The organism is Streptomyces sp. NPDC093071, from assembly GCF_044754545.1.
In the GTDB taxonomy this organism is placed as follows: Bacteria; Actinomycetota; Actinomycetes; order Streptomycetales; family Streptomycetaceae; genus Streptomyces.
Map to the genome: position 1 here is coordinate 48,525 of NZ_JBIVPH010000014.1, position 56,086 is coordinate 104,610.

The following is a 56,086-nucleotide window of genomic DNA, read 5'->3' on the forward strand; positions in this document are numbered from 1 at the left end:
CCCTTCCCCCGCCGCGCCCCCCCCCCTGGGTGACATTTCCGGGCCCTCCCGCGCCGCGGCCCGGGGGGGGTACGGGGGGGGGGGGGGGGCCGCGCCCGCCCCCCCCCCCCACTCAGGACTCGAAAAGCCCGTTCCGCCGGCCCCTCAGCCGAAGACCGCGAGGCTCTTCGCCTTGCCCCGCTGGTCCTCGACCAGCGCGAGCAGCTTCCCCTCCGGTCCGAAGACCGCGACGGGGCCCTTCGGGTACTCCGGCATCTCCAGGCGGACGCCGTTGAGCAGCAGCCGGGCCCGCTTCTCGTCGACGTCCCAGCGGGGGAACGCCGCCGCGGCCGCGTCCGCGACCGGCATGACCGTCAGCTCCTCCTGGAGCTGGTCCAGGGTCCTGGCCGAGTCCAGCTTGTACGGGCCGACCCGGGTGCGGCGCAGCGCGGTCAGGTGGCCGCCCACGCCGAGTCCGGCGCCCAGGTCGCGGGCGAGCGCCCGGATGTACGTACCGGAGGAGCAGACCACCGAGACGACCAGGTCGACCACGGGGGTGCCGTCCTCGGCGACGGCCTCGCGGACGTCGTACACGTGGAAGGAGGAGACGGTGACCGGGCGGGCCGGGATCTCGAACTCCTCGCCGCCGCGCACGCGCGCGTACGACCGCTTGCCGTCGATCTTGATCGCGGAGACCTTCGACGGCACCTGCATGATGGCGCCGGTCAGCTCCGCCACTCCGGCGTCGATCCGCTCGCGGGTGACCTTCGACGCGTCGACCGACGCCGTGATCTCGCCCTCGGCGTCGTCGGTGATCGTGGTCTGGCCCAGGCGGACGGTGCCCAGGTACTCCTTCTCGGTCAGCGCGAGGTGGCCGAGGAGTTTGGTCGCCCGCTCCACGCCGAGGACGAGGACGCCCGTGGCCATGGGGTCGAGCGTTCCGGCGTGGCCGACGCGGCGGGTCCTGGCGATCCCGCGCATCTTGGCCACGACGTCGTGCGAAGTGAAGCCCGACGGCTTGTCGACGATGACAAGGCCGTCGGGCGTGGGGGCTGCGTTGCTCATTCGGCGGCTTCGTCCTCGCCCGGCTTCTTGTAGGGGTCGGCGTCGCCCGCGAAACCGGCGCCCGAGGACGCCTCCCGCACCTGGGCGTCGGAGGCCCGCGCCTTGTCGAGGAGGTCCTCGATGGTGCGCGCGTTCTCCGGGAGGGCGTCGGCCACGAAGGTCAGCGTCGGGGTGAACTTGGTCCCCGCGGCCCGGCCCACGGCCGAACGGAGGACGCCCTTGGCGCTCTCCAGGCCGGCGGCGGCGCTCGCCCGCTCCTCGTCGTCGCCGTAGACCGTGTAGAAGACCGTGGCCTCCCGCAGGTCACCGGTGACGCGGGTGTCCGTGATGGTCACGTGCGTACCCAGGCGGGGGTCCTTGATGCCGCGCTGCAGCTTCTCGGCGACCACCTCCCGGATGAGGTCCGCCAGCTTCTTCGCCCGCGCGTTGTCGGCCACTGGTCCTTCTCCTTCTTCGCCTTGCTCGATCAGTCTTCATCAGTGTGGAGCCTGCGGCGCACCGACAGCAGCTCCACCTCCGGCCGGGCGGCGACGAGCCGCTCGCACCGGTCCAGCACGTCGCTGAGGTGCCCCGGGTCCCCCGTCACCATCGCGACGCCGATCTCGGCCCGCCGGTGGAGGTCCTGGCCGCCGACCTCCGCCGCGCTCACCGCGAACTTGCGCTGGAGCTCGGCGACGATCGGCCTGACGACGGAGCGCTTCTCCTTCAGCGACCGTACGTCGCCCAGGAGCAGATCGAAGGACAGTGTCCCCACGTACATGTGTGTCCGGATGTCCCGCCGGTTCGGGGTCAGTGGTCCCGCCCACGACAGGGCGGGAACACCAGAACCGTACACGCAACGGCCGGGGCCGATCGACGGAATAAGTTCCGCCGACCGGCCCCTGCTCACTGCTGCGATCGGACGCGATCAGGCGCGCGGCTTCTCGCGCATCTCGTACGTCGCGATGACGTCGTCGATCTTGATGTCGTTGAAGTTTCCGAGGTTGATACCACCCTCGAAGCCCTCGCGGATCTCGGTGACGTCGTCCTTGAAGCGGCGCAGACCCTCGATGTTGAGGTTCTCCGCGATGACCTTGCCGTCGCGGAGGAGGCGCGCCTTGGTGTTGCGCTTGACCTCGCCCGAACGGATGAGGACACCGGCGATGTTGCCCAGCTTGGACGAGCGGAAGACCTCGCGGATCTCCGCCGTACCGAGCTCGACCTCTTCGTACTCCGGCTTGAGGAGGCCCTTGAGCGCCGCCTCGATCTCCTCGATCGCCTGGTAGATGACCGAGTAGTACCGGACGTCGACGCCCTCGCGCTCCGCCATCTGCGCGGCACGGCCGGCCGCGCGGACGTTGTAGCCGATGACGATGGCGTCGGAGCCCATGGCCAGGTCGATGTCCGACTCCGTGACCGCACCCACACCGCGGTGCAGGACGCGGATGTCGACCTCTTCGCCGACGTCGAGCTGGAGCAGCGAGGACTCCAGGGCCTCGACCGCACCGGACGCGTCGCCCTTGATGATGAGGTTGAGTTCCTGGACGAGACCGGCCTTGAGCACCTTGTCGAGGTCCTCGAGGGACACCCGGCGGACGCGCTTGGCGAAGGCCGCGTTGCGCTCGCGCGCCGCACGCTTCTCGGCGATCTGACGCGCCGTGCGGTCCTCGTCGACCACCAGGAGGTTGTCGCCGGCACCCGGCACGTTGGTGAGACCGAGCACCAGGACGGGAGTCGACGGGGCCGCCTCCTCGACGTTGTTGCCCTTGTCGTCGAGCATCGCCCGGACGCGGCCGTACGCGTCGCCGACCACCACGGTGTCGCCGATGCGCAGCGTTCCGCGCTGGACCAGGACGGTCGAGACCGCACCGCGGCCGCGGTCGAGGTGGGACTCGATCGCGATGCCCTGCGCGTCCTGGTTCGGGTTGGCCCGCAGGTCGAGCGAGGCGTCGGCGGTGAGGACGACGGCCTCGAGCAGGGAGTCGATGTGCAGACCCTGCTTGGCGGAGATGTCGACGAACATCGTGTCGCCGCCGTACTCCTCGGCCACCAGACCGAACTCGGTCAGCTGACCGCGGACCTTGGTCGGGTCCGCGCCCTCGACGTCGATCTTGTTGACCGCGACGACGATCGGGACGCCGGCGGCCTTGGCGTGGTTGAGCGCCTCGATCGTCTGCGGCATGACGCCGTCGTTGGCCGCGACCACGAGGATCGCGATGTCGGTCGACTTCGCACCACGGGCACGCATGGCGGTGAACGCCTCGTGACCCGGGGTGTCGATGAAGGTGATCTTGCGGTCCTCGCCGTTGACCTCGGTGCCCACCTGGTAGGCGCCGATGCCCTGCGTGATGCCACCGGCCTCGCCCGCGACGACGTTCGTCTTGCGGATCGCGTCGAGCAGTCGGGTCTTTCCGTGGTCGACGTGACCCATGACGGTGACGACCGGCGGACGGGAGACCAGGGCCTCTTCGCCGCCCTCGTCCTCGCCGAACTCGATGTCGAAGGACTCGAGGAGCTCGCGGTCCTCCTCCTCGGGGCTGACGATCTGAACGGTGTAGTTCATCTCGTCGCCGAGCATCTGCAGCGTGTCGTCGGAGACGGACTGCGTGGCCGTGACCATCTCGCCGAGGTTCATCATCACCGCGACGAGCGACGCCGGGTTGGCGCCGATCTTCTCGGCGAAGTCGGTGAGGGACGCACCGCGCGACAGGCGGATGACCTCGCCGCCACCGCGGGGAAGCATCACGCCGCCCACGGACGGGGCCTGCATGGCCTCGTACTCCTGGCGCCTCTGACGCTTCGACTTGCGACCGCGACGCGCGGGACCGCCGGGACGGCCGAAGGCGCCCTGCGTGCCACCACGGCCACCGGGACCACCGGGACGACCGCCGAAGCCGCCGGGACGACCGCCGAAGCCGCCGCCACCGCCGGGACCACCCGGACGACCGCCGCCGCCACCGGGACCACCGGGACGGCCGGCGAAGCCGCCGCCGCCACCGCCGGGACCGGCCGGACGACCGGCGAAGCCGGGACGACCGCCGCCGCCACCGCCGGGACCGCCCGGACGGCCGCCGGGGCCACCGGGACCACGACCGCCGGGGCCGGGACGCGGGCCGGCAGCGGGACGCTGCGGCATCATGCCCGGGTTCGGACGGTTGCCGCCGGGCGCGCCGCCCGGACGGGGGGCCTGCGGACGGGGCATACCGCCCGGGGTCGGACGGGCACCGCCCTGACCCTGCGGACGCGGGGCGCCGCCGGGGCCGCCCTGCGGACGCGGGGCGCCCGGAACGGCACCGGGGCCGCCGGGACGCGGGGCGCCGCCACCGGGACGCGGCGACTGCGGCCGCGCCATGCCGGTGGAGCCGCCCGAGGTGAACGGGTTGTTGCCCGGACGGGGACCGGCCGGACGGGCACCGCCCGGACGGGGGGCCTGCTGGCCGCCGGGGCGCGGAGCGCCCTGGCCCTGCGGGCGGGGCGCCTGCTGGCCCGGACGGGCGGCCGGGCGGGGGCCCGGGGTCGCGCCGGCGGGACGCTGCTGCTGGGCGGCCGGGGCCGCCGGAGGCGCGGTGAACTCCGGGGTGGTCGGAGCCGGGGAGGCCGGCGCCGGCTTCGGCGCGGCCGGGGGCTTCGGACCCGGGGTGGGACGACCGCCGGCGGGGGCCGGGGTCGAGGGCTTCTCCGCGGCCGCGGGCTTGGGCGCCGGGGTGGGCGCGCCAGGCTTCGGGGCGGCGGGTCGAGCCGTCTGCGCCGGGGACGGCGCGGGGGAGGCCTGCGCCGGCTTCGGCGCGGCGGGGGTGGGCGTCGCCTTGCGGGGCGCGCCGGGCTTGGCAGCGGTCTTGCCGGCGTTGCCGCCGGGACCCTGCAAAGCGTCAGTCAACTTGCGCACGACCGGCGCCTCGATCGTCGAGGACGCCGAACGGACGAATTCACCGAGTTCTTGGAGCTTGGCCATGACGACCTTGCTCTCCACGCCGAACTCCTTGGCGAGTTCGTATACCCGGACCTTAGCCACTTCGCTCCTTTGAGGTCCGGTTACCGCCGGACCGTCGCTACTTCATGGGCGTACTCATCGCGTACTCATCGAGTGCTCATCGCAATCTCGACCTACTTCCAACTCGCGAGGTACCTGACCGCACGGTGTTCCGTGCCGTACTTCTTCACTGCTGTGCCGATCGCTCGACGTGGTGGCGGAGTGCCGCGGTGTCGAGCGGGCCCTGGGCCCTGAAGGCCCTCGGGAACGCTCGGCGGCGGACCGCCAGATCGAGGCAGACCACGGCGGGGTGCAGGTACGCACCCCGGCCGGGCAGCGTACCGCGATGATCCGGAACGCACTCGTCCTTATTCACCACGATCCGCAGCAGATCGCTCTTGGCCGCTCGCTCCCGGCATCCCACACAGGTTCGCTCAGGGCACACGCGGGCGTGCGTCCGGCCAGACACGATTAAGTCTACCTCCCCGTACCGACCCCGCCCGTTCGGGGCAAGAATCGAACAGTCGTTGGCCAAAAACGGTCTCAGGCCCGGTCGGCCTGGTCCGTCTGCTCGGTGTCCGGACGGATGTCGATCCGCCAGCCGGTGAGCCGGGCGGCGAGGCGGGCGTTCTGGCCCTCCTTGCCGATCGCCAGGGAGAGCTGGTAGTCCGGCACCGTCACGCGGGCCGAGCGGGCGGCCAGGTCGACGATCTCGACCTTGGAGACCCGGGCCGGGGAGAGCGCGTTCGCCACCATCTCGGCCGGGTCGTCCGACCAGTCGACGATGTCGATCTTCTCGCCGAGCAGCTCCGCCATCACGTTGCGGACGCGGCTGCCCATCGGGCCGATGCAGGCGCCCTTGGGGTTCAGGCCCGAACGGGTGGCGCGGACGGCGATCTTGGTGCGGTGGCCGGCCTCGCGGGCGATGGCCGAGATCTCGACCGAGCCGTCCGCGATCTCCGGCACCTCCAGGGCGAAGAGCTTCTTCACCAGGTTGGGGTGGGTGCGCGACAGGGTGACGGAGGGGCCGCGGACGCCCTTGGCGACCCGGACGACGTACGTCCGCAGGCGCAGGCCGTGGGTGTACTCCTCGCCCGGCACCTGCTCCTGGACCGGGAGGATGGCCTCCAGCTTGTCGTCCAGCTTGACCAGGACGTTCTTCGGGTCCTTGCCCTGCTGCACGACACCGGCGACGACGTCGCCCTCGCGGCGCGCGTACTCGCCGAAGGTCACGTCGTTCTCGGCGTCCCGCAGGCGCTGCTGGATGACCTGGCGGGCGGTGCTCGCCGCGATCCGGCCGAAGTCCGAGGGGGTGTCGTCGAAGTCCTTGGGCTCCTGGCCCTCCTCCAGCTCGGAGGGGTCCTCCTTGGCCCAGACGGTCACGTGGCCGGTGTGCCGGTCCAGCTCCACGCGCGCGTGGCGGCGGGCGTCGGGGGTGCGGTGGTAGGCGATGAGGAGGGCCGACTCGATCGCCTCGACCAGCAGGTCGAAGGAGATCTCCTTCTCATGCGCCAAGCCCTTGAGAAGCTTCACGTCGATGTCCACGGCTACGCCTCCTCTTCCTTCTTGTCCTTGCGGTTGAACTCGATCTCGACACGCGCCTTGGAGACGTCGGCGAACTCGACCCGGCGGGCGGTGGGCCTGCGCCCCTTCACGCCCGGCACTTCGAGGTCGAGGCCGTCCTCGTCCACGGCGAGGATCCGGGCGACCAGCTCGCCGTCGTCGGCCAGCTGGAGCCGGACGAGCCGGCCGGTGGCGCGCACGTAGTGGCGGTGCTCGGTGAGGGGGCGGTCGGCGCCGGGGGAACTGACTTCGAGGACGTACTCGCCCTCGCCCATCGCGTCGGTCTCGTCCAGCTTCTCGGAGATCGCGCGGCTCAGCTCGGCGCAGGCGTCCAGTTCCACGCCCTCGTCCGAGTCGACGACGATCCGCAGCAGTCCGCGGCGGCCCGCCCGGGACACCTCGACCTCTTCCAGATCCAGGTCCTTCGCGCGGACGAGCGGCTCGACGAGTCCGCGCAGCCTGTCGCTCTGGGTGGTGCTCATCCGGGTGACTCCTCGGCCGCGTGTGCTGTTGTGTGTCGTCGCGTGTCAGACCAAAGGGTATCCGGTCCGGGAGGGTGTTGCCGTCCACCGCCCGGGGGCCCGCGGGTACGCTCGCCTGCGGTGATCCGAACGATCTTCCGATGCGTACGGATCTTCGACGGTGGACGGCGGCCGAGGGAGAAGGCGTGACGACGACGGGCAGACGCGCGCTCCTCGCGGCGGGGGCGGCCGCGGGGGCGACGGCCCTGGTGGGCTGCACCTCCGGCGCGGAGGGGCCCCGGCGGCCGAGCGCCGCCGAGCGGGAGGCCGAACGGGTGGCGCGCGCCGAGGCGGCGCTGCGGGCACGCTCGGTGACGGTCGCGCGCGGACTGCTCGAACGGTACGACGCGGTGCTCGCCGCGCACCCCTCCCTGGCGCCCCGGCTGACCCCGCTGCGGCGCTCGGTGGCGGCGCACGTGAAGGCGCTCGGCGAGGACGGCACGGTCCCGGTGGAGCCCGCCGCGGCCTCCCCGAAGCCCTCCGCCTCCGCGCGCCCCACGCCCTCCCCCGCGCCCGTCCCGGTGGCGACCGACCCCGCGACGGCGCTCGGGGAGCTGGCGGCGGCCGAGCGGACCTCCTCCGACGGACACATGGACGCGCTGCTCGCCGCCCCGCCCGAGTACGCCCGGCTGCTCGCCTCGGTGGCGGCCTCGGGCGCCGTCCACGCCTACCTGCTGACCGAAGGAGCCCGCGCGTGAGCGCCCTCGACGCCACCCAGGCCGCGCTGGCCGCCGAGCACGCGGCCGTGTACGGGTACGGGGTCGTCGGCGGCCGGATCGGTGCGGAGCGCCGGGCGGAGGCCACGGCCGCGTACGAGGCCCACCGGGCCCGCCGGGAGGTGCTGCGCCGCGCGGTGCGGGACCTCGGCGGCGCGCCGGTGGTGGCGGCCGCCGCGTACGCGCTGCCGTTCCGGGTGGCGGACCCGGCGGGCGCGGTGCGGCTCGCCGCCGTCCTGGAGGACCGGGTGGCGGGCGTCTACTCCGATCTGGTGCGGGCCACCGAGGGCCCGGCCCGGCGGGAGGCGGCCGCCGCGCTCAGGGAGGCGGCGGTACGCGCCGTGCGCTGGCGCGGCGGCGACGTAACCTTTCCTGGGCTCGCCGAGCGGGCCTGAGCCCCGCCCCGACCGAATGGAACAGCGTACGCATGGCTTTCGAACCCCCGCAGCGACTCGTCCGGACGCTCGGTGAGACGTACGGGGAGGCCCTCGCGGCCGAGTGGCTCGGGCAGCTGCCGGAGCGGGCGCGGACCGCGCTCGACCGGGGCTCCCTGGAGGCCGGGCGGGTGATGGCCCCCGGCGGGCGGAGCAGCCTGGTGGTGCTCGTCCGGCGGTCCGACGGCTCCCCCGCCGCGCTCAAGGTGGCGCCGCCGTTCGCCCGGCCGGACCGGGAGCGGGAGGCGCTCGCCCACTGGAACGGCTGGGGCGCGGTGCGGCTGCTCGAAGGGGCCGGCGGGGACCCGGAGGACGGCCTCCTGCTCGAACGGCTCCATCCCGAGGTGTCCCTGCGCTCCCTGCCGGAGGCGAAGGCGCTCCTGGAGGCGGCCGGGACCGTGCGGAAGCTGTGGGTCGAGCCCCCGGCGGAGCACGGCTTCGAGTCGGTGGCCGAGCGGACGGCCCGGCAGGCGGAGGCCATGGAGCCGTACCGGTCCGACCCGGTGGCCGGCGAACTGGCGGCGGCGGCGCTCGCGGCGCGCGATGAGCTGGTGGCCGGGGAGGCCGAGACGGTGCTCCTGCACGGCAACTTCCGGCAGGGCAAGGTCCTGGGCGGCGACCGGGCGCCCTGGCTGGCCGTGGGACCCGAGCCGCTGGTCGGCGAGCGGGCCTACGACCTGGCCCGGCTGGTGCGGGACCGGGTGGAGGACCTGGTGGCGGCCTCGGCGGGCGCCTCGGCGGCCCGGCGGCGGGTGAACAAGCTGGCGGACTCCCTGGACCTGGACCGGGAGCGGCTGCGGGGCTGGACCCTGTTCCGCGCGGTGGAGTCGGGGACGCGGGCGCTGACGGCGGGGCGGCGGCAGGACGCGGAGCTGCTCCTGGAGTTCGCGGGCTGGCTGTAGGGCCTGGACCGGCCGCGCGTTCCCGGGCCGGCCGTGGGGCCGCGGTCGGTCTGGGGCCGCGGTCGGTCTGGGGCCGCGGTCGGTCTGGGGCCGCGGTCGGTCGTACGTTCGCGGGCGGACTGGAGGGGAATACCCTTTTTGTACCGTTCGCCGGGCAGCCGGGCATCGGCGTTCGGCCCGACTCCAGGGGGCCGTGATGATCGAAGAGCTGCTCATGGCGGTGGCCGCCACGGGCGCCGCGGCGGCGGCGTACGCGGGCGCGGCGGCGCGGGTGGTCAAGCAGTACGAGCGCGGGGTCGTCTTCCGTTTCGGCCGGCTGCGCGGCCGGGTGCGCTCCCCCGGGTTCACGATGATCGTCCCGGTGGTCGACCGGATGCACAAGGTGAACATGCAGATCGTCACGATGCCGGTGCCCGCGCAGGAGGGCATCACCCGGGACAACGTGACGGTCCGGGTGGACGCGGTCGTGTACTTCAAGGTGGTCGATCCGGCGGACGCCCTCGTACGGGTGGAGGACTACCGGTTCGCGGTCTCGCAGATGGCGCAGACCTCCCTGCGGTCGATCATCGGCAAGAGCGACCTCGACGACCTGCTGTCCAACCGGGAGAAGCTCAACCAGGGCCTGGAGCTGATGCTCGACAGTCCGGCGATGGGGTGGGGCGTCGCCATCGACCGGGTCGAGATCAAGGACGTGTCGCTGCCGGAGACCATGAAGCGGTCGATGGCCCGGCAGGCGGAGGCGGACCGGGAGCGGCGGGCGCGGGTGATCAACGCGGACGCGGAGCTCCAGGCGTCGAAGAAGCTGTCCGAGGCGGCGGCGATGATGTCCGACCAGCCGGCGGCGCTCCAGCTGCGGCTGCTGCAGACGGTGGTGGCGGTGGCCGCCGAGAAGAACTCCACGCTGGTGCTGCCGTTCCCGGTGGAGCTGCTCCGCTTCCTGGAGCGCGCGACCCCGGACGCCAAGCCGGGCGCGGCGGCGCACGCGCCGCACCGGGGCGCGGAGGTGGAGATACCGCCGCTGCTCGGCGACGCGTACCCGAGGAGCCGGGCGGCGACGGAGGACGCCATCGAGGACCTGACGGGCACGTCGGTGGAGCCCGCGCCCCGGGAGGACTGAGAACAACACCGCGACGGCCCCGCCCCCCTGCGCAGAGGGGCGGGGCCGTCGCGTACGGCGGGATCAGGCGGTCAGGCGGGCGATCGCCTCGTCCACCGTCAGCTCCTCGCGCTCGCCCGTGCGGCGGTCCTTCAGCTCCACGACGCCCTCGCCGGAGCGGCGGCCCGCGACGAGGATCTTCGGGACGCCGATCAGCTCCGCGTCGGTGAACTTGACGCCCGGGGAGACGCCCGCGCGGTCGTCGACCAGGACCCGCAGGCCCGCGGCGGACAGCTTGTCGGAGACCTCCAGGGCCAGCTCGATCTGGAGGGCCTTGCCGGCGGCGACCACGTGGACGTCGGCCGGGGCGACCTCGGCGGGCCAGCACAGGCCCTTCTCGTCGGCGGTCTGCTCGGCGAGCGCGGCCACGGCACGCGAGACGCCGATGCCGTACGAGCCCATGGTCACGCGGACCGGCTTGCCGTTCTGGCCGAGGACGTCGAGCTTGAGGGCGTCGGCGTACTTGCGGCCCAGCTGGAAGATGTGGCCGATCTCGATGGCGCGGTCCAGCTTGAGGCCGGTGCCGCACTTCGGGCAGGGGTCGCCCTCCTCGACGACGACCACGTCGACGTACTCGGTGACCTCGAAGTCGCGCCCGGCGACCACGTTCTTCGCGTGGGTGTGCTCCTTGTTGGCACCCGTGATCCAGGCCGTGCCCGGGGCCACGCGCGGGTCCGCGAGGTACGTGACCTTGTCGAGGCCCTGCGGGCCGACGTAGCCGCGCACGAGGTCGGGGCGGGCGGCGAAGTCGGTCTCGGTGACCATCTCGACGGCGGCCGGCGCGAAGTGCGCCTCGACCTTGCCGAGGTCGACCTCGCGGTCGCCGGGGACGCCCACGGCGACGATCTCGCCGTCGACCTTCACCAGGAGGTTCTTGAGGGTGGCGGAGGCCGGGACGCCGAGGGAGGCCGCGAGGGTCTCGATGGTCGGGGTGTCCGGGGTGGGGATCTCCTCGGCGGCGGGCACGGCGGAGCCGTCCACGGCCTTGAGCGAGAAGGAGACCGCCTCGGTGTTGGCGGCGAAGTCGCAGTTCGGGCAGTCGGCGAAGGTGTCCTCGCCGGCCTCGGCCGGGGCGAGGAACTCCTCGGACTTGGAGCCGCCCATGGCGCCCGCCGTGGCGGCGCAGATGCGGTAGTCGAGGCCGAGGCGCTCGAAGACCCGCTGGTAGGCCTGGCGGTGCAGGGCGTACGACTGGGCGAGGCCCTCGTCCTCGGTGTCGAAGGAGTACGAGTCCTTCATGAGGAACTCGCGGCCGCGCAGGATGCCGGCGCGGGGGCGGGCCTCGTCGCGGAACTTGTTCTGGATCTGGTAGAGGATGACCGGCAGGTCCTTGTAGGAGGACGCCTGGTCCTTCACCAGGAGGGTGAAGATCTCCTCGTGGGTGGGGCCGAGGAGGTAGTCGCCGCCCTTGCGGTCCTGGAGGCGGAAGAGCTCCGCGCCGTACTCGTCCCAGCGGCCGGTCGCGTCGTAGGGCTCGCGGGGCAGCAGGGCCGGCAGGGAGACCTCCTGGGCGCCGATGGTGTCCATCTCCTCGCGGACGATCCGCTCCACGTTGGAGAGGACCTTCTTGCCGAGGGGCAGCCAGCTCCAGATGCCGGCGGCGGTGCGGCGCACGTATCCCGCGCGGACGAGGAGCTTGTGACTGAGGACCTCGGCGTCCGCCGGGTCGTCGCGCAGCGTCTTCGCCATCAACTTCGACATGCGCTGGACCGGTGCGTTGGCCATGGTTCTCGTACTCCTGCCGGGACTGCGGTTGATGGGCCCGAGGTTAGCCGGGCGGCCCCGGGGACGGGAAATCAGTTCCGGCGCGGCAGCGGCAGCGGGGCGCCCATCACGGCGTACGGGCGGGGGGCGCTGGGGAAGTGCACCCGGCGGGCGAGGTCCCGGTAGCCGAGGGAGCGGTAGAGGGCGCGGGCGGGGCTCTCGGTGTCGATCGCGGAGAGGATCGAGCGCGGCTCGTCGGCCGTGTCGGTGATGGTGGTGATCAGGGCGCGGCCCGCGCCCCGGCCCTGGAAGTCGGGGTGGACGTGGAGCTCGGTGATGGTGAAGGAGCCGTCGAGCCAGTCGGCGGTGCCGGTGGTGCGCAGGTACGCCTCGACGACGGTGGACCACCAGTGGGAGCGGTCGTTGGGCATCCCGTACACGAAGCCGACGAGCCGTCCGCCGGGGGTGGTGGCCCCGTAGGCGCGGGCGCCGGGGGCGAGCAGGTGGCGCAGCACGATGTGGCGGCGCACGGCGACCTCGTCAGCGTCCAGGCCGAAGGCGACCGCCTGCACGGCGAGGGCCTCGTCCACCCGGGCGGCCAGGTCGACCGGTCCGATCACGATCTCCGCGTCATCCATGCGGCGCACCTTACAAGCGGCCGGGCCCCTCAGAACAGCACGCTCATGAAGGCCCCGGTCTCCCGGAAGCCGACGCGGCGGTACGCGGCCCTGGCGGGGGTGTTGTAGTCGTTGACGTACAGGCTCACCACGGGGGCGACGTCGGCCAGGGCGTACCGGAGGACGGCGGCCATGCCGGTCTCGGAGAGGCCCTTGCCGCGGTGCTCGGGGGCGACCCAGACGCCCTGGATCTGGCAGGCCTGGCGGGTGGCGGCGCCGATCTCGGCCTTGAAGACGACCTTGCCGTCCTCGACGCGGGCGAAGGAGCGGCCGGCGCCGACGAGTTCGGCGACCCGGGCCTGGTAGAGCAGGCCGCCGTCGTTGGCGAGCGGGGAGACGCCGACCTCCTCGGTGAACATGGCCACGCAGGCGGGCATGATCACCTCCATCTCGTCCTTGCGGACGCGGCGCACCAGCGGGTCGGGCTCGACGGTGGCGGAGGGCTCCTCGGCGACCATCAGAGGCTGGTTGGCCCTGACGTCCCTGGCGGGGCCCCAGCTGGGCTCCAGGAGCCGCCACAGCTCGGTGGTGGCCTCGGCGGGGCCGACGATGGAGGAGCAGCGGCGGCCGGTCCTGCGGGCCCGGTCGGCGAAGGCGCGGACGGCCTGGGGGGTGGCGCAGATCGGGACCAGGTTGGCGCCGGAGTAGCAGAGCGAGCGCAGCCGTCCCTCGCTGTACCAGCCCCACATCTCGCCGCCGAGGCGCCAGGGGTCGAGCCCGGCGAGCTGGACGCGGGCGGTCACGAACGCGTTCTCGACGGGGGCGCTCTCCAGGACGGCGAGGGCGGCGCCGAGGTCGGTGGGTTCGAGGACCCGAGTGGTGGTCTCTGTCAACACGAGGGGGCCTCACCGTGCGGTTCCGCTGATTCCACGCACTTTACCCGGAGGGCCCCGGGGCACGCCTCCGGCAGCGGGAAGCCCCGCCTCCCGGAGCGGGCGGCGGGGCTTCGCACGGGAGTCGTGCGCGTCAGCCGGCGACGGCGACCGACGGCTCGCCGCTGGCGACGCCGTCCTTCTCCATCTGCTCGGCGATCTTCAGCGCCTCCTCGATGAGGGTCTCGACGATCTTCGACTCGGGCACGGTCTTGATGACCTCGCCCTTGACGAAGATCTGGCCCTTGCCGTTGCCGGAGGCGACGCCGAGGTCGGCCTCGCGGGCCTCGCCGGGACCGTTGACGACGCAGCCCATGACGGCGACGCGCAGCGGGACGGTCATGCCGTCGAGACCGGCGGTGACCTCCTCGGCGAGCTTGTAGACGTCGACCTGGGCGCGGCCGCAGGACGGGCAGGAGACGATCTCCAGGCGCCGCTGGCGCAGGTTCAGCGACTCCAGGATCTGGATGCCGACCTTGATCTCCTCGGCCGGGGGCGCGGAGAGCGAGACGCGGATGGTGTCGCCGATGCCCTGGGAGAGCAGCGCGCCGAAGGCGACGGCGGACTTGATGGTGCCCTGGAAGGCCGGGCCCGCCTCGGTGACGCCGAGGTGCAGCGGGTAGTCGCACTGGGCGGCGAGCTGACGGTAGGCCTCGACCATGACGACCGGGTCGTTGTGCTTGACCGAGATCTTGATGTCGCGGAAGTCGTGCTCCTCGAAGAGGGACGCCTCCCAGAGGGCGGACTCGACGAGCGCCTCGGGGGTGGCCTTGCCGTACTTCTTGAGGAGCCGCGCGTCGAGGGAGCCGGCGTTGACGCCGATCCGGATCGGGGTGCCCGCGTCGTTGGCGGCCCGCGCGATCTCCTTGACCTTGTCGTCGAACTGCTTGATGTTGCCCGGGTTGACGCGGACGGCCGCGCAGCCCGCGTCGATCGCGGCGAAGACGTACTTGGGCTGGAAGTGGATGTCGGCGATGACCGGGATCTGGGACTTCCGGGCGATCGTCGAGAGGGCGTCGGCGTCGTCCTGGGTCGGGCAGGCCACGCGCACGATCTGGCAGCCGGAGGCCGTCAGCTCGGCGATCTGCTGGAGCGTGGCGCCGATGTCGGACGTACGCGTGGTGGTCATCGACTGCACGGAGACGGGTGCGTCACCGCCGACGGCCACGGTGCCGACCTGGATCTTGCGGCTCTTGCGCCGCTCGGCGAGCCGGGTCGGGACGGTAGGGATACCGAGAGAAATCGCGGTCATCTGTTGTGCAACCTCAAGGTTGTGCGTCGGCGGGCTCAGGTCTCCGAGGTTACCGCCCCGGCGGTGGAGGGCCGGACACCACCGGGTCCGGCCCTCCGGGGGTTCACGTCAGCTTCACCGGGTTGACGATGTCGGCGGCGAGGACGAGCAGGGTGAAGCAGACGAAGACGCCGGCCACCACGTACGCGGCGGGCATCAGCCTGGCCACGTCGAACGGGCCGGGATCGGGGCGCTTGAAGATCCGTGCCGTGTGGCGGCGCACGGACTCCCACAGGGCGCCCGCGATGTGGCCGCCGTCGAGCGGCAGCAGCGGGAGCATGTTGAAGAGGAAGAGCGAGACGTTGAACATCACCAGGATGTTCATGAACCACACGAGGATCCGCTCCGGCGGGGCCTCGACGGTCATCAGCTCACCGGTGAGCCGGGCGGCGCCGAGGACGCCGACGGGCGAGTCGTCGGCGCGCTCGCCGTCGCCGAAGGTGGCGTCCCAGAGGCCGGGGATCTTGCCCGGGAGGGCGATGACCGAGTGGACGCCGTTCTCCAGGAGGTCGGTCATCCGGTCGGCGCTCTCGCCGAAGGTGAGGGGCGCGACCTCGGTCTTGGAGGCGAAGCCCAGGTAGCCGGCGTCGATGTAGGTCACCGGCTGGACGACCCTGCCGTCCTCGTCCTTCTTCGGGACCTTGTTGGTGACGAGGGTGGGACGCAGGTCGATCCGCTGCCCGGCCCGCTCGACGGTGACCGTCGCGGGGCCGATGGTGTCGCGGATGCGGTCGGAGAGGGTGTCCCAGTCGTTCACCGGGGTGCCGTTGAAGGCGACGATCTTGTCACCCTCCTTGAGGCCGGCCTGGAACGCCGGGGAGACGGGGTCGCCCGCCGCGCACCTCTCGCGCTTCTCGCTCTGCTCGATGACGCACTTCTGGACGCCGGCGACGGCGGTCGTCTGGCCCTCGATGCCCAGCGTCATCATCGAGCCGAAGAACAGCGCCGCCGCCAGGACCAGGTTCATGAACGGCCCGGCGAACATCACGATGACGCGCTTCCACGGCTTGCGCGTGTAGAAGAGCCGGGTCTCGTCGCCGGGCTGGAGCTCCTCGTACGAGGCCTCGCGGGCGTCCTCGATCATGGAGCGCCACGGCGAGGTGGAGCGGGCCTCGATCCGTCCGTCGTCGCCGGGCGGGAACATGCCGATCATGCGGATGTAGCCGCCAGCCGGGATGGCCTTGATGCCGTACTCGGTCTCGCCGCGCTTCTTCGACCAGAGCGTGGGGCCGAAGCCGACCATGTACTGCGGGACGCGGATGCCGAAGAGCTTGGCCGTGGAGAGGTGGCCGAGTTCGTGCCAGGCGATGGAGACGAGCAGTCCGAACGCGAACAGCACGATGCCCAGGACGTACAGGAGCGTTTCGTTCATGCGCGGGCCTCCGCTGTTGCCTTCGCTGCGAGCTCTCGGGCCCGGGCCCGTGCCCAGGTCTCCGCTTCCAGGACGTCCGGCACGGTGAGGGAGGTTCCCGCGGCGGGAACGCCGTGCTCCGCCACGACCGCCGTGACCGTGTCCATGATGCCGTTGAACGGCAGCCGCCCGGCCAGGAACGCCTCGACGCACTCCTCGTTGGCGGCGTTGAAGACGGCGGGGGCGGTGCCGCCCAGCTCGCCGACGTGCCGGGCCAGGCCGACGGACGGGAAGGCCTCGGTGTCGAGCGGGAAGAACTCCCAGGTGGAGGCCTTGCTCCAGTCGAAGGCGGGGGCCGCGTCCGGGACCCGCTCGGGCCAGCCGATGCCGATGGCGATCGGGCCGCGCATGTCGGGCGGAGTGGCCTGGGCGAGCGTGGAGCCGTCCGTGAACTCGACCATCGAGTGGACGTACGACTGGGGGTGGACGACGACCTCGATGCGGTCGAAGGGGATGTCGTAGAGCAGGTGGGCCTCGATGACCTCCAGGCCCTTGTTGACCAGGGTCGCGCTGTTCACCGTGATCACCGGGCCCATGGCCCAGGTGGGGTGGGCGAGCGCTTCCTCGCGGGTGACGTGGGCCAGCTGCTCCCTCGTACGGCCGCGGAAGGGGCCGCCGGAGGCGGTGACGACCAGTTTGCGGACGTCGGCGCGGGTGCCGGCGGCGAGCGCCTGGAAGAGGGCCGCGTGCTCGGAGTCGACCGGGATGATCTGGCCGGGCTTCGCCAGCGCCTTCACCAGGGGGCCGCCGACGATCAGCGACTCCTTGTTGGCGAGGGCGAGGGTGCGGCCGGCTTCGAGGGCGGCGAGGGTGGGCGCGAGGCCGATGGAGCCGGTGATGCCGTTGAGGACGGTGTGGCACGGGGATGCGGCCAGCCGCGTGGCGGCGTCCGGCCCCGCCAGGAGTTCCGGCAGGGGCTCGGAGCCGTACAGCGCCTTCAGGGCCTCGCGCAGCTCGGGCAGCGCCTCCTCGCGGGCGACCGCGACCGCGGCGACCCCCAGCCGGTGCGCCTGCTCGGCGAGCAGTCCGATCCGGCCGCCGGAGGCGGCCAGGGCGGTGACCCGGAAGCGGTCGGGGTTGCGCAGCACCAGATCGATGGCCTGGGTGCCGATGGACCCGGTCGAGCCGAGGACGACGATGTCCCGGCGTCCTTCGGAGACGTCGAAGGCGACGTGCGGGTCGGCGAGGGGTGAGGGGCGGTCGGTCATGCCCCCCATTCTTGCGTCAAACGCGGCGCGGTCTTCACGGGGTGCGGACGAACGTGTCGAAGGCCCGGTGGAAGTCGGGGAACGTCTTCTTCACGCAGCCGGGGTCGTCGAAGGTGACGCCGTGGGTGCGCAGGGCGGTGACCGCGAAGGACATGACGATCCGGTGGTCGCCGTGGGTGGCGATCTCGACCGGTCCGGCGGGCGTGCCGGGGTGGATCTCGATCCAGTCGGGGCCGGTGCGGACGGTGATGCCGAGGCGCCGCAGGTTCTCCGCGCAGGCGTCGAGGCGGTCGCACTCCTTGACCCGGGTGTTGGCGACGTCCTCGATGCGGACCGGGCCGTCGGCGAACGGCGCGAGGGCGGCGAGGGTCGGCATGGTGTCGGAGATGTCCCGCATGGTGACGGTGAGTCCGCGCAGGGTGCCGGTGGAGCGGACGGTGGTGGCGTCCGCGCCGATCTCGACGTCGGCGCCCATGCGGCGCAGCACGTCGACGAAGGCGAGGTCGCCCTGGAGGGCGCCGGTGCCGAGGCCGGGGACGGTGACGGAGCGGCCGGGCAGGAGCGCGGCGGCGGCGAAGAAGTAGCTGGCGGTGGAGGCGTCGGGCTCGATGCCGTACGTCCTGGCCCGGTAGCCGGTGGGGGCGACGCGGTAGGTGCGGCCCTCCCGCCGGACCTCGGCGCCGAAGCTCCGCATCATGGCGAGGGTGATCTCGACGTACGGCTCCGAGACCAGGTCGGTGACGGTGATGTCGAGGCCCTCGGCGGTGAGCGGGCCGAGCAGGAGCAGGGCGGTGAGGTACTGGGAGGACTGCCCGGCGTCCAGGGTGAGCGCGCCGCCCTTGACGCCGCGGGCGTGCACGTCGAGCGGGTGGTGGCCCTCCTGCCCGCCGTGCCGGAGGTCGACGCCGAGGGCGCGCAGGGCGGTGGTGAGCGGGCCGAGGGGGCGCCTGCGCATCTGGGCGGAGGCGTCGAAGCGGTACGTGCCGTGGCCGGCGGCGGCGAGGGCGGGCAGGAAGCGGGCGGTGGTGGCGCCGTCGCGGCAGTAGACGTCGGCGGTGGCCGCGCCGGGTCCGGCGGGCCGGCCCTCGACGTGCCAGGCGCCGGGCTCGCGGCGGACGGCGTAGCCGAGGGCGGCGAGCCCTTCGGCGAAGCCCTCGGTGTCGTCGGAGACGAGGGGCCGCAGGAGGGTGGTGGTGCCCTCGGCGGCGGCGGCGAGGAAGAGCGCGCGGGCGGTGACGGACTTGGAGCCGGGAATGTCTATGACGGTCACGGACACCATCCTGCCGTCTCGCCCGGGGAGGACGGACCGGCGTTCCGGATGGCGGAACGGGACTCTCCGGACGGCTTTCCGTACGGCTTTCCGAGCGGCTTTCCGGGCAACTCTCCGGGCGGCTCTCCGTACGGCTTTCCGGGCAGGGGGAAAGGCGGTCCGGCTCCCCGCACAGTGGAGCCGGACCGCCCGGTCCGGGTGGGGCGTGCGCCCCGTGGGCCGTACGGCCCCGCGTCCTAGAGGGCCAGGCCCGTCAGGACCAGGACGCGCTCGTAGGTGTAGTCGTCCATCGCGTACTTGACGCCCTCGCGGCCCACGCCGGAGCGCTTGGCGCCGCCGTACGGCATCTGGTCGGCGCGGTACGAGGGGACGTCGCCGACGATCACGCCGCCGACCTCTAGGGCGCGGTGGGCGCGGAAGGCGGCCTGCAGGTCGTGGGTGAAGACGCCGGCCTGGAGGCCGAAGTCGGAGTCGTTGACCGCGGCGAACGCCTCGGCCTCGCCGTCGACCTTGGCGATGGTCAGGACCGGGCCGAAGACCTCGGCGCGCGCCAGGGTGACGTCGGCCGGGAGGTCGGCGAGGACGGTCGGGGCGTAGGTGGCGCCCTCGCGCTTGCCGCCGGCCAGGAGCGTGGCGCCGGCCGCGACGGCCTCGTCCACCCAGGACTCGACGCGCTTCGCGGCGGCCTCGTCGACGAGCGGGCCGACGTCGGTGGCGTCGTCCGCCGGGTCGCCGGTGACCTGGGCCTCGACGGCGGCGACGATCTTCGGCAGCAGGCGGTCGTGGACGGAGGAGTCGACGATCACGCGCTGGACGGAGATGCAGGACTGGCCGCCCTGGTAGTTGGAGAAGGTGGCGATGCGGGTCGCCGCCCAGTCCAGGTCGGCCTCGGAGGACCAGTCGGGCAGGACGACGGCCGCGGCGTTGCCGCCGAGCTCCAGGGTGCAGTGCTTGTGCGGCACGGACTCCTGGATGGCGTAGCCGACGGTGTCGGAGCCGGTGAAGGAGATGACCGGGAGGCGCTCGTCCTGGACGAGGGCGGGCATCCGGTCGTTCGGCACGGTGAGGATCGACCAGGAGCCGGCCGGCAGGTCGGTCTCGGCCAGGATCTCGCCCAGGACCAGGGAGGAGATCGGGGTCGAGGGGGCCGGCTTGAGGATGATCGGGGCGCCGACGGCGATGGCCGGGGCGACCTTGTGGGCGCTGAGGTTCAGCGGGAAGTTGAACGGCGCGATGCCGAGGACGACGCCCTTGGGGATGCGGCGGGTCAGCGCGAGCCGGCCCACGCCGCCGGCCTCGGTGTCGAGGCGCTGGGCCTCGCCGCCGTTGAAGCGGCGGGCCTCCTCGGCGGCGAAACGGAAGACGGAGACGGCGCGGCCGACCTCGCCGCGGGCCCACTTGATGGGCTTGCCGTTCTCGGCGGAGATCAGCTGGGCGATCTCCTCGGTGCGCTCGGCGAGGCGCTTCGACACGTGGTCGAGGGCGGCGGCGCGGACGTGCGCCGGGGTGGCGGCGAACTCGTCGACGACGGCGTGCGCGGCGGCGACGGCCTCCTCGACCTGGGCCTCGGTGGGCACGCTGACCTTGCCGACCAGACGTCCGTCGTACGAGTTCGTGACGTCGAAGGCGGCCTCGCCGGTGGCCTCGCGGCCGGCGAGCCAGAAGGCGTGGGTGGTCGTCATTGCGTCCCGGCCCTTTCCGTATCGGTGGTGTGAGCGGTTGCTCTCGTGACACGTTAGGGCCGGGGCGGCCGGCGCGGGTTTGTCCGGTGTGGAGTGGTGGGGCGGGACCCCTGTCCGAATTGGCCGAAGGGGAGCCGGGGCGGCCGTCCGGGGCGTCGGCTCAGCGCCTCCGCTCGGTCGACACGATCAGACAGACGCCGGCCACGACGATCGCGCCGCCGAGGAGGACGGGCCGGGTCAGGGCCTCGTTCAGGACGAGGGCGCCGAGGGCGACCGCGACGACGGGGTTGACGTACGCGTAGGTCGCGACGAGGGAGATCGGGGCCGCCTGGAGGAGCCAGGCGTAGGCGGTGAAGGCGACCAGCGAGCCGAAGACGACCAGGTAGGCGAGGGCCGTCCAGGAGCGGGTGGAGACCTCGGCGAGGTCGAGCCCGTGGTGCTCGCCGCGGAACAGGCCGACGGCGACGCCGGCGAGGCCGCCCGCGACCATCTCGTACGCGCTGGCGGTGAAGGGGTTGGCGGGCATCGGGAGGCGGGAGGAGGTGAAGGAGCCCACGGACCAGCTGAGGGCGGCGGCGATCACCAGGAGGACGCCGCCGATCCGCACCTCGCCGGTCAGGCCCGGCAGGGTGAGGACGCCGAGCCCGGCGAGGCCGAGCAGGACGCCGCCGATCGCGCCGGGGCCGGGGCGCTCGCCCGCGGCGGCGCGCAGGACGACGACCCAGGCGGGGACGACGGCGATGAGCAGCGCGGCGAGGCCGGAGGGGACGGAGGTCTCGGCGAGGACGACGAGCCCGTTGCCGCCGAGGACGAGGAGCAGACCGACGAGGACGGCCGAACCGAGCTGCCGGCGGGTGACCCTGAGGGCGGCGGGGCCCTGGCGCCAGGCGATGATCCCGGCGAGCAGCAGCCCGGCGGTGACGAAGCGGGCGCCGCCGGAGAGGAACGGCGGCAGGGTCTCGACGACGACCCGGATGCCGAGGTACGTGGACCCCCACACGACGTACACGATGCCGAGCGCGGCCCAGACGGCACCGGTGATACGGCGGGCGGGGGCCGGGGGCGCGGCGGGGAGGACGGCACGGGTGCCGGGGGCCGGGTCGGCGGCGGGTTTTGTCATGAGCAGGAGAGTAGGGACCGGGGGACGGTACGGCCAGAAATCTGCCCGCGTCCGGGCAGGGTTCCCGGAATTCGGACGGCTGGGGCGGGCCATGGCGGGAAGGGAAGAATGAGGAGGACCGCGGAACCGCAAGGGGGAACCATGATCCTGTTCGTACTGACCGCCGTCCTGGTCCTCGCCGTGGGCGGCTGCGTCTGCGTGGTGTGGGCGGCGCGGGGCGGCCCGCGCTGGACCCGCGGGGTGGCCGCGGTGGTGCTGCTCGGCGGGGAACTGGTGCGGGCCGGGGGCGGGAGGAAGCGGGCGTCGGGGAGCGAGGGCCCGGGGGACGGCGGGGGTGGCGGAGGCGGTTCGGACGGCTGAGGGCGAGGCCTCTCCGCTGTCCGGGGTGTCCGGGGGCTACTCGGCCCCCTCCCCCGTGGCCTTCAGGGCGAGCCACAGCTCCATTCGTACGTCCGGATCGTCCAGGGAGCGGCCGAGGATCTCCTCCACGCGGCGCATCCGGTAGCGCAGGGTGTGCCGGTGGACGCCCAGGTCGGTCGCCGCCGCGTCCCACTGGCCGTGCCGGGAGAGCCAGGCGCGCAGGGAGACCACGAGGTCGCCGCGGCCGGTGGCGTCGTGGTCGCGCAGGGCCCGGAGCATTCCGTCGGCGAAGGCGCGGACGGCGTCGTCGGCGAGGAGCGGCAGGACCGAGCCGGCCGCGAGGTCCTCGTGCTCGACGAGCGCCCGGCCCCGGCGGCGGGCGACCGAGAGCGCCTGTTCGGCCTGCTTGTACGCGGCGGCGGCCGCGATCGGGCCCGCCGGGGCGGAGAGGCCGACGACCAGGCCGGCCTCCTCGGCCTCGCGCTCCGCGTACCCCTCGCAGGCGGCGACGACCGCGCCGCCGTCACCGGCGAGGACGACGAGCCGCTGCTCGCCCTCGGGGACGGCGAGGACCGCCTCGCCGGCGCGGGCGGCGGCGGCCTCCAGGGCCTCGGCGAGGACGGGGAGGGGCGGTTCGGCGGCCGGTTCGCCGCCGGCGGGTTCGGCGACGAGGAGCCGGAAGGGGGCGTCGAGCAGCCCGCCGTACACGTCGCCGGCTACCGCGCGGGCGTGGTCGGGCTGTCCGGCGAGCAACATGCGCAGGACGGCGGCGCCGAGGCGCTGTTCGGCGGCCTGGAGGGAACGGGAGCGTTCCGTGGTGAGGGTGAGCAGGGCGATGGCCGAGTGGACGGCGTACCGCTCGGCGGTGCCGAGGGGGGCGCCGGTGCCGACGGCGAGGGCGCCCCGGACGCGGCGGCCGGTGCCGAGCGACTGGAGTTCGACGCGGTCGTCGGTGCCGCCGACGACGGCGCTGGCGGGGGCGGGGCGCTCGCGCAGCCGCTCCACGTCGGGGGTGAGGCGGGCGGCCCGGCGGGCGGCCCACTCGGGCGAGACGGCGACGGGCTTGCCGGAGGTGTCGTAGAGGGCGGCCCAGCCGTCGACGTGAGCGGCGAGCCGGGCGACGACGGCGTCGGGGCCCTCGGCGAGCGCGGCGCGGGTCAGCTCGCGCTGGACCTCGAAGCCGGCGGTGACGGCGCGGTACTGGTCGGCGGAGATGGCGGCGGAGACGGCCTTGCTGATGGCGAGGAACGGGGTGCGGCGGGGCACTTCGAGGAGCGGCAGGTGCTCCTCGCGGGCCGCTTCGAGCAGCGCCGCCGGGATCTCCTCGTAGTTCACCCCCACGGCGAACCCGAGCCCGACGACTCCGGCCCCGAGCAGCCGCCGCACGTAGCGGCGCATCGCCTCCAGGTCCTCCGCGTCGAGGGTGAGCGCGGTGGTGAGCAGCAGCTCGCCCCCCTCCATGTACGGCACGGGATCGGCGAGCTCACTGACGTGCGCCCAGCGGACGGGGGTGTCGAGACGGTCCTCCCCGGCGCGGACGACGAGCTTGAGGGCGGAGTGCTGCGCGAGCGAGGCGAGGGTGGGCGGCATTGGGGACCGTCGGACCTTTGGGGGAGGGGGCGCCGCTCAGCCGAGCGGCGTCCCCGATTGTGCCAGGGGTGGGGGGTGGGTGCGTCAGTTGCGGAGGTCCACGAGGAGGGGAGGGGTGTGTTCGCCCCGCACGTGGGTGAGCGAGAGGACGGCGTGGCCGGGCGGGACGGCGTGGGCGAGGTCGGAGGCGGACCAGCGCTGCCGCTCCACCTCCCGCACGGTGACGGCCTCGGCGGTGGCCGCCCGGCCGGTGACCAGTCGCCGCATGAAGTGCAGGGCCTTGGTCAGCGGCTCGTCCGCGATGATCTGCCGGTTGGTGACGTCCCGGGTCTGCACCCACTCGGTGCCCCAGGCCTCGGCGAACCGTCCGCCGTCCCAGGACGCGATGCCCGCGAAGGCCATCCGGCAGCCGACCGACCCGAGCAGCGGCTCGCGCAGCGCCTCGGGCACGTCCTCCAGGCTGCGCAGCGCGAGGAGGACGCCCGCGTTGACGGAACGCAGCCGTTGCAGGGCCCGTACGGAGTCGCCGGTGACGGTGTGGGTGGCGTCGTCGAGGACCAGGCAGGCGAAGAGGGAACGGTCGCGGCGGGCGAGGGCGGCTTCCGTGAACTGGGCGAGCAGCAGCCGGGAGACGATCCGGGAGGCCTCGGCGTGGCCGCGCTCGGGCAGGTCGACGCGAACCCGGAGCGGGTGCTCGATCGCCCGGAACGAGAACTTCGGCCGGTCTCCGTCCCCGTCCCGGCCGGGCCCGCCCCCCGTACGGAAGAAGCCGGCGAAGGCGGGCCGGTCGAGGAAGGTGATGCGCTCGGCGAGCAGGGTGCCGATGTCGTCGCCGCGGTCGGCCTGCCGCTGCCGCGCGTCGAGCTCGCGCAGCTGGGCGGGGTCCGCGGCGACGGCGGCCCGGAGCGCGGCGAGCGCCTCGGGCGCCCCGCCGAGCAGGTCGCGCAGTTCGGGTACGCCGGGGAAGCGGCCGTACGCGGCCAGGAACGGCCCGGTCAGCTGGGCGAGCGCGGCGGCGGCCCGGCGGCTGTCGGTGACCAGGTCTCCCACGAGGGCCTCGGCGAGGATGCGGGCGGCCTCGTCGGGGTCGTCGGCTCCGCCGTAGAGGTCGAGGTCGTGGGTGGATTCGCGCCGCCCGACGGAGACGACGAGGTCGAAGGCCCCGTCCGGGCCGAGGCCGGTGCCCTGGGAGGTGACGGCGACGACGGCGACGCGGTTGGCGAGCGCCTGCAGACAGAGCGTCTCGACGACGGGCCGCACCAGCCGCACGGTCTTCCCGGATCCGGCGGGGCCGACGGCGAGCAGCGAGGTCCCGAGCACGCCCGGTTCCAGGGCGACGCCGGTGGTGCGCCGGGCGTAGGGGTTGCGCGGGTGGTCGGCGGCGGTGCCGATGAGGACCTGTCCGGTGGCGAGGTCGTGGGTGGCGGTGCGGACGGGCAGGTCGCGCAGGCCGGAGGGGTGGCCGCAGGCGGCGGCGCCCCGGGCGCGCACGGTCTCCGTGAAGGCGGCGAGGCGCTCGGGCCTGGCCCGTACGCCCTGCCACGCGCGGTGGATCCGGGCGTAGTCGACGTCCCCGAGCGTGCCCTGGCGGGTGGCCTCGGCGAGCCGGGCCGCGGCCTCGGTCAGTCCGGCGCCACGCAGTTCGGGCCACTCCGCCGGGTCGGCGCCCGGTGGTGCGGGGGGTGTCGGGGCGGGGTCCCGGGAGCCGCCGGTTCCGAAGCGCCGCCGCACGGGGGGCCAGGTGCCGGCCCGGCCGACGGCCGCGACGAGGGCGGCGGCGAGGAGCACGTAGTAGACGTTGGAGACCCAGGTGAGCCAGGTGAGCGTGCGGGGCATCTCGCGCCAGACGCCCGGCAGGAGCACGAAGAGGGGCCACACGGGGACGCCGTAGCGCTGCCAGATCTCCCGCCAGTTGCCGACGCGGCCGAAGCCGACGGCGAAGAGGGCGAGGATGACGGCGTACCAGAGGTAGAGCGCGCCGATGTACGCCTCGAAGTCGGGGCTCGCGGGATTCCGCCAGTCGGAGGGCACGAGCCACAGCATCGGCAGCAGCCACCACTCGTCGACGAAGATCCATCCCCCCTCCAGGTAGCCGTTCCACAGCAGCGACCAGAGGAGCCAGCCGGAGAGGTAGGCGATGAACGCGCCGGTGATCAGCTGGCGGCCGGCCACGAGTTCCGGTTCCCGCTCGGGCCGCTCGCGGTGTCCGAGCCGCCAGATGCCGGGGGCGGCCGCGGGACGGGGGATGCGGAGCCACTCGGCGACCCCGAGACGGGCGGGCGCGTGGGTGGGGGGCGGCGGCACGAGGGGCGGGGCGGCGGGGCGCGGGCCCGTCCCGGTCTGCGGCGTCGGCACGGTCTGCCCGGTGTGCGGCGCGGGGGGCGGCCCCTGGGGCGGGGGGAAGGACGGCACGGGCGGCCCCGCCGGGCGCGGCACCCCGCCCCCCCTCGTGTCGCGTGACTCGTACGTGCCGTCGGTCTCCATGAACCCCCGCCCCCTGACCAGCCAGGTCGCCGCGTCTGTGCCACCGTCAATCTAGTGGGCCCGCGGCGCCCCGGAGGGATTTCGACCACCCGTGCGGCCGGATCCCCATCGGCGCGCGGTGCCGGCCCCTCCCGTCACGCTTCCTGTCCATCCCGGACAACGACACACCCCCCATCACTCCCGATCGGCGCGTGCCTCTCCCCCTCCGCCGCGCCTAGCCTGCGGAGGAAACCCACAAGTGCGTCCAGAACACCCCCAGGAGCCCCGCATGAACGCTGTCCCGCAGGAGCGGCGCGTCGTCACCGCCATCCCCGGTCCGAAGTCGCAGGAGCTTCAGGCCCGCCGTCTCGACGCGGTCGCCGGTGGCGTGGGCTCCACGCTGCCGGTCTTCACGAAGCGGGCCGGCGGCGGCATCATCGAGGACGTCGACGGGAACCGTCTGATCGACTTCGGCTCCGGCATCGCCGTGACCTCGGTCGGCGCCTCCGCCGAGGCCGTCGTGCGCCGCGCCTCCGCGCAGCTCCAGGACTTCACCCACACCTGTTTCATGGTGACGCCGTACGAGGGCTACGTGGAGGTCTGCGAGGCGCTCGCCGAGCTGACCCCGGGCGACCACGCCAAGAAGTCGGCGCTGTTCAACTCGGGCGCCGAGGCCGTCGAGAACGCGGTGAAGATCGCCCGTTCGTACACCAAGCGCCAGGCCGTCGTCGTCTTCGACCACGGCTACCACGGCCGTACGAACCTGACGATGGCGCTCACCTCGAAGAACATGCCGTACAAGCAGGGCTTCGGGCCGTTCGCGCCCGAGGTGTACCGCGTGCCGGTGGCCTACGGCTACCGCTGGCCCACCGGCGCCGAGAACTGCGGCCCCGAGGCCGCCGCCCAGGCGATCGACCAGATCGGCAAGCAGATCGGCGCCGACAACGTCGCCGCGATCATCATCGAGCCGGTCCTCGGCGAGGGCGGCTTCATCGAGCCGGCTAAGGGCTTCCTGCCGGCGATCGCGAAGTTCGCCGAGGACAACGGCATCGTCTTCGTCGCGGACGAGATCCAGTCCGGCTTCTGCCGCACCGGCCAGTGGTTCGCCTGCGAGGACGAGGGCGTCGTCCCGGACCTCATCACCACCGCCAAGGGCATCGCGGGCGGTCTGCCGCTCGCCGCCGTCACCGGCCGCGCCGAGATCATGGACTCCGTCCACGGCGGCGGCCTGGGCGGCACCTACGGCGGCAACCCGGTGGCCTGCGCCGCCGCGCTGGGCTCCATCGAGACGATGAAGGAGCTCGACCTCAACGGCAGGGCCAAGCGCGTCGAGGAGGTCATGAAGACCCGCCTCACCGCCATGCAGGAGAAGTTCCCGGTCATCGGCGACATCCGCGGCCGCGGCGCCATGATCGCCATCGAGCTGGTGAAGGACCCGGCCACCAAGGAGCCGTACGCGGAGGCCGCCGGCGCCCTGGCGAAGGCCTGCCACGCGGAGGGCCTCCTGGTCCTGACCTGCGGCACCTACGGCAACGTGCTCCGCTTCCTGCCGCCGCTGGTCATCGGCGAGGACCTGCTGAACGAGGGCCTCGACATCCTGGAGAACGCGTTCGCCGGGATCTGACGCGCCGGCCCGTGAGGGCCGCGGTGTGAAGACTCTGTGGGGGGCCGATGGCGGGACGCGTTTCGCGCTGTCGGTCCCCTCTTCTCTGGCGTACGGTTCCCACAGATGAGAGAAACACCCCGGGCGGAGCCTCCCCAGCCCCGTCCACCTCGTGCCTCGGAGCACGACGCCGGCGCCTCGTGCCCCGGCACTCCTCACCGATCGGATGGCCGCACGCCCCACACCCCCCGGGGCGGGCGGCAGCCCGGTCCCCTCGGCCGCCCTGGAACCACCCCCCCTGTTCCAGGGCGGCCGGCTCTCTTCTCGGCGCTCGTCGCCCTCGCCGTCGTGACCTGGCAGGTGCTCGTCCACGGCCCTCTGGCCAGGCTCGACGAGCGGGTGTCCCGGGCCCTGGTGGACACGGTCCCCCGACCCCTGAGCGAACTCGCCTCCGACCTCGGCAACGTCTCCGTCGCCGTGCCCGTCCTCGGCTGCGCCATGGCGTACGCGGTGTGGCGCGGGCGGTGGCGGGCCGCCCTGTGCGCGGGCCTCGCCATGGCCGCCGTCCCCCTGCTCGTGATCCCGCTGAAGGTGTGGACCGGCCGGCCGGGTCCCCTCGAACCGTGGGCGCACGGCTACTACCCGTCGGGCCACACGGCCACCGCGATGGTCGCCTACTTCGGCGCGGCCTTCCTCGTCTCGAACCGGCTGGTCCCCGTCGCCGCCGTGCTGACGGCGGTGACGGGGACCGGCTTGGTGCTGCGGGGCTATCACTGGCCGCTGGACGTGCTGGCCAGTCTCTGTCTGGGGCTGTGGGTGCTGGCCGTCAGCTCCAGTTGTACGCGTCGAAGTTCTTCGAGAACTCCCACTGGTTGAAGCGGTCCCAGTTGATCGACCAGGTCATCAGGCCGCGCAGGGCGGGCCAGGTGCCGTGGGTCTGGTACGAGCCGCAGTTGACCTTCTTCGTGAGGCAGTCCAGGGCCTTGTCGACCTCGGACGGGGTCGTGTGGCCGTTGCCCGCCTGGGTGGAGGCCGGGAGGCCGATGGCGACCTGGTCGGCGCGGAGGGCCGGGAAGAAGCGGTCGGCGTTGCCCGCCACCGGGAAGCCGGTGAGGAGCATGTCGGTCATCGCGATGTGGAAGTCGGCGCCGCCCATCGAGTGGTACTGGTTGTCCAGGCCCATGATCGGGCCCGAGTTGTAGTCCTGGACGTGCAGCAGGGTCAGGTCGTCGCGCAGGGCGTGGATGACCGGCAGGTAGGCGCCGGCGCGCGGGTCCTGGCCGCCCCAGGGGCCGGAGCCGTAGAACTGGTAGCCGAGCTGGACGAAGAAGGTCTCCGGGGCCATGGTCAGGACGAACTTCGCGCCGTACTTGGCCTTGAGGGTCTTGACCGCCTGGATCAGGTTGACGACGACCGGGCTGGTCGGGTTCCGGAAGTCGGTGTCGCCGGTCTGGAGCGAGAGGGAGTGGCCCTCGAAGTCGATGTCCAGGCCGTCGAGCCCGTACTCGTCGATGATCTTCGAGACGGAGGTGACGAAGGCGTCGCGGGCGGCCGTCGAGGAGAGCTGGACCTGGCCGTTCTGGCCGCCGATGGAGATGAGGACCTTCTTGCCGGCGGCCTGCTTGGCCTTGATCGCCGCCTTGAACTCGGCGACGGACTCGACGTTCGGGCACTCGGTGGCCGGGCAGAGGCTGAAGCGGATGTCGCCCGAGGTCACCGAGGTCGGCTCGCCGAAGGCCAGGTTGATGACGTCCCAGGAGTCGGGGACGTCGGCCATGCGGGTGTAGCCGGAGCCGTTGGCGAAGCTGGCGTGGAGGTAGCCGACGAGGGCGTGCGCGGGCAGGCCCTGGTTGCCGCCGTCCCCGCCGCCGTTGGTCGTGGTCGCGGTGACGGCGGCGGACTTCGGGGACTCGCCGGCCGCGTTCACGGCGCTGACCTGGAAGGTGTAGGCGGTGGAGGCGGTCAGACCGGTCGCGGTGGCGGAGGTGCCGGTGACCGTCTGGATCTTCGTGGCGCCCCGGTAGACGTTGTAGGAGGTGGCGCCGGAGACCGCGCTCCAGGTGAGCGGCACGGTGGTGGAGGTCGGGGAGCCGGCCGCGAGCCCGGTGGGGGCGGTGGGGAGCTGGACCGGGTCGCCGCCGGGGCCGTACAGGGAGAGGTCGTCGGCCTGGTAGGCGGGGGTGCCGTACCAGCCGTGGGTGTAGATCGTGACCGAGGTGGTGGAGGGGCCCGTGGTGAAGGAGGTCGAGAGCTTCTGCCAGTCGGGGGCCGAGCCCGTCCAGGTGGAGACGTCGGTGGTGCCGGTGCCGGTGGCGCCCAGGTAGACGTAGCTGCCGCGCACCCAGCCGCTGAGCGCGTACGTGGAGTTGGGCTTCACGGTGACGGTCTGGGAGCAGCGGGCGTTGTCGCTGCCGGCCGGGGTGGCCTTGAGCGCCTTCGTCCCGCCGTGCACGGGCGAGGTGACGACGGCGCCGCTGCCCGCCGTACAGGTCCAGCCGTCGAGTCCGGCCTCGAAGCCGCCGTTGCGGGCGAGTTCGGCGTCGGCGGCCTGGGCGCCGGGGGTGAGCGCGAGGAGTCCACCGGCGGCGAGGGCGCCCGCCAGTATCAGGGTGAGGGGTCTGGAGCGGGCCACGACTGCCTCCGGAAGGGGAGAGGGGGAGGTGGGGAATCGAAGGGAGCGCGCCACAGCATGGTCCAGACCAATCGAGTGGTCAAGACCTCTGTACGCACGGCCCCTTCGTTCAGTCCCCGTCCACCACCCCCTCCCCCCGGGCCAGTTGGCCCGCCGCCTCGTGCATCGCCAGCTCCAGGAGCGGGGCGTCGGTGAGGGTCCCGGTGCCGTCCGGCACCACCAGCCAGCGCACCGCGCCGGTGGCCCGGCCCGGGTACGGGACGACGATCCAGGTCCCGGCGCCCGCGCTGCGGATCCCGGTGCCGAGCCAGCGGGCGGCGGTGCCCGGCGGCACGAAGAAGCCCATCCGGGAGTCGCCGAAGTCGGCCAGGACCGGGCCGGGGCGGCCCACCAGGCGGGTCAGCACGTCGAGCGTGGGATAGCCGAGCGCGGCCGGCAGGATCAGCACGTCCCAGCGCACGCCGGCGGGCAGCAGCGCGACCCCGTGCGGGCTGCGCTCCCACTCCCACCGGCAGGCGTCGGGATCGGGCGCGGCCGAGACCAGCCACTCCACCGCACTCCTGGCGCCCGTGGCCCCCGTACCAGTCATCGCGAGGTTCTCCTTCCGTGTGGACACGGTGTCCACACGGAGAGAGCGGGGAGGGCGGCTTCTCTTACGCGGTTTCGCCTACTCGCCGGTTGTGATGTACGTCACTCCCCCTCGAGTCAGCTGTCGAAGCCCAGGCCCAGGCGGTCCATGGCCTTCAGCCAGAGGTTGCGCCGGCCGCCGTTCTCGTCGGCGCGGGCCAGGGACCACTTGGTGAGGCCGATGCCGGCCCAGGCGACCGGCTCGGGCGGGAACGGCAGCGGCTTGGAGCGGACCATCTCCAGCTCGGTGCGCTCGGTGCGCTCCCCCGCGAGCAGGTCGAGCATCACGTCGGCGCCGAAGCGGGTGGCGCCGACGCCGAGGCCGGTGAACCCGGCCGCGTACGCCACCTTCCCCTTGTGCGCCGTGCCGAAGAAGGCCGAGAAGCGGGAGCAGGTGTCGATCGCGCCGCCCCAGGCGTGGCTGAAGCGGAGCCCTTCGAGCTGCGGGAAGCAGTGGAAGAAGTGCTCGGCCAGCTTGAGGTACGTCTCCGGGCGGTGATCCATGTCGGCGCTGACCTTGCCGCCGAAGGGGTAGATCGCGTCGTAGCCGCCCCACAGGATCCTGTTGTCGGCGGTGATCCGGAAGTAGTGGAACTGGTTGGCGGAGTCGCCGAGGCCCTGCCGGTTCTTCCAGCCGATCGAGGCGAGCTGCTCGGGGCTGAGCGGCTCGGTCGTCAGGGCGTAGTCGTAGACCGGGACCGTGTAGGCCCGGACGCGCTTGACCAGGGACGGGAAGACGTTGGTGCCGAGCGCGACCCGGCGGGCGAGGACCTTGCCGTACGGGGTGCGCACGCCCGTGCCGGCGCCGACGGAGACCAGGTCGAGGCCCGGGGTGTTCTCGTAGATCCGGACGCCCAGGCCGAGGCAGGCCCGCTTGAGGCCCCAGGCCAGCTTGGCGGGGTTCAGCATGGCGACGCCCCGGCGGTCCCAGAGGCCGCCGAGGAAGGTCGGCGAGTCGACCTCGGCGCGCACGGCGTCCCGGTCGAGGAGGTCGACGCCGTCGGCGAGGCCGAGCCGGTCGAGCTCCCCGTAGACCTCGTGGAGCTCCTCGACCTGGTACGGCTCGGTGGCCACGTCGATCTCGCCGGTGCGCTCGAAGTCGCAGTCCAGGGAGTAGCGGGCGACGGCCTCCTCGATGGCGTCGAGGTTCCGCTCGCCCAGCTCCTCCAGCTTCGGCAGCTCGCCCGGCCAGCGGGCGAGCCCGTTGCCGAAGCCGTGGGTGAGGGAGGCCGCGCAGAAGCCCCCGTTGCGGCCCGAGGCGGCCCAGCCCACCTCGCGCCCCTCGATGAGGACGACGTCCCGGGAGGGGTCGCGCTCCTTGGCGAGGAGCGCGGTCCACAGTCCGCTGTAGCCGCCGCCGACCACGAGGAGGTCGCACTTCTCGGTGCCGGTGAGGGCGGGCAGGGCGCCGGGCTTGCCGGGGTCTTCCAGCCAGAAGGGGACGGGCTGGGCGTCGGAGAGAGATTGGGCGGCGAGACGCATGGCGACTGGGGCCATGGTTTCCAACTCCTTCGGTGCCTGGGCGGCCTTCGCTCAGGCTGTTGCTGTTTTCTTGCGCCGGTTCGTGATGATCTGTCCGGCCATGACCACCAGTACCGCGAGGACGAACATCGCGGTGCCGATGACGTTGATCTGAACGGGTGTTCCGCGCTGCGCCGAGCCCCAGACGAACATGGGGAAGGTGACCGTGGAGGGTCCCGCGTTGAAGTTGGTGATGATGAAGTCGTCGAACGAGAGCGCGAAGGCGAGCAGTCCGCCGGCGGCGATGCCGGGGGCGGCGATCGGCAGGGTGACGCGCAGGAAGGTCTGCGCGGGCCCCGCGTAGAGGTCGCGGGCGGCCTCCTCCAGGCGCGGGTCCATGGACATGACCCGGGCCTTGACGGCCGTCACGACGAACGACAGGCAGAAGGTGATGTGGGCGATCAGAACCGTCCAGAAGCCCAGCTCGATCCCCATGTTGAGGAAGAGGGTGAGCAGCGAGGCGGCCATGACGACCTCGGGCATCGCCATCGGCAGGAAGATCAGCGAGTTGATCGCGCCGCGCGCCCGGAAGCGGTAGCGGACCAGCGCGAAGGCGATCGCCGTGCCGAGGGCGACGGCGCCGAGGGTGGCCCAGGCGGCGAGCTGGAGCGAGAGCGACAGCGACTGGCACATGTCGGCGACGCCGCAGGGGTCCTTCCAGGCGTCCAGGGAGAACGTCTGCCAGGAGTAGTTGAAGCGCCCGTTCGGCTTGTTGAACGAGAACGCCATCACGACGAGGTTCGGCAGGATCATGTACGCGAGCGTCAGCAGGCCCGCGACGACGACGAGGTTCTTGCGGATCCAGCGCATCAGACGAGGTCCTCCGTTCCGGCTCGGCGGATGTAGACGGTGACCATGACCAGGACGATCGCCATGAGGATGAAGGAGAGGGCGGCGGCCGTCGGGTAGTCGAGGACCCGCAGGAACTGCGACTGGATGACGTTGCCGACCATCTTGGTGTCGGTCGAGCCGAGCAGTTCGGAGTTGACGTAGTCGCCGCTCGCCGGGATGAAGGTGAGCAGGGTGCCGGAGACGACGCCGGGCATCGACAGCGGGAAGGTCACCTTGCGGAAGGTGGTGGCCGGGGAGGCGTACAGGTCCTGCGCGGCCTCGTGGAGCCGCCCGTCGATCCGCTCCAGGGAGGTGTAGAGGGGCAGGATCATGAAGGGCAGGAAGTTGTACGTGAGGCCGCAGACCACCGCCATCGGGGTGGCGAGCACGCGGTCGCCCTCGGTCCAGCCGAGCCAGCTCGTCACGTCGAGGACGTGCAGCGCGTTCAGGGCGTCGACCACGATGCTGTCGTCGGCCAGGATCGTCTTCCACGCCAGGGTCCGGATGAGGAAGCTGGTGAAGAAGGGGGCGATGACCAGGACGAGGACCAGGTTGCGCCAGCGGCCGGCCCGGAAGGCGATCAGGTACGCGAGCGGGTAGCCGAGCAGCAGGCAGAGGACGGTCGCGGTCCCGGCGTAGAGCAGGGAGCGGACGAACTGCGGCCAGTACTCCTGGAGGGCCTCCCAGTAGGTCGGGAAGTGCCAGGTGACCCGGAAGCCGGCTTCGAGGGAGCCGGTCTGGACCGAGGTGGAGGCCTGGTAGACCAGCGGCAGCGCGAAGAAGACGAGCAGCCAGACGATGCCGGGGAGCAGCAGCCAGTAGGGGACGAGCCGCTTGCGGGTGGCGGGCTTGCGCAGAACCGGTTCCTCCACCGATTCCGGCGTCTCCTTCGTGAGGGTCGGGGCGCTCATCCGGCGTCCTCCACGCTCTCCACGCCCGCGTCGCCCACTGTCCCCGCAAGCAGGGACTGATCGGCGTCGAGTCCGAACGTGTGCGCCGGGTTCCAGTGCAGGACCACCTCGGCGCCCGGGACGAGCCGCGTGTCGCGCTCGATGTTCTGCTCGTACACCTGGAGTTCGGCCCCGGCGGGCGAGTTCACCACGTACTGGGTGGAGACGCCGATGAAGGAGGAGTCGGCGATCCGGCCGGTGACGCGGTTGCGGCCGTCGGCTATCGCGCCGGCGTCGTCCGCGTGCGTGAGGGAGATCTTCTCGGGGCGGACGCCCACGAGCAGCCTGCCGCCCGCGCGGACGGCGGGGGTACAGCGCTCGCCGGGGACCCTGAGCTTGCCGCCGCCCGCCGTGACGAGCACGTCGGAGCCGGTGGAGCCGGTCTCCAGGACCTCGGCCTCGATCAGGTTGGAGGTCCCCAGGAAGTTGGCGACGAAGGTGGTCCGCGGGTTCTCGTACAGGTCGGCGGGGGCGCCGAGCTGCTCGACCCGGCCGCCGTTCATCACCGCGACCTGGTCGGCCATGGTCATGGCCTCCTCCTGGTCGTGGGTGACGTGCACGAAGGTGATGCCGACCTCGGTCTGGATCCGCTTGAGCTCCAGCTGCATCTGGCGGCGCAGCTTGAGGTCGAGGGCGCCGAGCGGCTCGTCGAGGAGGAGCACCTGCGGGTGGTTGATGAGGGCGCGGGCCACGGCGACGCGCTGCTGCTGGCCGCCGGAGAGCTGGTGCGGCTTGTGCCGGGCCTTGTCGCCGAGCTGGACGAGCTCCAGCATCTCGTCGACCTGCTTCTTGACCGACTTGATGCCCCGGCGGCGCAGGCCGAAGGCGATGTTCTCGGTGATGTCCATGTGCGGGAAGAGCGCGTAGGACTGGAAGACGGTGTTGACCGGCCGCTTGTAGGGCGGGAGGTCGGTGACGTCGGTGTCGCCGAGGAAGACGGTGCCGGTGCTGGGGTCCTCCAGGCCGGCGATCATGCGCAGGGTGGTGGTCTTGCCGCAGCCGGAGGCGCCGAGGAGGGCGAAGAAGGAGCCCTGCGGGACGGTCAGGTCGAGCGGGTGGACGGCGGTGAAGGAGCCGTACGTCTTGCTGATCCCGGTGAGACGGACGTCGCCGCCGCCAGTGTTCTTTCCGGTGTGAGCAGTCTTGTCAGTCATGGGTCGTGGTCCCGGGGAGTGAGAGGGGGTGGACGGGGCCGGACTCAGGCGCCGATGAGCTTGGCGAACTTCTCCTCGTACGCCGTCTCCTCCGCGCCGGTGAGCGAGCGGAAGGCGCGCGACTTCTTCGCCATGGCCTTGTCGGGGAGGATCAGCGTGTTGTCCGCGAGCTCGGGGTCGATCTTGGCGAGCTCGTCCTTCACCCCGTCGACGGGGCAGACGTAGTTGATGTACGCGGCGAGCTGGGCGGCGACGGGGAGCTCGTAGTAGTGGTCGATGAGCTTCTCGGCGTTGGTCTTGTGCCGGGACTGCGCGGGGACCAGCAGGTTGTCGGTGGAGGTGATGTAGCCGGCCGCCGGTATGGAGTAGCGGATGTCGGGGTTGTCCGCCTGGAGCTGGATGATGTCGCCGGCCCAGGCGAGACAGGCCGCGATGTCGCCCTTGTCGAGGTCGGACGTGTAGTCGTTGCCGGTGAAGCGGCGTATCTGCTTCTTGTCGACGCCCCTCTGGAGGCGTCCGACCGCCGCGTCGAAGTCGGCGTCCGTGAAGTCGCCGGGGTCCTTGCCGAGGTCGAGCAGGGTCATGCCGACGGTGTCGCGCATCTCGGTGAGGAAGCCGACCCGGCCCTTGAGGGAGGGGTCGTCCAGGAGCTGGGTGACCGAGTCGACCTTCTTCCCGCCGGTCGCCTTCACGTTGTAGGCGATGACGGTGGAGATGCCGGTCCAGGGGTACGAGTGGGCGCGGCCCGGGTCCCAGTCGGGGTTGCGGAACTGGGCGGAGAGGTTGGTGTAGGCGTGGGGCAGGTTCGAGGGGTCGAGCTTCTGCACCCAGCCGAGCCGGATCATGCGGGCGGCGAGCCAGTCGGTGACGCATATGAGGTCGCGGCCGGTGTCCTGGCCGGCGGCGAGCTGCGGCTTGATCTTGCCGAAGAACTCGACGTTGTCGTTGATGTCCTCGGTGTACTTGACCTTGATCCCGGTGCGCTTCTGGAACGCCTCCAGGGTGGGGCGGGACTTCTCGTCCTCGCTGACGTCCATGTACTCGGTCCAGTTGGAGAAGGCGACGGTCTTCTCCTTGGCCGAGTCGTCCGTGGAGGCGGTGCCCGGGCCCTCCCGCTTGGCGGGCGGGATGCCGCAGGCGCTCAGGGACGCGAGGCCGCCGACGGTGAGCGCGCCGACGCCGCCCGCGCGCAGCATCGAACGGCGGCTGAGGGCGCCCCGGCCGCTCGTCATGCTGCGGCGTATCGCCGCGAGCTGCGCGGCGGACAGGCTGTCGGGCTCGTACTGCTCCATGCGCTGTGCCCTTTCGGGAGGGTTGCGTCGCCGGTCGGACGACGGTCGGCTATCGGTCCCCGAAGATCGTGCGGTGCCAGTCCTTCGCGGCGACCGCGGTGTTGTCGTACATGACGTGCTTGACCTGCGTGTACTCCTCGAAGGAGTACACCGACATGTCCTTCCCGTAGCCCGAGGCCCGGGTTCCCCCGTGGGGCATCTCGCTGATGATCGGGATGTGGTCGTTGACCCAGACGCAGCCGGCCTTGATCTCGCGGGTGGCGCGGCCCGTCCGGTAGACGTCGCGGCTCCAGGCGGAGGCGGCGAGGCCGTAGGGGGTGTCGTTGGCGAGCGCGATGCCCTCGTCGTCGGTGTCGAAGGGCAGGGCGACCAGGACCGGGCCGAAGATCTCCGACTGGACGACCTCGCTGTCCTGCGCGGCGCCGGTGATCAGGGTCGGCCGGTAGTACGCGCCGTCCTCCAGGTCCCCGCCGGGGGCCTCGCCGCCGGTGACGACGGTGGCGTAGCCGCGGGCACGGTCGACGAAGCCGGCGACCCGGTCGCGCTGGGCGTGGCTGATCAGCGGGCCGAGGTCGGTGCCCGGGGCGAAGGGGTCGCCGAGGCGTACGGATTCCATGAGTGCGGCGACGCGGGCGGTGAAGGCGTCGAAGAGCGGGCGCTGGACGTACGCGCGCGTGGCGGCGGTGCAGTCCTGGCCGCTGTTGATGAGGGAGGCGGCGACGGCGCCGTGGGCGGCGGCCTCCAGGTCGGCGTCGTCGAAGACGACGAAGGGGGCCTTGCCGCCGAGTTCGAGGTGGAGGCGCTTGACGGTGGCGGTGGCGATCTCGGCGACCCGCTTGCCGACCGGGGTGGAGCCGGTGAAGGAGGTCATGACGACGTCGGGGTGGCCGACGAGGTGCTCGCCGACGGTCCGGCCCGCGCCGTTGACGATGTTGATCACGCCGTCGGGGATGCCGGCGTCGGTCGCGGCCTGCGCGAACATCAACGAGGTGAGGGGGGTGAGTTCGGCGGGCTTCAGGACGATCGTGTTGCCGGCGGCGATCGCCGGGAGGATCTTCCAGGCGGCCATCTGGAGGGGGTAGTTCCAGGGGGCGATGGAGCCGACGACGCCGAGGGCCTCGCGCCGCACGTAGGAGGTGTGGTCGCCGGAGTACTCGGCGGCGGCCTGGCCCTGGAGGTGGCGGGCGGCCCCGGCGAAGAAGGCGGTGTTGTCGACCGTGCCGGGCACGTCGAACTCGGTGGTGAGCTTCAGCGGCTTGCCGCACTGGAGGGACTCCACGCGGGCGAAGTCCTCGGCCCGCTCGGCGAGGACGGCGGCGAAGCGGTGCAGGGCGTCGGAGCGCTCGCCGGGGGTGGCGCCCGCCCAGCCGGGGAAGGCGGCCTTCGCGGCGGCCACGGCCGCGTCCACGTCGGCGGTGGAGGCGAGCGCGTAGGTGTACACGCTCTTCCCGGTCGCCGGGTCGATCACCTCGTGGTCCTCGCCGGACGTTCCGGGGCGGAGCCGACCGTCGATGTACTGTGCGCCGTCCGCGAAGCGGTCCGTCACCTGGAAGCGGTTGCCCATGACGCTCTCCGTTGTCCCAGCTCGAATTGAGTGCCGATCCTGACAGAGGGACGACTACCCAACAAGTGATTCCGTTGTTGCCTTTTGGTTACGCGACGGATTCGGTCGACCATGTGTCGAGGTCGCCGGAAAATCTCCGTACGGAGTGTCCGTGGCGGATGCCAGACTCCCATGCATGAGCGCGATCGAGGAGCTGACACAGCAGGTCAGCAGGGGTGACACGGTGAAGTGGCTGCACTTCTGGGGTCACCGTCCGCATCCGGACGGACGCCTTTCCGCGAGCTGTCTGAGCCAGTGGTGGCCGTCCCCCTTCACGGTGGACGGGGTGGCGTACGCGACGGCCGAGCACTGGATGATGGCCGGCAAGGCGCGGCTCTTCGGGGACGCGGACGCCGAGCGGGCCGCGCTGGACGCCCGTACCCCCGCCGAGGCCAAGAAGGCGGGCCGGCTCGTGCGGGACTTCGACGACGCGGTGTGGACGCGGGAGCGGTTCGGGATCGTCGTCGAGGGGAGCGTCCACAAGTTCTCCTCGGACGGGGCCCTGCGCGCGTATCTGCTCGGCACCGGCGACCGTGTCCTGGTGGAGGCCAGTCCGGTGGACCGGATCTGGGGCATCGGGCTCGCCACGACCGACCCCGGCGCCCACGACCCGGCCCGCTGGCGCGGCCTCAACCTGCTCGGCTTCGCCCTCATGGAGGCGCGGGAGCGGCTCCGGGGCGCCTGACGCCACGGGGAAGGGCCCCGCACCGGTTGGTCTCCGGTGCGGGGCCCTTCCCCGTGCGTACGGGTCCTCAGCGGGTGTTCTCCACCACCAGGGACGACGCGAACGGGTCGTCCTCGTAGCCGGAGTCCTCGAAGGTCGAGGGGTCCTGGTTGATCGCCCAGACGAGGAAGGCGAGGAAGACCGCGCCGATCAGGGTGCCGATGGCGCCGAGCACGATGCCGGCGACCGCCATGCCCCGGTTCGTCGCCTCGCCCCGGCCCGCCTTCTTCACCCCGACGATGCCGAGGATCAGGGCCAGGATGCCGAGGAGCGCCCCCAGGCCGTACAGGCAGAAGCCCGCGACCGAGATGATGCCGAGCACCATCGCGGCCGTGCCCGTGCCGTTGGAGGGGGGCTGCTGCCAGCCGGGCTGGCCGGCGTATCCCGGGTATCCGGGATAGCCGTATCCGGAGGTCGCCAGGGGCGCCTGGGCGCCCGGGGCCGTCGGGTAGCCGTACCCCCCGGAAGTGTCCGCCGGGTAGCCGTAGCCGCCGGACGTGTCCGCCGGATAGCCGTACGCGCCGGGCGCCGCCGGGCCGCCGGGCGCGACCGGGGGCGGCGGGACGTCGCCGCCGGGGCCGGGCGCCGCCGGCATCGACGTCACCGTCTGCTGGTCGTGCACCGGCGGGGGCGACGACTCCGCCGGCTTGCTCAGTTCCACCCCGTCGCGGTTCGGCGGAGCCCACGGGTCCGCCGGGTCGTACCCGCCCGGCTGCTGGTCTCGGTTGTCAGACATGGGCCTCCCCCATCGTGGTCACGTCATGCTACGACCTCACTCCTGCGGGGGAACCGTCCGGCCTACGATGACCCGATGACCGATCTGCACCCCTTCATCGCGGGCCTTCCCAAGGCCGAGCTGCACGTCCACCACGTGGGCTCCGCCTCGCCCCGGATCGTCGCCGAGCTCGCGGCCCGTCACCCGGACTCCAAGGTCCCCACGGACCCGGAGGCGCTGGCCGACTACTTCACGTTCACCGACTTCGCGCACTTCATCGACGTCTACCTGTCGGTCGTCGACCTGGTCCGCACCCCCGAGGACGTCCGGTTGCTGACCTTCGAGGTCGCCCGGGACATGGCCCGGCAGAACATCCGCTACGCCGAGCTGACCATCACCCCCTACTCCTCGACCCGCCGGGGCATCGAGGAGCGCGCCTTCATGGCCGCGATCGAGGACGCCCGCAAGGCGGCCGAGGCCGAGTTCGGCACGGTCCTGCGCTGGTGCTTCGACATCCCCGGCGAGGCCGGGCTGGAAGCCGCGGAGGAGACCGCGCGGCTCGCCACGACCGACGGGCTGCGCCCGGAGGGCCTGGTCTCCTTCGGCCTCGGCGGCCCCGAGATCGGGGTGCCGCGCCCGCAGTTCAAGCCGTACTTCGACCGGGCCCGGGCGGCCGGACTGCGCTCCGTCCCGCACGCGGGCGAGACGACGGGGCCGGAGACCGTCTGGGACGCGATCCGCGAGCTGGGCGCCGAGCGCATCGGCCACGGCACCAGCTCCGTCCAGGACCCCGAGCTCCTCGCGTACCTGGCCGAGCACCGCATCGCCCTGGAGGTCTGCCCGACCTCCAACATCGCCACCCGGGCCGTCGCCACCCTCGACGAGCACCCGATCGGGCGGATGGTGGACGCGGGGGTCCTCGTCACCGTCAACAGCGACGACCCGCCGATGTTCGGCACCGACCTGAACAGCGAGTACGCGGTCGCCGCCCGTCTCCTCGGCCTCGACGAGCGCGGTCTCGCCGCCCTCGCCAGGAACGCGGTGGAGGCCTCCTTCCTGGACGCGGCCGGCAAGGCCCGGATCACCGGCGAGATCGACGCGTACACCGAGGACTGGCTGGCGCGCTGAAGCACTGACGACACGGGCCGTCGGACCCCGCGCCGACGACACGGGCGGTGCTCCCCGGCCACAATGGCCCCATGCGATCCGTCACTGTCGTAGGCCACCGGGGCGACCCGTACCGCTTCCGCGAGAACACGCTCCGTTCGATCTCCTCCGCGATCGAACGGGGCGCGGACGCGGTCGAGGTCGACGTGCGGCTGACGCGGGACGGAGTGCCCGTCCTCCTGCACGACGACACCCTCAAGCGCCTGTGGGGCCGGGACCGGGCGCTCTCCGCGTTCTCGTACGCGGAGCTGGAGGAGGCGACGGCGGGCGGGGTGCCGACCCTGCGGGAGGCGCTGCTCACCGCCGGGGACCACCGGCTGATGCTGGACCTGCCGGGCGGGAACGAGCGATCGGTCCGGAAGATCGTCGGCACGGTCCGCGAGTGCGGGGCCGGGGAGCGGGTCTACTACTGCGCCGGGACCGTCGCCATGCTCCAGGTGCGGGCCGCCGACCCGGCCGCCGAGATCGCCCTGACCTGGACCACGCTCGCCCCGCCCCGCCGCACGCTCCTCGACGCCGTGCGCCCGCGCTGGCTCAACTACCGCTTCGGCCTGGTGAGTCGGGAGCTGGCCGAGCGGGTGCACCGGGACGGGCTGCTCCTGTCGGCCTGGACGGCGGACACGAAGCGCACCATGCGTAAGCTGATCATGAACGGGGCGGACGCGATCACCACGAACCGCGTCGACGCCCTCGCCGCCGTCCTGCGAGAGGACCTCTGAAGTGAACGAGCCGACGAGCGACAGCGTCAACGACCGCATCCGCACCGACATCGCCCACAACGCCCGCGTCTGGAACTACTGGCTGGGCGGCAAGGACAACTACCCGGTGGACCGGGCGGTCGGCGCGCAGGTCACCGGCTTCTACCCGAGCATCGGCGAAGTGGCGCGCGCGGACCGGGCGTTCCTCGGCCGGGTGGTGACGCACCTGGCGGCGGAGGAGGGCGTCCGGCAGTTCCTGGACATCGGCACCGGTCTGCCGACCGCCGACAACACTCACGAGGTGGCGCAGCGGATCGCCCCCGAGGCCCGGATCGTCTACGTCGACAACGACCCGATCGTCCTCACCCACGCCCGTGCGCTCCTGACGAGCGCCCCGGAGGGCGTCACCGAGTACGTGGACGCCGACGCGCACGACCCGGAGCGGATCCTGGCGGCGGCCTCGGCCACCCTCGACCTCTCCCGGCCGGTCGCGGTGATGATGCTCGGCATCCTCAACTTCGTGATGGACACCGACAAGGCCCGTTCCATCGTGCGGACCCTGATGGACGCCGTCCCCTCCGGCAGCTTCCTGGTCCTCACCCACCCGACCCTGGAGCCGGAGCTCGGCGGCGAGGGCAACGAGGCCGCGATGGCCTTCTGGAACGAGAACGCGACCCCGCCGATCACCGCCCGCACCCGCGCCGAGTTCGCCTCCTTCCTGGACGGCCTCGACCTCCTCGCCCCGGGCATCGTCTCCTGCTCCCGCTGGCGCTCGACGGAGGGCGACGTGGTGGCACAGCTCGGCGCGGTGGGCCGCAAGCCGTAGGGGCGTACGGGGCCCGGTCACCATCCGTCCCAGTGGAGGACCTGCTCGCGGGGGATGCGGCGGGCGGGCTTGAAGTCGGTGCCGATCGTGTACGCGACCGGGATGAACGCGGCCTGCATGACCTCCTCGTACGGGATGCCGAGGAAGCGTGCGAACTCCCTCTCCAGGGGCAGGTTCCCGGTGGTCCACACCGTGCCGAGGCCGCGCTCGCGGGCCGCGAGCATGAAGCTCCAGGCGGCGGGCAGGATCGAGCCCCAGGTGCCGGCCTGGTGGGTGACGGAGGCGCCCTCGGTCCGGCCCTCGACGCAGGGGATGACGTAGGCGGGCACCTCGTGCAGGTGCCGGTGCAGGTGTCCGACGCCCGAGTAGACCCGGTCCATCACGCCTGGCGCGACCTCGGCCCGGCGCACGTCCCGGTCGGGCAGCGGCTGGTGGGCGCCGGGCACGGCGAGGGAGGCCCGCCACAGGTCGGCGAGGACGGCGCGGCGGGCCGGGTCGGTGACGATCACGAAGTGCCAGCGCTGCCGGTTGCGGCCGGTGGGGGCCTGGACGGCGAGGTCGACGCACTCCTCCAGGAGCGCGCGGGGCACGGGCCGGGTGAGGTCGAGCCGGTGGCGGACGGCGCGGGTGGTGGAGAGCAGGGCGTCGGAAGCGAGACCGAGGTTCATGCGTTGAGCCTCGTACGGGCCGGGCCGGAGCGGGAAGGCCGGGCTTCCACTGAGTGAAAGGCACGGCCGGGACATGGGCGGGAGCGTGGCGGGGCGGCTCTTCTCGGTGCTCGACGCCTTCGAGGGCGGGGGCGCCTTCGAGGGCGGGGGCGGCTCCGGGAGCGGCGGCGCCTCCGGGAGCGGCGGCGCCTCCGGGGACGGCGGCCCGGTGACGCTGCGGCTCACCGACATCGCGGCGCGGACGGGGCTCCCGGCACCGACGGCGCTGCGCATGGTGCGGGAGCTGGTGGCCTGGGGCGGTCTGGAGCGGGGCGCGGACGGCACGTACCGGCTGGGACTGCGGCTGCGGGCGCTGGGCACGGCGGCGCCCTGTCCGCGCGGCCTCCTGGACGCGGCGCTGCCCGCGCTGCGGGCGCTCGGGGCCCGGACGGGCGGTCACGCGGACGTGGCGGTGCTCCAGGGACCGGCGGCCGGCGGGGTGCTGTGCCTGGTGAGCGGGGAGCGGCTGCCGGCCCACGCGACGGCGTACGGGAAGGTGCTGCTGACCGCTCCCCCGGCGGAGTTTCCCGGGCTCGCCGCTCCCCCGAGGGAGCTTCCCCGTCACACCCGCCACACGGTGGTGGTGCCGGGAGTGCTGGCCCGGCAGCTCGACCGGATCCGCGCGGCGGGGCTCGCGGTCTGCGCGGAGGAGCACCGGCTCGGCGAGGTGACGGTGGCGGCCCCGCTGCGCGGCCCGGCGGGGCCGGTCGCCGCGCTCGGCGTGACCGTCCCCACCGGCGTCCCCCTGGACCGGGTGGCGGCGGCGGTCCGCGAGGCGGCTACGCGGGTACGGCCTCCGGAGCCGCCGCCGTCGCCGTGACGGCCTCCAGGCGCTTGATCAGCCGCCGGACGAGGAGCAGCGGCAGGATCCCGAAGACGCCGAAGGACATGTCGACGACCGACCACCAGAAGGGGATGTCCCGGATCGGGCCGCAGATCAGGGCGAGCGGGATGATGCCGACGCAGGCGATCATGCCGAACTCGACGACCCAGACGTTGCGGACGGGGTCGCGCCAGACGCCGTAGAAGGCGACGGCGATGACGAGGTGGGCGAAGGCCAGCCAGTCGTTGCCGTAGAGGAGGTAGGGGGCGTCCCGGTCGGCGGTCTCCAGGCCGCCCCGCACCCGGTGGATCCACTCGGCGAGCCCGGGGAGGGCGTCGGCTACGGGTGCGGCCCAGCCGGTCAACGCGGAGTCGAGGAGCCGGAGTTCGGTGACGAGCGGGAAGGCGGTGAGCCCGCTCAGGACCAGACAGACGACGAAGAGGACCAGCCAGCTGCGGATGCGCTTGAGAAGGGCTCTCGGCCCGTTCGTGTCGCTCATGGGGGTAGCGTACGCCCGCTCTGAACGTGTTCAAAAGCGGGGGTGGCGTTTTTTGGAACGCGTTCAAAAAGCGCGGGCCGGCCGCCGTCCCGCACCGTGCGCGACCACGGTCGCCCCGGCCGCGAGGGCGAGCCCCGCCACCACGTCCCGGGCCCTGGCGGGCCGCGGCACGGGGAGGACGAGCGGCGAGGTGACCGAGCCGGGCGTCCGGCCGCGCACGGCCGCCGCCTGCGCGAGGTGGACGAGGCCGTGCAGCCCGAAGCCGTCGACCGCGCCCTGACAGAAGGCGGAACGCCCGCCGGAGCGCGCCCCGGCGACGGCGACGGCGCCGACGATCATGCCCATCACCCCCACGGCCGCGGCGCATTCACGCGCGCCGACCTTCCCGACCGCCCGCCACACCCCCTCCGGCACCCCCGGGAACCGCTCGCGCAGGGCGGGCAGGTCCTCCCGGAGCCGGCGCGGCCCGTACGCGAGCTCCTCGGCGTCGTGAACAACCCGGGCGAGGAACAGGCCTTACGCGGCAAGGGGGTTGAGGCACGTCTCCGTCATGCCCGGTCCGGCTCACAGCCCCACGATCGAGTTCCACTTCTTCGCGAAGGTCAGGCGCTCCTCGGCGGTGATGTCCCGGGCGATGGCGAGCCTGCTCCGCATGGCGGAGTCGGGGAAGATCAGGGGATCCTCGGCGAGCGCGGCCAGTTCCTCGTCGCCGGAGTCCGCGAGGACCTGCTGCGCGGCCGGGACGGGGCAGACGTAGTTGACCCAGGCGGCGAGTTCGGCGGCGACCTCGGGCTCGTAGTAGTGGTCGACCAGCTTCTCGGCGTTGGCCTTGTGCCGGGCGAGGTTGGGGACCATGAGGGACTCGGCCCAGAGTTCGGCGCCCTCCTCGGGGACGACGAACTCGATGTCGGGGTTGTCGGCCTGGAGCTGGATGACGTCCCCGGAGTACGCCTGGCAGGCCAGGACGTCGCCGGAGGAGAGGTCCTTGATGTAGTCGTTGCCGGTGAAGCGGCGGATGTGCCGGGCGCGGACGAGCCGCTCGACCCGCTCGCACAGGGCGTGGAAGTCGTCCTCCCTCCAGCGGGTCACGTCGACGCCCTCGCCCATCATGAGCAGGGCGAAGGACTCGTCGAGCCCGGACAGCAGGGTGACCTTCCCGCGCAGGTCGTCGGCCCACAGCTCCTTCACCGAGCGCAGCTCCCGGCCCAGCTTCCGGCGGTTGTACGCGATGCCGGTGATGCCGGACTGCCAGGGCACGGTGTGCAGCCGGCCGGGGTCGAAGGCGGGCGAGCGCAGCTGCGGGTCGAGGTGGGCCGTGACGTTCGGCTGGGCGGCGCGGTCCATCTCCTGGACCCAGCCGAGGCGGACGAAGCGGGCGGCCATCCAGTCGCTGAGGACGATCAGGTCGCGGCCGGTCTCCTGGTGGTTCATCAGGGAGGGGCTGATCTTGCCGAAGAACTCGTCGTTGTCGTTGATCTCCTCGGTGTAGCGGACGGATATCCCGGTCCGCTTCCGGAAGGACTCCAGGGTGGGGCGCCGGGACGCCTCGTCCTCGTCGGTGTCGATGTAGAGCGGCCAGTTGGCGAAGTCGAGGACCCGGTCGCGGGCCGAGAGGTCCCGGGCGGCGGCCCGGTCCCCCTCCTCGACGAAGGCGGCGGGCACCCCGCACCCGGCGAGCAGGGCCGCGGTCCCGGCGCCGCCGATGCCGCGCAGCAGGGACCGGCGGGACATGTTCTTCCTGGCTGTCGCTCTCATCCGGGCAGCATCCCGGCCGGTCGGCGTCCACGGCAATGGACGGTCCGTGCGGGCGGCACGCCGCGGCCCCGACACCCTGTCGAGCGGGGTGCCGGGGCCGCGGCCGGATTCCCGGGACTAGCCGAGGGAGGTCATGACGTGCTTGACGCGCGTGTAGTCCTCGAAGCCGTAGGCCGAGAGGTCCTTGCCGTAGCCGGACTTCTTGAAGCCGCCGTGGGGCATCTCGGCGACCAGCGGGATGTGGGTGTTGATCCACACGCAGCCGAAGTCGAGCGCCTTGGACATGCGCATCGCGCGCGCGTGGTCCTTGGTCCAGACGGAGGAGGCGAGGGCGTACTCGACGCCGTTCGCGTACTCCAGGGCCTGGGCCTCGTCCGTGAAGGACTGGACGGTGATGACCGGGCCGAAGACCTCGTTCTGGATGATCTCGTCGTCCTGCTTGAGGCCGGAGACGACGGTCGGGGCGTAGAAGTAGCCCTTGTCGCCGACGCGCTGACCGCCGGCCTCGACCTTGGCGTGGGCCGGGAGGCGGTCGATGAAGCCGGAGACCTGCTTCAGCTGGTTGGCGTTGTTGAGCGGGCCGTAGAGCACGTCCTCGTCGTCCGGCTGCCCGGTCTTGGTCGCGGCGGCGGCCTTGGCGAGGGCGGAGACGAACTCGTCGTGGATCGACTCGTGGACGAGGACGCGGGTGGCGGCCGTACAGTCCTGGCCCGCGTTGAAGAAGCCCGCGACGGAGATGTCCTCGACGGCCTTGTCGATGTCGACGTCCTCGAAGACCACGACGGGGGCCTTGCCGCCCAGCTCCAGGTGGACGCGCTTGACGTCCTTGGCGGCCGACTCGGCGACCTGCATGCCGGCGCGGACGGAGCCGGTGATGGAGGCCATGGCGGGGGTCGGGTGCTCGACCATCGCGCGGCCGGTGTCGCGGTCGCCGCAGACGACGTTGAAGACGCCCTTGGGGACGATCTGCCCGATGATCTCGGCCATCAGGACGGTCGACGCGGGGGTCGTGTCCGAGGGCTTGAGGACGACGGTGTTGCCCGCGGCCAGGGCCGGGGCGAACTTCCAGACGCCCATCATCATCGGGTAGTTCCAGGGCGCGACCTGGGCGCAGACGCCGACGGGCTCGCGGCGGACGATGGAGGTCAGGCCCTCCATGTACTCGCCGGCCGAGCGGCCCTCCAGGAGCCGGGCGGCACCCGCGAAGAAGCGGATCTGGTCCACCATCGGCGGGATCTCCTCGCTCGCGGTGAGGGCGATCGGCTTGCCGGTGTTCTCGACCTCGGCGGCGATCAGGTCCTCGGCGCGCTCCTCGAAGGCGTCCGCGATCTTGAGGAGTACCTTCTGGCGCTCGGCCGGAGTGGTGTCGCGCCAGGCGGGGAAGGCGGCCGCGGCGGCCTCCATGGCGGCGTCGACGTCGGCCTGGCCGGAGAGCGGGGAGGTCGCGTACACCTCGCCGGTGGCCGGGTTGATCACGTCGATCGTGCGGCCGTCGGCCGCGTCGCGGAACTCCCCGTTGATGTAGTTACGCAGCCGGCGCAGCTCGGTGGTCACTTGCCACCCCTCCTGTCACGTTCTGACTTCGCACGTCCTCGTGCGCTGTCCCGATGGGTGAGACACCCCAGCCTAATCGCTCGGCTGACGCTTTCAACAGGCCCGACCCCCCACAACTTCGGATTCAGTGAGATCAGAGCCCTCACACAACGAATTACATCGCTCCGGGGTTGCGAGACCGACGAGTCTCGGTGCACAGTGAGGTGTGGCCAGTCGAAGCGCAGACTCCAGAACCGGAACCGGTTCGTCCCCGACGATCGACGCCGTCTCCCTGGCGATCATCGAACAGCTCCAGGAGGACGGTCGCCGTCCCTACGCGGCGATCGGCAAGGCCGTCGGCCTCTCCGAAGCCGCCGTGCGGCAGCGCGTCCAGAAGCTGCTCGACCAGGGCGTCATGCAGATCGTCGCCGTCACCGACCCGCTCACCGTGGGCTTCCGGCGGCAGGCGATGGTCGGCATCAACGTCGAGGGCGACCTCGATCCGGTTGCGGAAGCCCTGACGGCCATGGCCGAATGCGAGTACGTGGTGATGACCGCGGGCTCCTTCGACCTCATGGTGGAGATCGTCTGCGAGGACGACGACCACCTGCTGGATGTGATCAACAAGCGCATCCGCACCCTCCCCGGCGTGCGCTCCACCGAGAGCTTCGTCTACCTCAAGCTCAAGAAGCAGACCTATATGTGGGGAACCCGATAGCCGTGAGCAAGGACCTCTCCAAGACCGCCTACGACCACCTGTGGATGCACTTCACCCGCATGTCGTCGTACGAGAACTCGCCCGTTCCCACCATCGTGCGGGGCGAGGGCACCTACATCTTCGACGACAAGGGCAAGCGCTACCTCGACGGTCTCGCGGGCCTCTTCGTGGTCAACGCCGGACACGGCCGCCAGGAGCTGGCCGAGGTCGCGTACAAGCAGGCCCAGGAGCTCGCGTTCTTCCCCGTGTGGTCGTACGCGCACCCCAAGGCCGTCGAGCTGGCCGAGCGCCTCGCGGACTACGCCCCGGGCGACCTGAACAAGGTCTTCTTCACCACCGGTGGCGGAGAGGCCGTCGAGACCGCTTGGAAGCTGGCCAAGCAGTACTTCAAGCTGCAGGGCAAGCACACCAAGTACAAGGTCATCTCGCGCGCGGTCGCCTACCACGGCACCCCGCAGGGCGCCCTGTCCATCACCGGCCTGCCGGCCCTCAAGGCCCCCTTCGAGCCGCTGGTCCCCGGCGCGCACAAGGTGCCGAACACCAACATCTACCGCGCCCCGATCCACGGCGACGACCCCGAGGCCTTCGGCCGCTGGGCCGCCGACCAGATCGAGCAGCAGATCCTCTTCGAGGGCCCCGACACCGTCGCGGCCGTCTTCCTGGAGCCGGTGCAGAACGCCGGCGGCTGCTTCCCGCCGCCGCCCGGGTACTTCCAGCGGGTCCGCGAGATCTGCGACCAGTACGACGTGCTTCTCGTCTCCGACGAGACGATCTGCGCCTTCGGCCGCCTCGGCACGATGTTCGCCTGCGACAAGTTCGGCTACGTCCCGGACATGATCACCTGCGCCAAGGGCATGACCTCGGGTTACTCCCCGATCGGCGCCTGCATCGTCTCCGACCGCATCGCGGAGCCCTTCTACAAGGGCGACAACACCTTCCTGCACGGCTACACCTTCGGCGGCCACCCGGTGTCGTCGGCGGTCGCCATCGCCAACCTCGACATCTTCGACAAGGAGGGCCTCAACCAGCACGTCCTGGACAACGAGGACGCCTTCTTCTCGACGCTGAAGAAGCTGCACGACCTGCCGATCGTCGGCGACGTCCGCGGCAACGGCTTCTTCTACGGCATCGAGCTCGTCAAGGACAAGGTCACCAAGGAGTCCTTCACGGACGAGGAGACCGAGCGCGTCCTGTACGGCTTCCTGTCCAAGGCGCTGTTCGAGAACGGCCTGTACTGCCGTGCCGACGACCGCGGCGACCCGGTCATCCAGCTGGCCCCGCCGCTGATCGCCGACCAGGGCACCTTCGACGAGATCGAAGGCATCCTGCGCTCGGTGCTCACCGAGGCGTGGACCAAGCTCTAGCAGGACCTCACGCCGCCCTCACGGCGTGACCCCGGCCCGGGTCTGCCCGCCATCCGAGTGGATGGCGGCGGCCCGGGCCGTGTGCTGTCCGTACGAACCGATCCGAATACTTACGGTGCCGAGTGACCGACAGGCCCGTCCTTCGTTCACCCGTACGGGGGAATCCCCCCGCGCGGGGGAACACAGATCGGATCCGACAGAGGTGTACGCGATGGCCCCACCGGACAACGACGTGCTCTGGGCGCGTTCCCTGCACTGCACCCTGGGCGGCTCGGAGGCCCTCAGCGGCGTCTCCCTCGGCGTCCGCGAGGGCGAGATCCTCGCCCTGACCGGCCCCCGGGGCAGCGGCAAGACCACCCTCCTGCGCTGTCTCTCCGGCCAGCTCGTCCCCCAGCAGGGCGAGGTCTGGTTCAACAGCGGCCCCGTGCACACCCTGGGCCCCGCCCAGCGCGAACGGCTCCGCCGCGAGCGCTTCGGCTGGATCGGCCCCGAGCCCGGGCTCGTCCCCGAACTCACCGGCTGGGAGAACGCCGCCCTGCCGCTGCTGCTGCGCGGGGTCCCCCGCCGCGCCGCGAAGACCGCCGCCCTGGAGTGGCTGGAGCGGCTCGACACCGGGGCGTGCGCCCGCAAGCGCCCGCGCACCCTCACCCGGTCCCAGCGGCAGCGGATCTCGATCGCCCGCGCCCTCGTCACCACTCCCCCGGTGCTCTTCGCCGACGAGCCCACCGCCGCCCTGCACCGCGCCGACGGCGCCCAGGTGCTGCGCACCCTGACGGCCGCCGCCCGCTCGCACGGCATCACCGTGGTCCTCGCCACCCACGACGAGGAGGTCGCGGCGCTCGCCGACCGCGCGGTCGCGCTCCTCGACGGGCGCCGGGCCGGCGCCGTACCCCCGGCGACCGGGGCGGAGGGCGTCGCCGCGTGCTCGCTCTCCGTCTGACCCGGGGCACCCACCCCCTCGTCCTGACGCGCCGGCTGCTCGTCGCCGCCGCGTCCGCCGGGGTGGGCTTCCTCCTCCTCTGCACCCTCGGCCACGCCCTCGGGCACCCCGAACAGTCCTCCGCCTCGACGCTCCGGCTCCTCTGGTGCGTCCTGCCGCTCGCCGCCACCGTCCAGTTCGCGGTCGCGGTGGCCCGCACCGACCCCAGCACCCGGCCGCGCCCCGGGCTCTCCGCGATCGGCCTCGGACCGGCCCGGCTCGCCCTGCTCGCCGCCGCCTCGACGGCCGTCACCTGCGCGCTCGGCTCCGCGGTCGCGCTCCTGCTCTACCTGCACCTGCGCGGCGGCCTCACGGGACTGCCCTCCGACGGGGCGGCCGCCGGGCTGCTCGCCGCCGACCGGCCGGTGCCGCTCGCGGCCGTCCTCACCCTGCTCGCGCTCGTCCCCGTCACCGCCGCCGCGGCGGCGGCCCTGGCCCTGCGGCCGCGCACCGCGCCCTCTCCGGAGGACTCCGAAGGCGCGGACGAGACCATGCCGTCCGGGCTTCCGTGGGGCGTCGCCCTGGTCGCGATCGGCCTCGCGGTCGAGACGTACGCGGGCCGGGGCGGCGGCGGGGACGGCCTTCCGCTGCCGGGCCGCTTCGACGGCAGCCCGGCGGCCGTCCTGGCCGGCTGGGCCCTCACCGCGATCGGCCTCGCGACGGCGGGCCCCGGCCTCGTCCACGGCTGCGGCCGCCTCCTCCAGGCGGTCCGCCCGGGCGCCGTCCGGCTGCTCGCGGGCCGCGTCCTGACGGCGGAGGCCCGCCGCATCGGCCGGCCGCTCGGCGTGGTCTGCGCGGTGCTCTCCGGCATGATCGCGGCGACCACGCTGTACGCCTCGGACAGCGGCTCCGACGCCTTCGGGCCGCTCACCGGCCTGGGCGCCACCCTGATCCTGGCCTGCACCTGCGCCACGCTCCTGACCGCGGCCCTGGAGTCCCGGCAGAGCCGCGCCCCGGTCACGGAGGCCCTCCTCCTCGTCGGCGCCCCGCCCGCGACCCTCCGCGCGGCGGCCCTGGTGCGCACGGGCGCCCTGCTCGCCCTCTTCCTCCCCCTGACGTGGCTGGTGGCGGCGCTGGCGGCGCTGCCCCTCAAGGGCTGACGGAGGAACGGTCCGGCTCCGCCGAGCAGCGAAGCCGGACCGGGGTTCCCGCGCTCACCTCCGCCAGAACAGGTGGTGCGTGACCGTGCCGCCCGGGCTGGGCACGACGTCGCGGTGGTAGCGGTCGAGGAGTTCGTCGGGCGACTCCCAGAGCCGCGATCCGCCGCCGAGCGCCACCGGGGAGACGGCGACGTGCAGGGTGTCCACGAGATCCGCGTCGAGGAACGCGCGGATGGTGGCGGCCCCGCCGCCGAGCCGCACGTCCTTGCCGTCCGCCGCCTCCCGCGCCGTCGCGAGGGCGGTGGCCGGGTCGGCGTCGAGGAAGTGGAACGTGGTGTCGCCGAGCGCGAACGAGGGGCGCGGGTGGTGGGTCAGGACGAACACCGGGGTGTGGAACGGCGGCTCGTCGCCCCACCAGCCGCGCCACTCGTGGTCCCGCCAGGGACCGCGCTGGGGCCCGAACTTGTTGCGGCCCATGATCTCGGCGCCGATGTTCCGCCCGTAGTCCCGCGTGAGGTAGTCGTCGAGGCCCCGGCTGCCGCCGGGCGCGGTGCGCCGGGGCCAGCTCGCCGTGGCACCGGCCCAGGCGAACATCGCCTCCGGATCCGCGTGCCCGAAGGGCCGTTCGAGGGTCTGGCCCTCCCCGGCGCCGTACCCGTCGGACGAGACGTTGAAGTTCTGGACTCTGAGCAGCTGGGCCATGGGGTTCCTCCCGTGCGGGACGTGCGGGACGTGCGGGCGACGGAGACGCCGTACGTACGGGAGACTCCCCCGGCGGGCGGAACTCATCGCGCCCGCGGGGCTCGCTACGGCGTGTCGTCGCCCAGCACCACCACGTCCTCCGTCCGGAAGGCGACGCCCGTCTTCGCGCCCTCCTCCGGCGCGTCCCGCAGCGGGAGCTCGGCCTCCAGGGGCGGGCCGTCGGCCGGGCGGAGCCGTACGACGACGTGGCTGCCCCGGAAGGTCCGGGACTCCACCGTCCAGGCGGGCGCGTCCCCTGCGGGGACCGGCCGCACCCCGCCGGGGCGGACGAGGAGCCGCCGCCCGCCCTGCGGGGAGCCCTCCGGCACCGGCACCTTCCCCCAGACGGTCTCCGCGACCGTCCCGGTGACCCGGGCGGCCACCACGTTGTCGAAGCCGAGGAAGCGGGCGACGAACTCGGAGGCCGGGCGGCCCCACACCTCGACGGGCGTCCCCGACTGGGCGATCCGCCCGTCCCGCATGACCACGACCCGGTCAGCGAGCGCGAAGGCCTCGCCCTGGTCGTGGGTGACGGCCAGGACCGTCGTCCCGAGCCGCCCGAAGAGCTGCCGCAGCTCCACGACGAGCCGCTCCCGCAGGCCCCGGTCGAGCTGGCCGAGCGGCTCGTCGAGCATGAGGAGCCGGGGCCGGGGCGCGAGCGCCCGAGCCAGCGCCACCCGCTGCTGCTCGCCGCCGGAGAGCGCGGCGACGGACCGCCGCCCGGCGCCCGGCAGGCCGACGAGGTCGAGCAGCTCCCGCACCCGCTCCGTCCGCTCCGCCTTCCCGTCCCCCCGCATCCGCAGCCCGAAGGCGACGTTTCCCGCGACGTCCCGCTGCGGGAACAGCTGGTGGTCCTGGAACATCAGGCCGACGCCCCGCCGGTGCGTCGGCACCCCGGCCTGGTCGGCGCCGTCGAGGAGCACCCGGCCGGCGTCGAGCGCCTGGAGGCCCGCGACGGCCCGCAGCAGCGTGGACTTGCCGCTGCCGCTGGGGCCGAGCACGCACACGGTCTCGTGGTCGGCGACCTCCAGGTCCACGGCGTCGAGCACGGCCCGCGCCCCGAACCGCACGGTCGCCCCATCGAGTCTCAGCATCAGAACTCCCCGGAGGTCCGGTCGGTGCGGAGCCGTTCGAGCAGCAGCAGGGACACCGCGCACACCACCATCAGAATCGTCGAGAGGGCCATCGCCTGGCCGTAGTTGAGCTCGCCGGGCCGGCCGAGCAGCCGGGCCACCGCGACCGGCAGCGTCGGGCTGTCGGGCCGGGCGATGAACACGGTCGCGCCGAACTCGCCGAGCGAGACCGCGAACGCGAACCCGGCCGCGATGAGCAGCGCCCGCCGCACCAGCGGCAGGTCCACCTCCCGCCAGGCCCGCCACGGCGAGGCGCCGAGCACGGCCGCCGCCTCCCGCAGCCGCTCGTCGACCGCGCGCAGCACCGGCAGCATCGTCCGGACGACGAAGGGGACGCCGACGAGCGCCTGCGCGAGCGGGACGAGGATCCAGCTCGCGCGCAGGTCGAGCGGCGGCTCGTCGAGCGTGATGAGGAACCCGAAGCCGACGGTGACGGCGGAGACCCCGAGCGGCAGCATCAGCAGCGCGTCGAAGCCCCGGACGAGCCGCCCGGCTCGCCGGGTGAGCGCCGCCGCCGCGAGCCCGCCGATCACGACGGCGATGGCGGTGGCGGCCAGCGCGTACCGCAGCGAGTTGCCGATCGCCTCCAGGGGCGGCACCAGGAAGGTCCCGCTCTCGTCCAGCGAGCCGAGCGCCCGGTAGTAGCCGAGCCCGTACCCCCCGGGGCCGGCGAACGAGCGCTCCACGAGCACGCCCAGCGGCAGCAGGATCAGGAGCGCCACCGAGACGAGGACGCCGCCGAGCAGCGCCCACTGCCCGGCGCCGCGCGGCCGGCGCGCGGTCCGCTCCGGCGGTACGAGCCGCAGCGCGGTCTCCCGCCGCCGTACCGTCCACGCGTGCAGGGCGAGGATCGCGCCGACCGCGGCGAACTGCACGAGGGTGAGGACGGCGGCCGTCCGCAGGTCGAGCAACCGGGCGGTCTGCCGGTAGATCTCCGCCTCCAGGGTCGTGTACGCGTCCCCGCCGAGGATCTGCACGACGCCGAAGGAGGTGAAGGTGAAGAGGAAGACCATCAGGGCCGCCGCCGACACGGCCGGGACGAGCGCGGGCAGCGTCACCGTCCGCCAGGCCGTGAAGCGGGAGGCGCCGAGGACCCGGGCGGCCTCCTCCTGACGCGGGTCGAGCTGTGCCCAGAGGCCGCCGACGGTCCGGACGACGACCGCGTAGTTGAAGAAGACGTGGGCGAGGAGGATCGCCCACACGCTCGTGTCGAGCCGCAGCCCCCACAGCTCGTCGGTGAGCCCGTTGCGGCCGACGAGGGCCAGGAACGCGGTGCCGACCAGGACGGTGGGCAGCACGAACGGCACCGTGACCACGGCCCGCAGGACGCTCTTGCCGGGGAAGTCGAAGCGGGCGAAGACGTACGCGCCGGGCAGGGCGACGAGCAGCGTGAGGCCGGTGGAGGCGAGCGCCTGCCAGGCGGTGAAGCCGAGCACGTCGAGGATGTCCGGCCGGCCCAGCGTCTCGCCGATCCCGCCCAACCGCCAGCTGCCGTCGGGCCGCAGCCCCCGGTCCACGATGGACACGACGGGCCAGGCGAAGAACACCGCGAAGAACGCGACGGGCAGGGCCATGAGCCCCAGCCGCGCCGCGTTCCCCCGCGGGTCGCGCCTTACTTCAGGACGAGCGACGACCACTGCTGGATCCACGCGTCGCGCTTCTCGGCGATCTTCCCGGGCTCCATGGTCTCCGGCTTCTCCACGACCACGCCGTGCTTCGTGAACAGCTCCGGCAGCACCGCGTCCTTCGCCACCGGGTTGACGAACATCTGGAGCGGCATGTCCTCCTGGAACTTCTTGGAGATCAGGAAGTCGATCAGCGCCTTGCCGCCCTCGGGGTTCTTCGCGCCGTTCAGCAGGCCCGCGAACTCCGTCTGCCGGAAGCAGGTGCCGGTGGACACCCCGGTCGGGGCGACCTTCGGCTGCGGCTCGCCGTACAGCACCTCGACCGGCGGGCTGGAGGCGTACGACACGACCAGCGGCCGGTCGCCCTTGGCCTGCTTGCCGCCGGCCGAGCCGGAGAACTCCTGGTTGTAGGCGAGCTCCCAGCTGTCGACGGTCTTCACGCCGTTGGCCTTGAGCTTCTTCCAGTAGTCCTGCCAGCCGTCGTCGCCGTACTTCGCGGCCGTGCCGAGGAGGAAGCCGAGGCCCGGGGAGGACCGCTCGGGGTTCTCGACCACCAGCAGGTCCTTGTACGCGGGCTTCGCCAGGTCGTCGAAGGTCACCGGCGGTGCCAGCTTCTTGTCGGCGAAGTACTTCTTGTCGTAGTTCACGCAGATGTCGCCGGAGTCGATCGGGGTGACCCGGTGCTCCCCGTCCAGGTGGTACTCCGCCGGAATCCGGTCGAGCCCCTTCGCCTGGTACCCGACGAAGATCCCGTTGTCGAGGGCGCGGGAGAGCAGGGTGTTGTCGACGCCGAAGAAGACGTCGCCCTGCGGGGAGCCCTTGGTCAGGATCTC

At 72.8% G+C, this 56,086-nt stretch carries 52 protein-coding genes (1 of these 52 running past the window's edge); 16 read left to right on the forward strand and 36 right to left on the reverse strand.

Annotated elements, in window-relative coordinates; genetic code table 11:
- Positions 1-144: 144 nt before the first annotated feature.
- The 7 genes from truB to rimP form a co-directional block, all read right to left on the reverse strand.
- Positions 145-1,044, reverse strand: a complete 900-nt coding sequence (gene truB, locus ACIQD7_RS32095; protein WP_402446466.1) for a tRNA pseudouridine(55) synthase TruB — start codon at positions 1,042-1,044, stop codon at positions 145-147.
- Positions 1,041-1,481, reverse strand: coding sequence for a 30S ribosome-binding factor RbfA (gene rbfA, locus ACIQD7_RS32100; RefSeq protein WP_053643343.1), 441 nt, complete (start codon positions 1,479-1,481; stop codon positions 1,041-1,043). Before rbfA ends, truB begins: the two co-directional genes overlap by 4 nt.
- A gap of 29 nt (positions 1,482-1,510) precedes the next feature.
- Positions 1,511-1,804 carry a DUF503 domain-containing protein gene (locus tag ACIQD7_RS32105; RefSeq protein ID WP_030217805.1) on the reverse strand — a complete coding sequence of 98 codons (294 nt, stop codon included), beginning with the start codon at positions 1,802-1,804 and terminating at the stop codon, positions 1,511-1,513.
- A 147-nt stretch (positions 1,805-1,951) separates the two neighbouring features.
- Complete coding sequence (infB, locus tag ACIQD7_RS32110; RefSeq protein WP_390755189.1) at positions 1,952-5,035, reverse strand: translation initiation factor IF-2; 3,084 nt, start codon at positions 5,033-5,035, stop codon at positions 1,952-1,954.
- A gap of 145 nt (positions 5,036-5,180) precedes the next feature.
- The gene (locus ACIQD7_RS32115) at positions 5,181-5,462 is read right to left on the reverse strand and encodes a YlxR family protein (RefSeq protein WP_402446470.1); all 282 of its coding nucleotides are present in this window, start codon (positions 5,460-5,462) and stop codon (positions 5,181-5,183) included.
- 74 nt (positions 5,463-5,536) lie between these two features.
- Positions 5,537-6,538 carry a transcription termination factor NusA gene (nusA, locus tag ACIQD7_RS32120; RefSeq protein ID WP_402446473.1) on the reverse strand — a complete coding sequence of 334 codons (1,002 nt, stop codon included), beginning with the start codon at positions 6,536-6,538 and terminating at the stop codon, positions 5,537-5,539.
- A 2-nt stretch (positions 6,539-6,540) separates the two neighbouring features.
- Entirely contained in the window at positions 6,541-7,038 is a 498-nt protein-coding gene (gene rimP / locus ACIQD7_RS32125) for a ribosome maturation factor RimP (protein WP_121833983.1), read from the reverse strand.
- A gap of 185 nt (positions 7,039-7,223) precedes the next feature.
- On the opposite strand from rimP, the gene ACIQD7_RS32130 reads away from it, so the two are divergent.
- The 4 genes from ACIQD7_RS32130 (at position 7,224) to ACIQD7_RS32145 (ending at position 10,246) form a co-directional block, all read left to right on the forward strand.
- Complete coding sequence (locus tag ACIQD7_RS32130; protein ID WP_402446476.1) at positions 7,224-7,775, forward strand: hypothetical protein; 552 nt, start codon at positions 7,224-7,226, stop codon at positions 7,773-7,775.
- Positions 7,772-8,188 carry a DUF4439 domain-containing protein gene (locus tag ACIQD7_RS32135; RefSeq protein WP_383416733.1) on the forward strand — a complete coding sequence of 139 codons (417 nt, stop codon included), beginning with the start codon at positions 7,772-7,774 and terminating at the stop codon, positions 8,186-8,188. The genes ACIQD7_RS32130 and ACIQD7_RS32135 overlap by 4 nt, the downstream gene beginning before the upstream one ends.
- A gap of 32 nt (positions 8,189-8,220) precedes the next feature.
- Positions 8,221-9,129 (forward strand): aminoglycoside phosphotransferase family protein, encoded by a 909-nt coding sequence (locus ACIQD7_RS32140; RefSeq protein WP_402446479.1) that lies wholly within the window; start codon positions 8,221-8,223, stop codon positions 9,127-9,129.
- A gap of 196 nt (positions 9,130-9,325) precedes the next feature.
- Positions 9,326-10,246 carry a slipin family protein gene (locus ACIQD7_RS32145; protein ID WP_402446482.1) on the forward strand — a complete coding sequence of 307 codons (921 nt, stop codon included), beginning with the start codon at positions 9,326-9,328 and terminating at the stop codon, positions 10,244-10,246.
- A gap of 63 nt (positions 10,247-10,309) precedes the next feature.
- On the opposite strand, the gene ACIQD7_RS32150 is transcribed toward ACIQD7_RS32145, so the two are convergent.
- The 9 genes from ACIQD7_RS32150 to ACIQD7_RS32190 form a co-directional block, all read right to left on the reverse strand.
- A complete protein-coding gene (locus ACIQD7_RS32150; RefSeq protein ID WP_402446485.1) occupies positions 10,310-12,010 on the reverse strand; it encodes a proline--tRNA ligase in 1,701 nt (566 codons plus the stop codon).
- Between the two features lie 71 nt (positions 12,011-12,081).
- Positions 12,082-12,627, reverse strand: coding sequence for a GNAT family N-acetyltransferase (locus ACIQD7_RS32155; RefSeq protein ID WP_121832638.1), 546 nt, complete (start codon positions 12,625-12,627; stop codon positions 12,082-12,084).
- Between the two features lie 29 nt (positions 12,628-12,656).
- Positions 12,657-13,502, reverse strand: coding sequence for a GNAT family N-acetyltransferase (locus ACIQD7_RS32160; RefSeq protein ID WP_402446490.1), 846 nt, complete (start codon positions 13,500-13,502; stop codon positions 12,657-12,659).
- 130 nt (positions 13,503-13,632) lie between these two features.
- Positions 13,633-14,790 (reverse strand): flavodoxin-dependent (E)-4-hydroxy-3-methylbut-2-enyl-diphosphate synthase, encoded by a 1,158-nt coding sequence (gene ispG, locus ACIQD7_RS32165; protein ID WP_053643365.1) that lies wholly within the window; start codon positions 14,788-14,790, stop codon positions 13,633-13,635.
- Positions 14,791-14,893: 103 nt separating this feature from the next.
- A complete protein-coding gene (locus tag ACIQD7_RS32170) occupies positions 14,894-16,201 on the reverse strand; it encodes a M50 family metallopeptidase (protein WP_402446494.1) in 1,308 nt (435 codons plus the stop codon).
- Positions 16,198-17,448, reverse strand: coding sequence for a 1-deoxy-D-xylulose-5-phosphate reductoisomerase (gene dxr, locus ACIQD7_RS32175; RefSeq protein ID WP_402446495.1), 1,251 nt, complete (start codon positions 17,446-17,448; stop codon positions 16,198-16,200). The genes ACIQD7_RS32170 and dxr overlap by 4 nt, the downstream gene beginning before the upstream one ends.
- 34 nt (positions 17,449-17,482) lie before the next feature.
- Entirely contained in the window at positions 17,483-18,718 is a 1,236-nt protein-coding gene (gene aroA, locus ACIQD7_RS32180; RefSeq protein ID WP_402446498.1) for a 3-phosphoshikimate 1-carboxyvinyltransferase, read from the reverse strand.
- Positions 18,719-18,954: 236 nt separating this feature from the next.
- Positions 18,955-20,400, reverse strand: a complete 1,446-nt coding sequence (locus ACIQD7_RS32185) for an aldehyde dehydrogenase family protein (RefSeq protein ID WP_121832642.1) — start codon at positions 20,398-20,400, stop codon at positions 18,955-18,957.
- Between the two features lie 160 nt (positions 20,401-20,560).
- Positions 20,561-21,520: an EamA family transporter gene (locus ACIQD7_RS32190; protein WP_402446501.1), complete on the reverse strand. Its 960-nt coding sequence runs from the start codon at positions 21,518-21,520 to the stop codon at positions 20,561-20,563.
- Positions 21,521-21,661: 141 nt separating this feature from the next.
- Between ACIQD7_RS32190 and ACIQD7_RS32195 the strand changes: the two genes are divergently transcribed.
- Complete coding sequence (locus tag ACIQD7_RS32195) at positions 21,662-21,880, forward strand: hypothetical protein (RefSeq protein WP_402446504.1); 219 nt, start codon at positions 21,662-21,664, stop codon at positions 21,878-21,880.
- A gap of 36 nt (positions 21,881-21,916) precedes the next feature.
- Here the strand turns inward: ACIQD7_RS32195 and ACIQD7_RS32200 are convergent, their stop codons facing one another.
- Together ACIQD7_RS32200 and ACIQD7_RS32205 are read right to left on the reverse strand one after the other, a co-directional pair.
- Positions 21,917-23,470 (reverse strand): PucR family transcriptional regulator ligand-binding domain-containing protein, encoded by a 1,554-nt coding sequence (locus ACIQD7_RS32200; RefSeq protein WP_391055776.1) that lies wholly within the window; start codon positions 23,468-23,470, stop codon positions 21,917-21,919.
- 84 nt (positions 23,471-23,554) lie between these two features.
- Positions 23,555-25,825: an ATP/GTP-binding protein gene (locus ACIQD7_RS32205; RefSeq protein ID WP_402446507.1), complete on the reverse strand. Its 2,271-nt coding sequence runs from the start codon at positions 25,823-25,825 to the stop codon at positions 23,555-23,557.
- A 397-nt stretch (positions 25,826-26,222) separates the two neighbouring features.
- Between ACIQD7_RS32205 and gabT the strand changes: the two genes are divergently transcribed.
- Both gabT and ACIQD7_RS32215 read left to right on the forward strand, forming a co-directional pair.
- On the forward strand, positions 26,223-27,557 hold the full coding sequence (gene gabT, locus ACIQD7_RS32210; protein ID WP_402446509.1) for a 4-aminobutyrate--2-oxoglutarate transaminase: 1,335 nt from the start codon (positions 26,223-26,225) through the stop codon (positions 27,555-27,557).
- 105 nt (positions 27,558-27,662) lie between these two features.
- Positions 27,663-28,412, forward strand: coding sequence for a phosphatase PAP2 family protein (locus ACIQD7_RS32215; RefSeq protein WP_402446512.1), 750 nt, complete (start codon positions 27,663-27,665; stop codon positions 28,410-28,412).
- On the opposite strand, the gene ACIQD7_RS32220 is transcribed toward ACIQD7_RS32215, so the two are convergent.
- The 8 genes from ACIQD7_RS32220 to ACIQD7_RS32255 form a co-directional block, all read right to left on the reverse strand.
- On the reverse strand, positions 28,363-30,168 hold the full coding sequence (locus tag ACIQD7_RS32220) for a chitinase (RefSeq protein WP_402446515.1): 1,806 nt from the start codon (positions 30,166-30,168) through the stop codon (positions 28,363-28,365). The two genes, ACIQD7_RS32215 and ACIQD7_RS32220, sit on opposite strands and share 50 nt — an antisense overlap.
- A 109-nt stretch (positions 30,169-30,277) precedes the next feature.
- Positions 30,278-30,757, reverse strand: a complete 480-nt coding sequence (locus ACIQD7_RS32225) for a hypothetical protein (RefSeq protein WP_402446517.1) — start codon at positions 30,755-30,757, stop codon at positions 30,278-30,280.
- A gap of 116 nt (positions 30,758-30,873) precedes the next feature.
- Complete coding sequence (locus ACIQD7_RS32230) at positions 30,874-32,292, reverse strand: FAD-binding oxidoreductase (protein WP_161371278.1); 1,419 nt, start codon at positions 32,290-32,292, stop codon at positions 30,874-30,876.
- Positions 32,293-32,328: 36 nt separating this feature from the next.
- On the reverse strand, positions 32,329-33,126 hold the full coding sequence (locus ACIQD7_RS32235) for an ABC transporter permease (protein ID WP_121833133.1): 798 nt from the start codon (positions 33,124-33,126) through the stop codon (positions 32,329-32,331).
- Entirely contained in the window at positions 33,126-34,058 is a 933-nt protein-coding gene (locus ACIQD7_RS32240; RefSeq protein ID WP_402446521.1) for an ABC transporter permease, read from the reverse strand. Before ACIQD7_RS32240 ends, ACIQD7_RS32235 begins: the two co-directional genes overlap by 1 nt.
- Positions 34,055-35,251, reverse strand: coding sequence for an ABC transporter ATP-binding protein (locus ACIQD7_RS32245; protein ID WP_402446523.1), 1,197 nt, complete (start codon positions 35,249-35,251; stop codon positions 34,055-34,057). The genes ACIQD7_RS32240 and ACIQD7_RS32245 overlap by 4 nt, the downstream gene beginning before the upstream one ends.
- 44 nt (positions 35,252-35,295) lie before the next feature.
- Positions 35,296-36,543: a spermidine/putrescine ABC transporter substrate-binding protein gene (locus ACIQD7_RS32250; RefSeq protein WP_402446525.1), complete on the reverse strand. Its 1,248-nt coding sequence runs from the start codon at positions 36,541-36,543 to the stop codon at positions 35,296-35,298.
- Positions 36,544-36,592: 49 nt separating this feature from the next.
- Positions 36,593-38,107: a gamma-aminobutyraldehyde dehydrogenase gene (locus ACIQD7_RS32255; RefSeq protein WP_402446528.1), complete on the reverse strand. Its 1,515-nt coding sequence runs from the start codon at positions 38,105-38,107 to the stop codon at positions 36,593-36,595.
- A gap of 175 nt (positions 38,108-38,282) precedes the next feature.
- Between ACIQD7_RS32255 and ACIQD7_RS32260 the strand changes: the two genes are divergently transcribed.
- A complete protein-coding gene (locus tag ACIQD7_RS32260) occupies positions 38,283-38,831 on the forward strand; it encodes an NADAR family protein (protein ID WP_402446531.1) in 549 nt (182 codons plus the stop codon).
- 67 nt (positions 38,832-38,898) lie between these two features.
- Here ACIQD7_RS32260 and ACIQD7_RS32265 read toward each other — a convergent pair whose 3' ends face one another.
- Positions 38,899-39,606 carry a DUF4190 domain-containing protein gene (locus ACIQD7_RS32265; protein WP_402446534.1) on the reverse strand — a complete coding sequence of 236 codons (708 nt, stop codon included), beginning with the start codon at positions 39,604-39,606 and terminating at the stop codon, positions 38,899-38,901.
- 75 nt (positions 39,607-39,681) lie between these two features.
- Between ACIQD7_RS32265 and ACIQD7_RS32270 the strand changes: the two genes are divergently transcribed.
- The 3 genes from ACIQD7_RS32270 (at position 39,682) to ACIQD7_RS32280 (ending at position 42,276) form a co-directional block, all read left to right on the forward strand.
- The gene (locus ACIQD7_RS32270; protein WP_402446537.1) at positions 39,682-40,713 is read left to right on the forward strand and encodes an adenosine deaminase; all 1,032 of its coding nucleotides are present in this window, start codon (positions 39,682-39,684) and stop codon (positions 40,711-40,713) included.
- Positions 40,714-40,784: 71 nt separating this feature from the next.
- Positions 40,785-41,471: a glycerophosphodiester phosphodiesterase gene (locus ACIQD7_RS32275; RefSeq protein ID WP_402446540.1), complete on the forward strand. Its 687-nt coding sequence runs from the start codon at positions 40,785-40,787 to the stop codon at positions 41,469-41,471.
- Position 41,472: 1 nt separating this feature from the next.
- The gene (locus tag ACIQD7_RS32280; protein WP_402446543.1) at positions 41,473-42,276 is read left to right on the forward strand and encodes an SAM-dependent methyltransferase; all 804 of its coding nucleotides are present in this window, start codon (positions 41,473-41,475) and stop codon (positions 42,274-42,276) included.
- A 17-nt stretch (positions 42,277-42,293) separates the two neighbouring features.
- Here ACIQD7_RS32280 and ACIQD7_RS32285 read toward each other — a convergent pair whose 3' ends face one another.
- Positions 42,294-42,944 (reverse strand): nitroreductase family protein, encoded by a 651-nt coding sequence (locus ACIQD7_RS32285; protein WP_391164672.1) that lies wholly within the window; start codon positions 42,942-42,944, stop codon positions 42,294-42,296.
- Positions 42,945-43,017: 73 nt separating this feature from the next.
- Between ACIQD7_RS32285 and ACIQD7_RS32290 the strand changes: the two genes are divergently transcribed.
- The gene (locus tag ACIQD7_RS32290; protein ID WP_402446548.1) at positions 43,018-43,803 is read left to right on the forward strand and encodes an IclR family transcriptional regulator; all 786 of its coding nucleotides are present in this window, start codon (positions 43,018-43,020) and stop codon (positions 43,801-43,803) included.
- On the opposite strand, the gene ACIQD7_RS32295 is transcribed toward ACIQD7_RS32290, so the two are convergent.
- The 4 genes from ACIQD7_RS32295 to ACIQD7_RS32310 all read right to left on the reverse strand — a co-directional run bounded on the left by ACIQD7_RS32295 (position 43,763) and on the right by ACIQD7_RS32310 (position 47,614).
- Positions 43,763-44,305 (reverse strand): hypothetical protein, encoded by a 543-nt coding sequence (locus tag ACIQD7_RS32295; protein ID WP_121834066.1) that lies wholly within the window; start codon positions 44,303-44,305, stop codon positions 43,763-43,765. The genes ACIQD7_RS32290 and ACIQD7_RS32295 overlap by 41 nt on opposite strands.
- Positions 44,306-44,368: 63 nt before the next feature.
- Positions 44,369-44,818 carry an HXXEE domain-containing protein gene (locus ACIQD7_RS32300; protein WP_402446621.1) on the reverse strand — a complete coding sequence of 150 codons (450 nt, stop codon included), beginning with the start codon at positions 44,816-44,818 and terminating at the stop codon, positions 44,369-44,371.
- A gap of 51 nt (positions 44,819-44,869) precedes the next feature.
- A complete protein-coding gene (locus ACIQD7_RS32305; RefSeq protein WP_202528074.1) occupies positions 44,870-46,036 on the reverse strand; it encodes a PotD/PotF family extracellular solute-binding protein in 1,167 nt (388 codons plus the stop codon).
- Positions 46,037-46,177: 141 nt separating this feature from the next.
- Positions 46,178-47,614 (reverse strand): gamma-aminobutyraldehyde dehydrogenase, encoded by a 1,437-nt coding sequence (locus ACIQD7_RS32310; protein WP_402446552.1) that lies wholly within the window; start codon positions 47,612-47,614, stop codon positions 46,178-46,180.
- A gap of 205 nt (positions 47,615-47,819) precedes the next feature.
- Here ACIQD7_RS32310 and ACIQD7_RS32315 point away from each other — a divergent pair, with 205 nt between their 5' ends.
- The 4 genes from ACIQD7_RS32315 (at position 47,820) to ACIQD7_RS32330 (ending at position 51,754) form a co-directional block, all read left to right on the forward strand.
- Complete coding sequence (locus ACIQD7_RS32315; RefSeq protein WP_030217913.1) at positions 47,820-48,311, forward strand: Lrp/AsnC family transcriptional regulator; 492 nt, start codon at positions 47,820-47,822, stop codon at positions 48,309-48,311.
- Positions 48,296-49,675, forward strand: a complete 1,380-nt coding sequence (locus ACIQD7_RS32320) for an aspartate aminotransferase family protein (RefSeq protein WP_205613978.1) — start codon at positions 48,296-48,298, stop codon at positions 49,673-49,675. Before ACIQD7_RS32315 ends, ACIQD7_RS32320 begins: the two co-directional genes overlap by 16 nt.
- 211 nt (positions 49,676-49,886) lie before the next feature.
- Positions 49,887-50,615, forward strand: a complete 729-nt coding sequence (locus ACIQD7_RS32325; protein ID WP_402446555.1) for an ABC transporter ATP-binding protein — start codon at positions 49,887-49,889, stop codon at positions 50,613-50,615.
- Positions 50,597-51,754, forward strand: coding sequence for a hypothetical protein (locus ACIQD7_RS32330; protein ID WP_402446557.1), 1,158 nt, complete (start codon positions 50,597-50,599; stop codon positions 51,752-51,754). The genes ACIQD7_RS32325 and ACIQD7_RS32330 overlap by 19 nt, the downstream gene beginning before the upstream one ends.
- A 54-nt stretch (positions 51,755-51,808) precedes the next feature.
- Here the strand turns inward: ACIQD7_RS32330 and ACIQD7_RS32335 are convergent, their stop codons facing one another.
- The 4 genes from ACIQD7_RS32335 to ACIQD7_RS32350 form a co-directional block, all read right to left on the reverse strand.
- The gene (locus tag ACIQD7_RS32335; protein ID WP_121832372.1) at positions 51,809-52,456 is read right to left on the reverse strand and encodes a dihydrofolate reductase family protein; all 648 of its coding nucleotides are present in this window, start codon (positions 52,454-52,456) and stop codon (positions 51,809-51,811) included.
- Between the two features lie 104 nt (positions 52,457-52,560).
- Positions 52,561-53,589: an ABC transporter ATP-binding protein gene (locus tag ACIQD7_RS32340; protein ID WP_402446560.1), complete on the reverse strand. Its 1,029-nt coding sequence runs from the start codon at positions 53,587-53,589 to the stop codon at positions 52,561-52,563.
- The gene (locus ACIQD7_RS32345) at positions 53,589-55,202 is read right to left on the reverse strand and encodes an ABC transporter permease (protein ID WP_402446563.1); all 1,614 of its coding nucleotides are present in this window, start codon (positions 55,200-55,202) and stop codon (positions 53,589-53,591) included. Before ACIQD7_RS32345 ends, ACIQD7_RS32340 begins: the two co-directional genes overlap by 1 nt.
- Before the next feature lie 38 nt (positions 55,203-55,240).
- Positions 55,241-56,086 carry the 3' portion of a thiamine ABC transporter substrate-binding protein gene (locus tag ACIQD7_RS32350; protein ID WP_161375080.1) on the reverse strand. The gene runs 249 nt beyond the window's last position, so 846 of the gene's 1,095 nt are visible here — the last part of the coding sequence; its start codon lies off the right edge, out of view — the gene reads right to left on this strand; it ends in the stop codon at positions 55,241-55,243.

Coding starts and splice junctions, on each gene's coding strand:
- truB (WP_402446466.1), bottom strand. CDS start 1,044: ATGAGCAACGCAGCCCCCACGCCCGACGGCCTTGTCATCGTCGACAAG.
- ACIQD7_RS32105 (WP_030217805.1), bottom strand. CDS start 1,804: ATGTACGTGGGGACACTGTCCTTCGATCTGCTCCTGGGCGACGTACGG.
- rimP (WP_121833983.1), bottom strand. CDS start 7,038: ATGAGCACCACCCAGAGCGACAGGCTGCGCGGACTCGTCGAGCCGCTC.
- ACIQD7_RS32140 (WP_402446479.1), top strand. CDS start 8,221: ATGGCTTTCGAACCCCCGCAGCGACTCGTCCGGACGCTCGGTGAGACG.
- ACIQD7_RS32145 (WP_402446482.1), top strand. CDS start 9,326: ATGATCGAAGAGCTGCTCATGGCGGTGGCCGCCACGGGCGCCGCGGCG.
- ACIQD7_RS32150 (WP_402446485.1), bottom strand. CDS start 12,010: ATGGCCAACGCACCGGTCCAGCGCATGTCGAAGTTGATGGCGAAGACG.
- ACIQD7_RS32155 (WP_121832638.1), bottom strand. CDS start 12,627: ATGGATGACGCGGAGATCGTGATCGGACCGGTCGACCTGGCCGCCCGG.
- ispG (WP_053643365.1), bottom strand. CDS start 14,790: ATGACCGCGATTTCTCTCGGTATCCCTACCGTCCCGACCCGGCTCGCC.
- ACIQD7_RS32170 (WP_402446494.1), bottom strand. CDS start 16,201: ATGAACGAAACGCTCCTGTACGTCCTGGGCATCGTGCTGTTCGCGTTC.
- dxr (WP_402446495.1), bottom strand. CDS start 17,448: ATGACCGACCGCCCCTCACCCCTCGCCGACCCGCACGTCGCCTTCGAC.
- ACIQD7_RS32185 (WP_121832642.1), bottom strand. CDS start 20,400: ATGACGACCACCCACGCCTTCTGGCTCGCCGGCCGCGAGGCCACCGGC.
- ACIQD7_RS32190 (WP_402446501.1), bottom strand. CDS start 21,520: ATGACAAAACCCGCCGCCGACCCGGCCCCCGGCACCCGTGCCGTCCTC.
- ACIQD7_RS32195 (WP_402446504.1), top strand. CDS start 21,662: ATGATCCTGTTCGTACTGACCGCCGTCCTGGTCCTCGCCGTGGGCGGC.
- ACIQD7_RS32200 (WP_391055776.1), bottom strand. CDS start 23,470: ATGCCGCCCACCCTCGCCTCGCTCGCGCAGCACTCCGCCCTCAAGCTC.
- gabT (WP_402446509.1), top strand. CDS start 26,223: ATGAACGCTGTCCCGCAGGAGCGGCGCGTCGTCACCGCCATCCCCGGT.
- ACIQD7_RS32215 (WP_402446512.1), top strand. CDS start 27,663: ATGAGAGAAACACCCCGGGCGGAGCCTCCCCAGCCCCGTCCACCTCGT.
- ACIQD7_RS32225 (WP_402446517.1), bottom strand. CDS start 30,757: ATGACTGGTACGGGGGCCACGGGCGCCAGGAGTGCGGTGGAGTGGCTG.
- ACIQD7_RS32230 (WP_161371278.1), bottom strand. CDS start 32,292: ATGGCCCCAGTCGCCATGCGTCTCGCCGCCCAATCTCTCTCCGACGCC.
- ACIQD7_RS32235 (WP_121833133.1), bottom strand. CDS start 33,126: ATGCGCTGGATCCGCAAGAACCTCGTCGTCGTCGCGGGCCTGCTGACG.
- ACIQD7_RS32240 (WP_402446521.1), bottom strand. CDS start 34,058: ATGAGCGCCCCGACCCTCACGAAGGAGACGCCGGAATCGGTGGAGGAA.
- ACIQD7_RS32245 (WP_402446523.1), bottom strand. CDS start 35,251: ATGACTGACAAGACTGCTCACACCGGAAAGAACACTGGCGGCGGCGAC.
- ACIQD7_RS32250 (WP_402446525.1), bottom strand. CDS start 36,543: ATGGAGCAGTACGAGCCCGACAGCCTGTCCGCCGCGCAGCTCGCGGCG.
- ACIQD7_RS32255 (WP_402446528.1), bottom strand. CDS start 38,107: ATGGGCAACCGCTTCCAGGTGACGGACCGCTTCGCGGACGGCGCACAG.
- ACIQD7_RS32260 (WP_402446531.1), top strand. CDS start 38,283: ATGAGCGCGATCGAGGAGCTGACACAGCAGGTCAGCAGGGGTGACACG.
- ACIQD7_RS32265 (WP_402446534.1), bottom strand. CDS start 39,606: ATGTCTGACAACCGAGACCAGCAGCCGGGCGGGTACGACCCGGCGGAC.
- ACIQD7_RS32270 (WP_402446537.1), top strand. CDS start 39,682: ATGACCGATCTGCACCCCTTCATCGCGGGCCTTCCCAAGGCCGAGCTG.
- ACIQD7_RS32275 (WP_402446540.1), top strand. CDS start 40,785: ATGCGATCCGTCACTGTCGTAGGCCACCGGGGCGACCCGTACCGCTTC.
- ACIQD7_RS32285 (WP_391164672.1), bottom strand. CDS start 42,944: ATGAACCTCGGTCTCGCTTCCGACGCCCTGCTCTCCACCACCCGCGCC.
- ACIQD7_RS32290 (WP_402446548.1), top strand. CDS start 43,018: ATGGGCGGGAGCGTGGCGGGGCGGCTCTTCTCGGTGCTCGACGCCTTC.
- ACIQD7_RS32295 (WP_121834066.1), bottom strand. CDS start 44,305: ATGAGCGACACGAACGGGCCGAGAGCCCTTCTCAAGCGCATCCGCAGC.
- ACIQD7_RS32305 (WP_202528074.1), bottom strand. CDS start 46,036: ATGTCCCGCCGGTCCCTGCTGCGCGGCATCGGCGGCGCCGGGACCGCG.
- ACIQD7_RS32325 (WP_402446555.1), top strand. CDS start 49,887: ATGGCCCCACCGGACAACGACGTGCTCTGGGCGCGTTCCCTGCACTGC.
- ACIQD7_RS32335 (WP_121832372.1), bottom strand. CDS start 52,456: ATGGCCCAGCTGCTCAGAGTCCAGAACTTCAACGTCTCGTCCGACGGG.
- ACIQD7_RS32340 (WP_402446560.1), bottom strand. CDS start 53,589: ATGCTGAGACTCGATGGGGCGACCGTGCGGTTCGGGGCGCGGGCCGTG.
- ACIQD7_RS32345 (WP_402446563.1), bottom strand. CDS start 55,202: ATGGCCCTGCCCGTCGCGTTCTTCGCGGTGTTCTTCGCCTGGCCCGTC.